General features: G+C 70.0%; 48 protein-coding genes (2 of these 48 only partly in view). 21 read left to right on the top strand and 27 right to left on the bottom strand.

The window, feature by feature from the left end:
* On the top strand, positions 1 to 1,899 hold the 3' portion of the coding sequence (locus tag OX958_RS15520) for a helix-turn-helix transcriptional regulator (protein WP_270138391.1). 840 nt of this gene lie to the left of the window's left edge; 1,899 of the gene's 2,739 nt are visible here — the last part of the coding sequence; its start codon lies off the left edge, out of view; the stop codon is at positions 1,897 to 1,899.
* 86 nt (positions 1,900 to 1,985) lie between these two features.
* On the top strand, positions 1,986 to 2,336 hold the full coding sequence (locus OX958_RS15515) for a VOC family protein (protein WP_270138390.1): 351 nt from the start codon (positions 1,986 to 1,988) through the stop codon (positions 2,334 to 2,336).
* A 56-nt stretch (positions 2,337 to 2,392) separates the two neighbouring features.
* Here the strand turns inward: OX958_RS15515 and OX958_RS15510 are convergent, their stop codons facing one another.
* On the bottom strand, positions 2,393 to 3,271 hold the full coding sequence (locus OX958_RS15510) for a redoxin domain-containing protein (protein WP_270138389.1): 879 nt from the start codon (positions 3,269 to 3,271) through the stop codon (positions 2,393 to 2,395).
* A 78-nt stretch (positions 3,272 to 3,349) separates the two neighbouring features.
* A complete protein-coding gene (locus OX958_RS15505) occupies positions 3,350 to 4,024 on the bottom strand; it encodes a VOC family protein (protein ID WP_270138388.1) in 675 nt (224 codons plus the stop codon).
* Positions 4,025 to 4,194: 170 nt separating this feature from the next.
* Here OX958_RS15505 and OX958_RS15500 point away from each other — a divergent pair, with 170 nt between their 5' ends.
* Both OX958_RS15500 and OX958_RS15495 read left to right on the top strand, forming a co-directional pair.
* Positions 4,195 to 4,644 carry a nitroreductase family deazaflavin-dependent oxidoreductase gene (locus tag OX958_RS15500; protein WP_270138387.1) on the top strand — a complete coding sequence of 150 codons (450 nt, stop codon included), beginning with the start codon at positions 4,195 to 4,197 and terminating at the stop codon, positions 4,642 to 4,644.
* 79 nt (positions 4,645 to 4,723) lie between these two features.
* Positions 4,724 to 6,163: an alkaline phosphatase PhoX gene (locus OX958_RS15495; protein ID WP_270138386.1), complete on the top strand. Its 1,440-nt coding sequence runs from the start codon at positions 4,724 to 4,726 to the stop codon at positions 6,161 to 6,163.
* A 119-nt stretch (positions 6,164 to 6,282) separates the two neighbouring features.
* Here the strand turns inward: OX958_RS15495 and OX958_RS15490 are convergent, their stop codons facing one another.
* The 4 genes from OX958_RS15490 to OX958_RS15475 all read right to left on the bottom strand — a co-directional run bounded on the left by OX958_RS15490 (position 6,283) and on the right by OX958_RS15475 (position 10,406).
* On the bottom strand, positions 6,283 to 7,029 hold the full coding sequence (locus tag OX958_RS15490) for a class I SAM-dependent methyltransferase (protein ID WP_270138385.1): 747 nt from the start codon (positions 7,027 to 7,029) through the stop codon (positions 6,283 to 6,285).
* Entirely contained in the window at positions 7,026 to 8,234 is a 1,209-nt protein-coding gene (locus OX958_RS15485) for an MFS transporter (RefSeq protein ID WP_270138384.1), read from the bottom strand. Before OX958_RS15485 ends, OX958_RS15490 begins: the two co-directional genes overlap by 4 nt.
* Positions 8,235 to 8,238: 4 nt before the next feature.
* Complete coding sequence (locus tag OX958_RS15480) at positions 8,239 to 9,180, bottom strand: alanine racemase (RefSeq protein WP_270138383.1); 942 nt, start codon at positions 9,178 to 9,180, stop codon at positions 8,239 to 8,241.
* 263 nt (positions 9,181 to 9,443) lie between these two features.
* The gene (locus OX958_RS15475; RefSeq protein WP_270138382.1) at positions 9,444 to 10,406 is read right to left on the bottom strand and encodes a helix-turn-helix transcriptional regulator; all 963 of its coding nucleotides are present in this window, start codon (positions 10,404 to 10,406) and stop codon (positions 9,444 to 9,446) included.
* A 91-nt stretch (positions 10,407 to 10,497) separates the two neighbouring features.
* On the opposite strand from OX958_RS15475, the gene OX958_RS15470 reads away from it, so the two are divergent.
* On the top strand, positions 10,498 to 10,923 hold the full coding sequence (locus OX958_RS15470) for a VOC family protein (RefSeq protein ID WP_270138380.1): 426 nt from the start codon (positions 10,498 to 10,500) through the stop codon (positions 10,921 to 10,923).
* Here the strand turns inward: OX958_RS15470 and OX958_RS15465 are convergent.
* The 3 genes from OX958_RS15465 to OX958_RS15455 all read right to left on the bottom strand — a co-directional run bounded on the left by OX958_RS15465 (position 10,904) and on the right by OX958_RS15455 (position 14,955).
* Positions 10,904 to 13,465 (bottom strand): DUF4153 domain-containing protein, encoded by a 2,562-nt coding sequence (locus tag OX958_RS15465; RefSeq protein ID WP_270138378.1) that lies wholly within the window; start codon positions 13,463 to 13,465, stop codon positions 10,904 to 10,906. The two genes, OX958_RS15470 and OX958_RS15465, sit on opposite strands and share 20 nt — an antisense overlap.
* Entirely contained in the window at positions 13,462 to 14,160 is a 699-nt protein-coding gene (locus OX958_RS15460) for a response regulator transcription factor (protein ID WP_270138376.1), read from the bottom strand. Before OX958_RS15460 ends, OX958_RS15465 begins: the two co-directional genes overlap by 4 nt.
* Positions 14,161 to 14,229: 69 nt before the next feature.
* Positions 14,230 to 14,955, bottom strand: a complete 726-nt coding sequence (locus OX958_RS15455; RefSeq protein WP_270138374.1) for an alpha/beta fold hydrolase — start codon at positions 14,953 to 14,955, stop codon at positions 14,230 to 14,232.
* A 164-nt stretch (positions 14,956 to 15,119) separates the two neighbouring features.
* On the opposite strand from OX958_RS15455, the gene OX958_RS15450 reads away from it, so the two are divergent.
* The 3 genes from OX958_RS15450 (at position 15,120) to OX958_RS15440 (ending at position 20,242) form a co-directional block, all read left to right on the top strand.
* A complete protein-coding gene (locus OX958_RS15450; protein ID WP_270138373.1) occupies positions 15,120 to 16,457 on the top strand; it encodes an alpha-lytic protease prodomain-containing protein in 1,338 nt (445 codons plus the stop codon).
* 87 nt (positions 16,458 to 16,544) lie between these two features.
* The gene (locus OX958_RS15445; RefSeq protein ID WP_270138371.1) at positions 16,545 to 17,549 is read left to right on the top strand and encodes a LysR family transcriptional regulator; all 1,005 of its coding nucleotides are present in this window, start codon (positions 16,545 to 16,547) and stop codon (positions 17,547 to 17,549) included.
* A gap of 173 nt (positions 17,550 to 17,722) precedes the next feature.
* Positions 17,723 to 20,242 carry a M28 family peptidase gene (locus OX958_RS15440; RefSeq protein WP_270138370.1) on the top strand — a complete coding sequence of 840 codons (2,520 nt, stop codon included), beginning with the start codon at positions 17,723 to 17,725 and terminating at the stop codon, positions 20,240 to 20,242.
* A 54-nt stretch (positions 20,243 to 20,296) separates the two neighbouring features.
* Here the strand turns inward: OX958_RS15440 and OX958_RS15435 are convergent, their stop codons facing one another.
* The 6 genes from OX958_RS15435 to OX958_RS15410 form a co-directional block, all read right to left on the bottom strand.
* Positions 20,297 to 22,681, bottom strand: coding sequence for a glycoside hydrolase family 65 protein (locus OX958_RS15435; protein WP_270138368.1), 2,385 nt, complete (start codon positions 22,679 to 22,681; stop codon positions 20,297 to 20,299).
* Positions 22,678 to 23,433, bottom strand: a complete 756-nt coding sequence (locus OX958_RS15430) for an HAD family hydrolase (protein ID WP_270138366.1) — start codon at positions 23,431 to 23,433, stop codon at positions 22,678 to 22,680. Before OX958_RS15430 ends, OX958_RS15435 begins: the two co-directional genes overlap by 4 nt.
* A 63-nt stretch (positions 23,434 to 23,496) precedes the next feature.
* Complete coding sequence (locus tag OX958_RS15425) at positions 23,497 to 23,793, bottom strand: hypothetical protein (RefSeq protein WP_270138364.1); 297 nt, start codon at positions 23,791 to 23,793, stop codon at positions 23,497 to 23,499.
* Positions 23,794 to 23,953: 160 nt separating this feature from the next.
* On the bottom strand, positions 23,954 to 26,110 hold the full coding sequence (locus tag OX958_RS15420; protein ID WP_270138362.1) for a transglycosylase domain-containing protein: 2,157 nt from the start codon (positions 26,108 to 26,110) through the stop codon (positions 23,954 to 23,956).
* Positions 26,111 to 26,179: 69 nt separating this feature from the next.
* Complete coding sequence (locus OX958_RS15415; protein WP_270138360.1) at positions 26,180 to 27,337, bottom strand: fatty acid desaturase family protein; 1,158 nt, start codon at positions 27,335 to 27,337, stop codon at positions 26,180 to 26,182.
* A gap of 13 nt (positions 27,338 to 27,350) precedes the next feature.
* A complete protein-coding gene (locus tag OX958_RS15410; protein ID WP_270138358.1) occupies positions 27,351 to 28,445 on the bottom strand; it encodes a ferredoxin reductase in 1,095 nt (364 codons plus the stop codon).
* 86 nt (positions 28,446 to 28,531) lie between these two features.
* On the opposite strand from OX958_RS15410, the gene OX958_RS15405 reads away from it, so the two are divergent.
* Positions 28,532 to 29,803 (top strand): PucR family transcriptional regulator, encoded by a 1,272-nt coding sequence (locus OX958_RS15405; RefSeq protein ID WP_270138356.1) that lies wholly within the window; start codon positions 28,532 to 28,534, stop codon positions 29,801 to 29,803.
* Between the two features lie 9 nt (positions 29,804 to 29,812).
* On the opposite strand, the gene OX958_RS15400 is transcribed toward OX958_RS15405, so the two are convergent.
* The 4 genes from OX958_RS15400 to OX958_RS15385 form a co-directional block, all read right to left on the bottom strand.
* Positions 29,813 to 35,314 carry an ATP-binding protein gene (locus tag OX958_RS15400; protein WP_270138354.1) on the bottom strand — a complete coding sequence of 1,834 codons (5,502 nt, stop codon included), beginning with the start codon at positions 35,312 to 35,314 and terminating at the stop codon, positions 29,813 to 29,815.
* Between the two features lie 134 nt (positions 35,315 to 35,448).
* On the bottom strand, positions 35,449 to 37,650 hold the full coding sequence (gene katG, locus OX958_RS15395) for a catalase/peroxidase HPI (protein ID WP_442913291.1): 2,202 nt from the start codon (positions 37,648 to 37,650) through the stop codon (positions 35,449 to 35,451).
* Positions 37,651 to 37,699: 49 nt separating this feature from the next.
* A complete protein-coding gene (locus tag OX958_RS15390; RefSeq protein WP_270138350.1) occupies positions 37,700 to 38,131 on the bottom strand; it encodes a Fur family transcriptional regulator in 432 nt (143 codons plus the stop codon).
* Positions 38,132 to 38,168: 37 nt separating this feature from the next.
* Positions 38,169 to 38,861: a LysR family substrate-binding domain-containing protein gene (locus tag OX958_RS15385; RefSeq protein WP_270138348.1), complete on the bottom strand. Its 693-nt coding sequence runs from the start codon at positions 38,859 to 38,861 to the stop codon at positions 38,169 to 38,171.
* Between the two features lie 32 nt (positions 38,862 to 38,893).
* Here OX958_RS15385 and OX958_RS15380 point away from each other — a divergent pair, with 32 nt between their 5' ends.
* Together OX958_RS15380 and OX958_RS15375 are read left to right on the top strand one after the other, a co-directional pair.
* Positions 38,894 to 39,292 (top strand): DUF5997 family protein, encoded by a 399-nt coding sequence (locus OX958_RS15380; protein WP_270138346.1) that lies wholly within the window; start codon positions 38,894 to 38,896, stop codon positions 39,290 to 39,292.
* A 95-nt stretch (positions 39,293 to 39,387) separates the two neighbouring features.
* Entirely contained in the window at positions 39,388 to 39,906 is a 519-nt protein-coding gene (locus tag OX958_RS15375; RefSeq protein ID WP_270138345.1) for a VOC family protein, read from the top strand.
* 115 nt (positions 39,907 to 40,021) lie between these two features.
* On the opposite strand, the gene OX958_RS15370 is transcribed toward OX958_RS15375, so the two are convergent.
* The 3 genes from OX958_RS15370 to OX958_RS15360 are packed head-to-tail and all read right to left on the bottom strand — an operon-like array spanning position 40,022 to position 41,485.
* Complete coding sequence (locus OX958_RS15370; protein ID WP_270138343.1) at positions 40,022 to 40,252, bottom strand: hypothetical protein; 231 nt, start codon at positions 40,250 to 40,252, stop codon at positions 40,022 to 40,024.
* Positions 40,249 to 40,698, bottom strand: coding sequence for a cupin domain-containing protein (locus OX958_RS15365; RefSeq protein ID WP_270138341.1), 450 nt, complete (start codon positions 40,696 to 40,698; stop codon positions 40,249 to 40,251). Before OX958_RS15365 ends, OX958_RS15370 begins: the two co-directional genes overlap by 4 nt.
* Before the next feature lie 4 nt (positions 40,699 to 40,702).
* Entirely contained in the window at positions 40,703 to 41,485 is a 783-nt protein-coding gene (locus tag OX958_RS15360; RefSeq protein ID WP_270138339.1) for an SDR family oxidoreductase, read from the bottom strand.
* A 165-nt stretch (positions 41,486 to 41,650) separates the two neighbouring features.
* On the opposite strand from OX958_RS15360, the gene lexA reads away from it, so the two are divergent.
* From lexA to OX958_RS15325, 7 genes are all read left to right on the top strand, one after another.
* Positions 41,651 to 42,310 carry a transcriptional repressor LexA gene (gene lexA / locus OX958_RS15355; protein WP_270138337.1) on the top strand — a complete coding sequence of 220 codons (660 nt, stop codon included), beginning with the start codon at positions 41,651 to 41,653 and terminating at the stop codon, positions 42,308 to 42,310.
* Between the two features lie 158 nt (positions 42,311 to 42,468).
* A complete protein-coding gene (locus tag OX958_RS15350; protein WP_270138335.1) occupies positions 42,469 to 42,672 on the top strand; it encodes an antitoxin in 204 nt (67 codons plus the stop codon).
* Positions 42,673 to 42,834: 162 nt separating this feature from the next.
* Complete coding sequence (locus tag OX958_RS15345; RefSeq protein WP_270138333.1) at positions 42,835 to 43,362, top strand: hypothetical protein; 528 nt, start codon at positions 42,835 to 42,837, stop codon at positions 43,360 to 43,362.
* Positions 43,363 to 43,449: 87 nt separating this feature from the next.
* The gene (locus tag OX958_RS15340; RefSeq protein WP_270138331.1) at positions 43,450 to 43,917 is read left to right on the top strand and encodes a MarR family transcriptional regulator; all 468 of its coding nucleotides are present in this window, start codon (positions 43,450 to 43,452) and stop codon (positions 43,915 to 43,917) included.
* Complete coding sequence (locus OX958_RS15335; protein ID WP_270138329.1) at positions 43,914 to 44,642, top strand: hypothetical protein; 729 nt, start codon at positions 43,914 to 43,916, stop codon at positions 44,640 to 44,642. Before OX958_RS15340 ends, OX958_RS15335 begins: the two co-directional genes overlap by 4 nt.
* Before the next feature lie 101 nt (positions 44,643 to 44,743).
* The gene (locus OX958_RS15330; RefSeq protein WP_270138327.1) at positions 44,744 to 45,271 is read left to right on the top strand and encodes a type 1 glutamine amidotransferase domain-containing protein; all 528 of its coding nucleotides are present in this window, start codon (positions 44,744 to 44,746) and stop codon (positions 45,269 to 45,271) included.
* 17 nt (positions 45,272 to 45,288) lie between these two features.
* On the top strand, positions 45,289 to 45,711 hold the full coding sequence (locus tag OX958_RS15325; RefSeq protein WP_270138325.1) for a PaaI family thioesterase: 423 nt from the start codon (positions 45,289 to 45,291) through the stop codon (positions 45,709 to 45,711).
* 17 nt (positions 45,712 to 45,728) lie between these two features.
* Here the strand turns inward: OX958_RS15325 and OX958_RS15320 are convergent, their stop codons facing one another.
* Entirely contained in the window at positions 45,729 to 47,087 is a 1,359-nt protein-coding gene (locus OX958_RS15320; RefSeq protein WP_270138323.1) for an NAD-dependent succinate-semialdehyde dehydrogenase, read from the bottom strand.
* 117 nt (positions 47,088 to 47,204) lie between these two features.
* On the opposite strand from OX958_RS15320, the gene OX958_RS15315 reads away from it, so the two are divergent.
* Both OX958_RS15315 and OX958_RS15310 read left to right on the top strand, forming a co-directional pair.
* Positions 47,205 to 49,382, top strand: coding sequence for a M6 family metalloprotease domain-containing protein (locus OX958_RS15315; protein WP_270138321.1), 2,178 nt, complete (start codon positions 47,205 to 47,207; stop codon positions 49,380 to 49,382).
* Between the two features lie 192 nt (positions 49,383 to 49,574).
* Positions 49,575 to 51,623, top strand: a complete 2,049-nt coding sequence (locus OX958_RS15310) for a phosphocholine-specific phospholipase C (RefSeq protein WP_270138319.1) — start codon at positions 49,575 to 49,577, stop codon at positions 51,621 to 51,623.
* Between the two features lie 59 nt (positions 51,624 to 51,682).
* Here the strand turns inward: OX958_RS15310 and OX958_RS15305 are convergent, their stop codons facing one another.
* From OX958_RS15305 to ispG, 4 genes are all read right to left on the bottom strand, one after another.
* Positions 51,683 to 54,259, bottom strand: a complete 2,577-nt coding sequence (locus OX958_RS15305; RefSeq protein ID WP_270138317.1) for an ATP-binding protein — start codon at positions 54,257 to 54,259, stop codon at positions 51,683 to 51,685.
* A gap of 95 nt (positions 54,260 to 54,354) precedes the next feature.
* The gene (locus OX958_RS15300) at positions 54,355 to 55,683 is read right to left on the bottom strand and encodes a DUF6923 family protein (RefSeq protein WP_270138315.1); all 1,329 of its coding nucleotides are present in this window, start codon (positions 55,681 to 55,683) and stop codon (positions 54,355 to 54,357) included.
* Positions 55,684 to 55,685: 2 nt separating this feature from the next.
* Positions 55,686 to 56,453: a bestrophin-like domain gene (locus OX958_RS15295; RefSeq protein ID WP_270138313.1), complete on the bottom strand. Its 768-nt coding sequence runs from the start codon at positions 56,451 to 56,453 to the stop codon at positions 55,686 to 55,688.
* Complete coding sequence (gene ispG / locus OX958_RS15290; protein ID WP_270139071.1) at positions 56,450 to 57,550, bottom strand: flavodoxin-dependent (E)-4-hydroxy-3-methylbut-2-enyl-diphosphate synthase; 1,101 nt, start codon at positions 57,548 to 57,550, stop codon at positions 56,450 to 56,452. Before ispG ends, OX958_RS15295 begins: the two co-directional genes overlap by 4 nt.
* On the opposite strand from ispG, the gene OX958_RS15285 reads away from it, so the two are divergent.
* Positions 57,549 to 57,671 carry the 5' portion of a hypothetical protein gene (locus OX958_RS15285; protein WP_270139220.1) on the top strand. The gene runs 105 nt beyond the window's last position, so only the first 123 of its 228 coding nucleotides appear in the window; its start codon is at positions 57,549 to 57,551; its stop codon lies beyond the right edge, outside the window. The two genes, ispG and OX958_RS15285, sit on opposite strands and share 2 nt — an antisense overlap.

Here is a 57,671-nt window from a genome sequence, read left to right as displayed (position 1 = left end):
CTGCTCTGGCGCGCGGCCGAAGAGCTCGGGCTGGCCGCGGATCCCGCGGCGCCGGCGGTCGAGTCGGGTCTGATCAGCTTCGGTCAGCACATCCGGTTCCGGCATCCGCTGGTGCGCACGGCGGCGTACCGGACGGCCTCGCCGCAGGAGCGGCAGGCCGCGCACCGGGCGCTCGCGACCGTCACCGATCCCGAGGTCGACCCGGACCGGCGCGCGTGGCATCGCGGCCAGGCGACCGATCGGCCCGACGAGGCGATCGCCGCCGACCTCGAGCGCTCTGCTTTGCGGTCCAGAGCGCGCGGAGGCAACGTCGCCGCCGCCGTGTTCTTCGAGCGTTCCGCCGCACTGACCCCGGAGCCGCACCGGCGGGCCGAGCGAGTACTGGCCGCCGCCTCGGCCAGGCGCAGTTCCGGCGGGTTGCGCGAGGCCTTGACGCTGCTCGGCAGCGCTGCCGCCGGGCCACCGAACCCCTTGCGCGCGGCCGAGATCGAGCGGTTGCGGGGCAGGATCGCCTTCGATCAAGGGCGTGCGGGTGAGGCCGCCCGTTATTTGCTCAGTGCCGCCGAACAGCTGGAGCCGCTCGACCTGGTCCAGTCGCGGGAGACGTACCTCGAGGCGTTGTCGGCCGCGATGTGGTCGACCGGGTCTGAGGCGCCCGGTCTCCTGCTGGAGACGGCGACCGCGGTACCGGCCGCCGACGACTCGGATCGGCCTGCTGATCTGCTGCTGCACGCGCTCGCGATGCGCTTCACTCGCGGCTATCCGGCCGCCGCGCCGTACCTGACCAAGGCACTGGACGCGGCCGTGCGCACGGAGGTGAGCGCCGCCGACGTCGGCGACTGGCTCTGGCTCGCCGGGAACCGCGTCGCTGGGGTCGTCGCGATCGAGGTGTGGGACATCGCGACCGGCCTGGAGCTGGCCGTCCGGCAGGCTCGGCTGGCCCGCGAGACCGGGTCGCTCGTGCAACTGCAGTTCGCGCTCAACTTCCGCGCCAACCTGCTCTGCGAGACCGGTGACCTGGCCACCGTGGCCACGCTGGTCGAGGAGGACCGGCGGATCGCCGAAGCAACCGGGAACGCGCGGATCGCGTACGGCGCCATGCTGCTCGAAGCGTTCCGGGGCAACGAGGCGACCGCGACCCAGCTGATCGACGCCACCATCCGGGAAGCGACCGCCCAGGACCAGGGCCGGATGGCAGCCTTCGCGACGTACGCGAGCTCGGTGCTGCACAACGGCCTCGGCCGGTACGACGTGGCGGTGGAGGCCGCCCGCCGGGTGTTCGAGCAGGACATCGCCGGGTACGGCGTCCTGGTGATCGGCGAGCTGACCGAAGCGGCGTCGAGGACGGGTGACACCGCACTGATCGAGACCACGCTGGCCTGGCTCAACGAACGCACTGCCGTCGTACCGACCGACTGGGGACTGGGCCTGGCTGCCCGCGCCCGCGCGCTGCTGAACTCCGACGAGACCGCCTACCGCGAGTCGCTCGACCACCTGAGCCGCACCGGTCTCCGGGTCGAGGTCGCCCGCGGCCATCTCCTGTACGGCGAATGGCTGCGCCGCGAGGGCCGCCGGGTCGATGCCCGCGAGCAGCTCCGCGTCGCCCATGACCTGCTGAGCGAGATGGGACTCGGCGGTTTCGCCGAGCGGGCCCGGCACGAACTGCTCGCCACCGGCGAGACGGTCCGCAAGCGCAGCCCGGAGACGGCGAACGACCTGACCGCCCAGGAGGCGCAGATCGCCGGGCTGGCCCAGGACGGACTGACCAACCCGGAGATCGCCGCGCAGCTGTTCATCAGCCACCGAACGGTGGAGTGGCACCTGCGCAAGGCGTACTCCAAGCTCGGCATCACGTCCCGCCGCCAGCTCCGCGGCGCGCTGGCCCGCTCCCCTGCCTGACCGGCCGGGACCAGGGGGTTCCACGGGCGCGACGACTGCGGCCGGCCGCCACGATGGGAGGACAGGCAGCGCGAAGGAGTGGAGCCGTGGACTACCGACTGGGGGCCATCGTCGTACCGGTGTCCGACGTCGATCGGAGCCGGCACTTCTACCGCGCTCTGGGCTTCCGGCTGGCCGCCGACGAGAGAACGCACGATGCCCGGCTCGTCCTGCTGATCCCGCCGGGCTCGGCCTGCTCGATCGTTCTCGGCACCGGCCTGACCACCGCCGCGCCGGGCACTTTGACCGCCCGGCTGACCGTCGACGACCTGAAGGCAGCGCGCGCCTGGCTGCTCGCCCAGGGCGCCGAGCCGGAGCCGGTGACCAGCTGGGCCGGTCACGACACCACGACTTTCAGCGACCCGGACGGCAACCGATGGATCCTGGAGCAGCGATGACGCAACCGGGAGGGCAGACGGTCGTGGCGATCGGCGGCGGCCGGCAACTGCTCTGATCAGCCGAAGGTGAAGGCGTACGCCTCGGCACCGGCCTCGAGGAACCTGATCTCGAGCGTCCGGTGCCGGACCGTGCCGGGCTGCCGGATCAGCTGGTAGAGCCGCCCGTCCCGCAGCAACCCGTTGCCCTGAGCATCTGTATCGCCACCGTGGGAGTCACCGGGCGGCTCACCGTCGAGCAGCACCCGGAAGGGAATCGGATCACGGCGCCGCGAGGACAGCACCAGGTGCGCGTCCCTGGCGTGGAACCGGAGCTCGATCCGCCCGCCGGCCTGGTCGAGCAGCACGCTCTCCGCCCCGGTCGTCCAGTCGCCGCTCATCTTCCAGTCGCCGGTCTGCTCGCTGCGGGCGTAGCCGAGGTAGGTCTCGGGAGTCCGCAGCTGCGCCCAGTCGGCCGCGGCCTCGATGCCGGCGCCCTCGACGGAGACCAGCTCCCGGTCGACGCCGAGCAGCCGCTGCAGGGTCCGTTCGGACTGTTCGTAGCGGCCTTCCCCGAAGTGGTGATCCTGGATCACGCCGTCGCGGTCCACGAAGTACAGGGCGGGCCAGTAGTGGTTGGCGAAGGCCGTCCAGATCCCGCAGTCGTTGTCGACGACCACCGGGTAGTCGATCTCCCGCTCCTTGATCGCCCGCCGGATCCCGTCCAGGTCGCGTTCGAACCCGTACTCCGGGGAGTGCACCCCGAGAACCACCAGGCCGTCGCGGCGGTAGGCGCGCGACCAGGCCCGGACGTACGGCTGGGCGCGCAGCCAGTTGATACAGGTGAAGGTCCAGAAGTCCACCAGGACGACGCTGCCGCGCAGCGACTCCGGCGTCAGCGGCTCGGAGTTGAGCCAGCCGGTCGCTCGATCGAGCGAGGGCATGTGCAGTCCGGCCACCGTCATCACCTTCCAGCTTCGGCACTCGAAACGGCTGACGGCCCGAAGGGCGCCGGGCCGCCTGCATGCCCTTCGAGGTTACTTCGGAAGTTCGGCGCCGGTCTGCTCGGCGGCCAGATAAGCGGCGTACCACTCGGGCCACTGCTCGTCGTGTTCGCCGGTGAGCTTCTCGTGCTCGCCGTGGGCGGTCGCCGCGCGGACCAGGGCGTCGGTGAGGTCCTTCACCGAGGCGTACGACGTCTCGCCGGTGTCGATGCGGCCGGGGAGCCGGGTGGTGACCTCCTGCAGCAGCCAGGTGTTGCCGTCCGGGTCGGCGAAGGTGGCGAAGGAGCCGTAGCTGCCACCCTCGGCGGCGCGGCCACTGGCGCGACCGGAACCGTCGGTACGGAACTGGGCGCCCGGCTCCACCGGGTGGAACACCTCGCTGACCTCGGCGCCGCGGGCGGCGAGATCGGCACGGGCCGCCTCGATGTCCGAGACGATCAGGTAGAGGCCCTGGCCGGAGCCGGCCGGCGCGGTGGTGATCCCGGTGCCGAACTGGACCGACGCGGGCGATCCCGGCGACGTGTACTGGATGACCCGGAAGCCGTTCTCGAAGGCGAAGTCGGCGTCCAGCCGCCAGCCGAGGTCGCCGTAGAAGGCCTTGGCCCGGTCGACGTCCGTGACCGGGATGACGACGGCTTCGAGCTTCAGATCGACGAGGCCGGTCGTGGTGGCGGTGGTTGCGGTGGTGCTGGTGTCGGTGGTGGTCATTTCGCTTCCTCCTGAGGGTTTCGGCTGGTGTCATCAATCTCCCGCTTCGCCCGACTGGTCGCACCCGTGCAACACCCTGGTCCCCGCCCTGGCGGGCCCGGGACAGCCGCCAGGGGAATCGATCACGAATCAAGAAGCAGCCGGCGGCAGGCCGGCCCTAGCGTCAGGGCATGGAGAAAACGCAGAAGAAGCCAGGAACGCCCGGACGGTTCTCGCGCTGGATGCAGCACCGGATGAACGCCCGGATGAACGGCAAGGTGCGGCAGGGCAGGTCGGCCTTCCTGGGGATGGAGGTGCTGATCCTGCACACGACGGGGCGGCGAAGTGGCGAGCGGCGGGAGTCGCCGGTGGCGTGGTTCGGCGCCGAGGACAACCGGCTGATCGTCGCGTCAGGGGGTGGGAGCCGGCATCCCGACTGGTTCGCCAACCTGATGGCGCACCCGGAGCAGGCGTCGATCGAGCTGGCCGGCGGCACCGTCGTACCGGTGCGGCCGGAACGGCTCGAAGGGGCCGAACGGGAGGAGGCCTGGCAGCTCATCGCGACCGCGCAGCCACGGATAGCGAAGTACCAGAGCAAGTCGGAGCGGGTGTACCCGGTGGTCCGTCTCAGCCCGCGGTAGGCGCCTTGTTCCGTTCAGGTTCCGTTCGTCTGGCGGGGTCAGGATCGGTGCTCTCACCGAAAGTCCAAGGAGCACCGCCATGTCTCTCGATCGCCGTACCGTCCTCCGCAGCGCCGCCGTCGGTGCCACCGGGGTCGGGTTCGCCGCCGTCGGCGCCGTCCCCTCGCTCGCCGAGGCGACTCCGGAGCCGGCTGCCCGGCCGTTCCCGACCAACCGCCCGTTCCCGCCGCTGATGGACGACCCCAAGGGCGTGCTCGCGCTGCCGCCGGGCTTCAGGTACACGGTCGTCACCCAGGCCGGCCAGACCACCCTGACGACCGGCCAGAAGACGCCGGGCGCGCACGACGGGATGGCGGTGATCGGCAACGGCACCAAGCGCTACAAGCTGATCCAGAACCACGAGATCGGCAGCAACAACGCCCTCGGCGTACCGCAGGTTCCGGGCACCGTCTACGACGCGGGCGTCGGCGCGGCCGGTGGCTGCACCGTCATCGACGTCGACCGGGACGGCACCAACTACGGCGAGTGGGTCGGCATCTCCGGCACGCTCACCAACTGCGCCGGCGGCCACACCCCGTGGGGCACCTGGCTGACCTGCGAGGAGACCGAGAACAAGGCCAACGGCACTACCCGGCTGAAGGACCACGGCTACGTGTTCGAGGTCTGGGCCGACGGCAAGACCGCGCACCCGGTGCCGCTGAAGGCGCTCGGCCGCTACGCCCACGAGGCCCTGGCCGTCGACCGGGACCAGCAGCACATCTACCTGTCCGAGGACGCCTCCGGCCCCAACGGTCTCTTCTACCGGTGGACCGCGCCGGCCGGCTACCGGCTCGGCAAGGAGAGCTGGAAGGACCTGCAGGACGTCGACTTCGGCAGCTACGAGGCGATGGCGATCCTGGGTGACGACGGCAAGCCGATCCCGGACGTCGCCTACCTGACGTCCGCCCAGCTGCTCCGGCCGTTCCGGGTCGCCTGGGTCACGGTCCCCGACCGCGACGCGGTCTCGGTCTCCTGCCGCAAGCAGTTCACCGACGGTCAGGTCACCCGCGGCAAGAAGTTCGAGGGCGTCTGGGGCACCCACGACGGCGTCTACGTGGTCAACTCCTACGCCAACTCCGGTACGACGGATCTGCCGGCCGACGCGGTCCCGCACGACGGCATGGTCTGGTTCTACAACTACAAGACCGAGACCATCCAGCTGGTCACCTACTTCCCGTCGAACGACGCCGCCGACCAGGGCGCGACGGCGAAGTACCAGGACCTGAACTTCGACGGGCCGGACAACGTCACCGTCACGCCCTGGGGTTCGCTGATCCTCGCCGAGGACGGCAACGCCAGCAGCCACATCCTGAGTTCGGTACCGGGCGGACCGACGTACGCGATCGCCCGCAACCAGCTCAACGACTCCGAGTTCTGTGGCCCGGCCTTCTCCGAGGACGGCAAGGTGCTCTTCGTCAACATCCAGAGCCCGGGCCTCACCCTGGCCATCACCGGCCCTTGGCGCGACTACCTCGGCTGACCCGCCGAACACAGCGACAGGCAGTAGTCACCTTGGCCGACCACTGCTCCGGCCGGCCAAGGCAAGCGCGCCCTGCAGGCGGCGACCACTGCCTGTCGCTGTGTCCGCGACCTGCCGGCTCAGGGTTTGCGGGAGACGACGAACAGGTGCGAATGCGTGCCGGGCACCTCGGTCAGCGGCGCCAGCAGGTCGTCCTGGGCGGCCAGGTAGCTGCCCACCCAGCCGGCCTCGGCCAGCAGCTCCAGGAGCCGGTCGACCGGTACGACGATGTTGGTCATCGTGGTCTCGAACCTGTCGTAGCGACCGTCCGCTGCCTGGACCACTCCGGAGATGCGGTAGAAGCCGACCCCCAGGGACTCGTTCAGCGCGCCCCGGAACAGCAGCATCGCCTCGTCGGTCTCCCGGATCTGCACCGTGTTCATCCCGCGCAACCCCACCACGGTGGCGATGTCGAACACGAACAGGCCCCCTGGCGAGACCGCCCGGTACACACAGCGCAGATAGTCCGCGATCCGCTCCAGGTCCGGCAGATGGTTCGGGATGTCGTACGTCGACACCGCGACCGGGAACTGTTCATCGACGGCGAAGTCGGCCGCATCCCCCTCGATCAGCACAGCGGATTCGCCGAGGCGTTCGCGGGCCCGGGCGAGCATCGCCGGCGACTTGTCCAGGCCGGTCACCGCGTAGCCGGCCCGCACCAGGTGCTGGGCCACGATGCCGGTGCCGCAGCCGATGTCCAGCACAGCGCGGGCATCGGGCGCGGCGCTCTGCAGCAGCTTCAGCAGCGATGCCGCGGACTTCGTCGGATAGGGCTGCCAGAACTGGTCGTAGGCCTGGGCGAATCCTTCGACGTATCCCTCGCTCATGGGCGGACTCCAAGGTCTTGTTGTCGGGGTAGGTGGTGCCGAACCGCTGGGTGGGCGAGCGCGCCGGCCGCGGCCACGACGATCAGTCCGCCGAACAGCAGCAGTCCGGCGGACGGACCGAGTCCGGCCGCTGCCGATCCCGCGACCACCGCCGCGACGGGCTTCAGGGACAGCGAAACCAGGTACTCGTAGGAGCTGACCCGCGACAACGCGGCGGCCGGCACCTCGAGCTGCATCGTGGTGTCCCACAGGACACCGAAGATGTCCGTCGCGACACCCGCGCAGAAGGCCGCGACGACGATGACCGCCACCGGTGCGCGGAAGCCGAGGGCCAGCAACGGCAGGGCCAGCAGCGGCGCGAACAGGACGGCCGTCGGCAGCGGCCGTCGTGGCTTGAACCTGATCGCCACCACGACTCCGGCCAGCATGCCGGCCGAATAGCCGGCCAGTACCAGCGACCAGCTCACCGCGCCGCCGAGGCGGTCCTTGGCCAGGGCCGGCCCGAGGACGCCGAACGCTGCCGACAACGCCGCGTTGATCACCGCTGCCGCAACCACGGTGGACCACAACCAGGACCTGCCCGCGAACTCGCGCCAGCCGACTCGCAGATCGCTGAGCAGGTTGCGGCGGCCGTTGCCCGGCGAACCGGTCAGCCGGACCGCACTCAGCAGCCCGGCCGCGACGAAGTAGGTCGCCGCATCGATCGCCAGCGCAACTCCCGGTCCGGCCCAGGCGACGACCACCCCTGCGGCCAGCACGCCACCGATGCGAGCCGAGTTGGTGCCCAGCCGGAGTTGACCGTTCGCGCGCTGCAGCGAGTCGGCCGGCACCAGGTCGGCAACCGTGCCGGTGAGAGACGGCAGCAGCAGCGCGGAGGCCGCCCCCGCGGCAAAGGCGGCCACACACAACAGGGCGAGCGGTGCCTTGCCGGTGAGCAACATCGTGGCGAGTCCGGCATAGGCGAGACCGGACGCCAGTTCGGCGACCACCAGCACGCGGTTCCGGGGGAACCTGTCACCGATCACCCCACCCAGGAGCAGCAGGGCGAGCTGCGGAACGCCTTGGGCGGCCAGTACCACGCCGAGGGTGACAGGCGTGGTACCCGGCAGCGAGAGCACGCCGAACGCGAGGGCGATCGGCCCGAAGGCGCTACCGAGGACCGACACCGTCCGGGCACCGAGGAAGATCCAGAACCGTACCGGCACCGGTTTACTCGCGATCCGGTCTGCCCTGTGGCAGCCAGCGATCGACCGGTACGCCGCCGTCGACCACGGTGATCTCGACCTTGCCGCGCATCAGGTTCCGGGCCAGCGGGCAGATGTGGCCGGGCAGCAACCGGCCGTGCAGAGGCACCGCGACCGATCCGGGATCCCAGGGCTGAGCACAGTCGACCAGCAGGTCGGCGTGATCGCCGGCCACGCTGATCGCGACCTCCGCGAGATCACAGGCCCCCGCGGCGGCGAGCCCGGCATCGAGCGTCGCATACGCACCCGCGACGATCTCAGTGATGCCCTCGACACCGAGGGCCCCCGCGGCTGTCGGAGTACCGCCCGCACTGACGACCGGGCAGTCGATCCCCTCGGCCCGGATCGACGCTGCGACACCGACGAGGTGTTCGGCATGACGTCGTCCCAGCAGCGCGAAGTCCTTGATGTCCTCGGCGGTTTCCGGCCCGTGGTATCCGGTCACTCCATCCAGCCGCACCCCAGCAGTGGCGTCGGCCAGGCGGGCCAGTGGTAGGACTTCGGCCGCCGGGGTGTGCCGCAGGTCGATCCGCACGCCGATCTGGAGCCCGGCAGCAGCCGCCGCTCGTCCCAGGCCGGTGATCGATTCCGCCTCGTCGACGTGGACGGCGAAGTGCTCGAGCTCAGCGGCGGCGCTGACGTACAGCGGCCACCGCCACGGCTCCCGCCAGGGCCACGCCACCACGACGTCGGTCACCCCGGCAGCGGCGAGGTCCCGCGCTGCCTGCGCGCTGTGGACCGCGATGCCGGCCGCGCCGGCCAGTACCTGCCGGGTAGCCAGTTCGATGGTGCGGTGCGCCTTCTGGTGCGCTCTGGTCACGCAACCGGCGTCCGCCACCTGCTGATGGAAACGCTGGATGTTCCGATCGAGTTGCCGGGCGTCGACGGTCACGGGTACGGCGGGCATCGGTCCTCACACGATCGACCGGTAGCCGGGGATACCGGATGGCTGTCGACGTGCGCCCGAGCCGGAGCGCCGGGCGCAGCGCCACGCTTCACTGTGGAGTCAGCTCTCGACTGGCGGTTCGATGCAGCGCATGACGCCCCCTTCCCTGCGGTCGGTGCCGGAGCATCGGAGTCTAGGTGAGCGGCCGACCGGTCGTAAGTCTTCGGATCTGGGCAGAAAGTGAGCAATCCAAGGCGATCGTGCGCGCGCTGCTGATCCGGTCGTCAGCCGACGGAACGCAGGAAGAGAGCCCCTCGCTCCAGCACAAGGGCCTTGAGTTCGGGTGGGCCGACCACGGTGAACTCCGCGCCGATCGCCCCCAGTGTGAAGAGCGGACCGTCGAGCGAGTCCGTCTCCATCGTCAGCGTGCAACTCGTAGTACCACGCGCCTGTACTTGCGCCCATCGTCCGACGTGGGCGGCGACCGTCTCGGCCGGCGCTTCGATGATCACCTCGACCTGATGCTTGTCACCAGCTGCGCTGCCCAGGACGTTGGCACGCACGAAGGCCGCCACGTCGTCGAACGGCGGCCTGCGCGGCGCGAACGGCGTACCGGTTCCTTCGGCGGCGGTGATCCGGTCGATCCGGAAGGTCCGCCAGTCCTGCCGATCGAGGTCATAAGCCACCAGATACCAGCGGTGGCCCAGTGGCACGAGTTGCAGCGGTTCGACCAGCCGTTCCGATCGTGCCCCACTCAGCGCGCGATAGGCGAAGCGCAGCCGCTCGGCGTCACGGCAGCCGAGCGCCAAAGTCGTCAGTACGACGTGGTCCACCGGCGCCTCGGTGCCGCTGCTCCAAGGCGCCGCGGGCGTCGTGGCCGAACTGACTGCCTTGAGCCGGGCCCGGAGTCGCCGCGGCATCACCTGCGTGATCTTGGTCAACGCCCGCAGCCCGGCCTCGCCGCTCCCGCCACCGGCGACGTGGGACTGGATGGCCACCGCCAGCGCCATCGCCTCGTCGTCATCGACCACGAGCGGCGGCAGAGAAGCGCCAGGAGCGAGCGCGTAGCCGCCGTCGACGCCCGGATTGGCGTCGACCGGATAGCCGAGTTCCCGCAGCCGGTCGACATCGCGACGCAGGGTCCGCGCCGAGACGCCCAGCCGATCGGCCAGGGCCGGACCGGGCCAGTAGCGGCGGGCCTGCAACAGCGAGAGCAGCCGCAGGGTCCGTGAGCTCGTGTTCGCCATTGCTCCAGTATCGGCGCAATCGCGGTCAGGAAGTGGCCGCGATACATCCTAGCGTAGCGACTACCCGAACCGATCGATGCTAGGAGCAACGATGTCCGTCACCACCACCACCCACCTCAACTTCCGCGGCGACGCCCGGGCGGCACTGGCCTTCTACCAGTCCGTCTTCGGCGGCGAGATCAGCCAGTTCACCTACCGGCAGGCCCAGCGCGCCCAGGATCCGGCGGACGCGGACCTGATCGTCTGGGGCCAGGTCCTGAGCGACAACGGCCCGCACGTGATGGCGTACGACGTACCGGCGCGGATGCCGTACGACCAGGGCGTCAACTCGGTGTTCGTCTCCCTCCGCGGCGACAGCGCCGAGGAGATCACCACCTACTGGAAGGGCCTGTCCGAAGGCGCCGACATCGTCGAGGACCTCGCGCCGGCCGGCTGGTCACCCCTCTACGGGATGCTCAAGGACCGGTTCGGCGTGGTCTGGGTCCTCGACGTCGCCGTCACCGGGTGGGAGCAATAGGACAGGGCAGATAGTCGGGGGTAGTCAGCACGGACTCAGCGCGATGACGGCCGATGTTCCACTCCAGCCAGTCGTCGTCGCTGGGTTCGTACCCCTTCAGCGCGCACCCGGCCACCTCCTTCGGCAGCGTGTCCAGAACCGGTACGGCGTCCTGCGACAGGTTCTGCAGGAACAGCCAGTCGACCTTGCCGGTGGCGGTGTAGCGATCGATGTTGTGCTGGGCGATCCACGCGTCCGGGTTGATCGCCGCCAGGCCCAGCAGGAACGCCGCGCCGCTCAGCAGTGCCGCCCGCGGCAGCCAGGTCGCCTTGAGGGTGATGCCGGCGACCATCACGCCGATCACCAGCAGGCCCAGCCAGCCTTCGAACACGTCGACCAGCAAGCGGAGTTCGGTGAAGCCGTAGGCCTCTTGGTAGAGGTGCATCCGGTAGAGCGCCGAGGCGACCACGACCAGAGTCAGCGCACACAGCACGCCGAGCGAACCGCGCAGCCAGGCGACGTCGGCGGTCGTCGTACGGGGTGCTTTGCGCGCGGCCGCCCAGACGACGAGAAGGGTGAGGGCCGTGGCGACGGTGAGCTGACCGAAACCCTGGTGCACGTACTCCGCGTAGGTCAGTCCGGTGACGCGTTCGAGGTACTCGTGTCCGCCGAAACTCGCAGTGGCCTGTGCTACAAGGAAAACCAAGAAGACCGCATCGACGAGCAGGACGGGAGCGAGCCACTCGTAGCGGCGTGCGACCGGCCGGGCCGGGCCGTTGCGGGTCTCGACGTGCGGCGGGTTCAGCGCGAGGTAGACCGCCGCGAGCACCAGTCCCCCGATGAAGACGGTCAGGAACGCACGCAGGACGAACGTGTCCATCTGCAGGTCCGGGACGATCGCGCCGGCCCACTTGGCGAACAGCGCGTCGGCCGAGGCGAACAGCAGTCCGAAGACCAGAACGCCGAGCACCGACCACACGACGGTTCGCAGTGCCGCGGCACTCTTCCGCAGCCCGGACACCGCTTGGAGTGACCGGCCCAACCACGGCAGACCGCGCAAACCGGCCAGCGGGAGCGAGATCCCGGCCAGCACGAAGGCCGGCATACTGCGGCCGTTGACTAGCCCTGCCACGCAGACCACGCCACCGGCGAGGATGCAGAGGATCACGATCCACTCCGCGTCGCGCACCACTGTCGTCACCGACAACAGGCCGCACAGCACCGCGCAGGCCTGAGTGAAGCGGGAGCGCCGGTTGACGCTGAAGCGCAGTACGACCGCGCCCGCGGCCAGCAGGAGGATCGTGGAGCCGATTCCCATGTCGCGGAACGGCAGGATGATCGAGGCCAGCAGCCCGACCCCGAGGCTGTAGAGCACCGCGCGGACGTTGCCGGGCAGCCGTGCCTCGGGCCAGAACCGGCCGAACAACGCGTCCATCGGCGACTCGGGCGAGCGGGGTACGCCGACGGCGGGTGGCGCCGGCGGTGCGGGGGGTGCGGGATCGACCGGTTGGGTCATCACGGGCTCCTTGGCCTTACTGGGCAGATGGTTGTGTTGCTGTCGTGGTTCGCGCGGGAGGTCGACGCGCACTCGGGCACCGGTACTGCCCGGCTCCGGCTCGACGAAGTGGATGGTGCCGCCGTGCAGGTCGGTCACCCACCGGGCGATCGCCAGCCCCAGGCCGGTACCGCCGCCGCCATCGGTGTCGGCCAGCGTCCCGAAGCGCTCGAAGACGCGATCGCGGTCCGCGGCCGGGATTCCCGGCCCTTCGTCGATGACCTCCAACCGCCAGCCCGCTGGGGTCTCCAGCGCGATGAGCCGGACGACTCCCCCGCTGGGGCTGTGTCTCGACGCGTTGTCGAGCAGGTTCGCGATCAGCTGGTGCAGGCGCGACAGGTCCGCGGACACGGTCAGATCCGCCGGCGTGACCTGTACGTCGTACCGGACCTCGCGGCCGGTCACCGTCGCCTCTGCGACAGCGCGCTCCAGCAGGTCCCCGATCGGCACCTGGGTCGCGGCGAACTTGGCCTTGCCGGCGTCCACCCGGGCCAGATCGAGCAGGTCGGAAGCCAGCGCTGCCAGGCGTTCCGCCTGGTCGAGCGCGGTCCGCAGAGTGACCGGATCGGGCTCGGCGACGCCGTCGACCAGGTTCTCCAGTACGGCGCACAACGCGGCGAGCGGGGTCCGCAGTTCGTGACTCACGTTGGCCACCAGCTCGCGGCGCTGCCGGTCGACCGCGGCGAGGTCCTCCGCCATCCGGTTGAACGCTCGGGCCAGCTCGCCGACCTCGTCACTCGACGTCGCGGTCACGCGGCCGGAGTAGTCGCCACGCGCCATTCGCCGGGCCGCCGTGGTCATCTCGCGCAGCGGCGAGGTCATCCCGACGGCGAGCAGCTGGGTCACTCCCAGCGCGAGTGCCACCGTGACCGGGACGGTGAGCCAGAACGGCACGCTGCCGACCGCGCCGGTCGCCGCGAGGACCGAAGCCACCGTGACGCTGACGGCGACGAGCAGGCCGAGCTTGACCTTGACCGACGTGACCTGGTTGAGGATCGGTCCGCTCATGAGGCACCACCGGGCTCCAACGCATAGCCGACGCCGTGCACGGTTCGCACCCGGTCGGCGCCGATCTTGGCGCGCAACGCCTTCACATGGCTGTCCACCGTGCGGGTCCCGGAGGCGCCCGGCCAGCCCCAGACCTCGGCGTACAGGTTCTCTCGCGTCAGGACCACGCCGGGGTTGGCGGCCAAGCAGACCAGCAGATCGAACTCGGTCGGAGTGAGGTGGACCTCGGCGTCCGCGACCCAGACCCGGCGGGAGGCCGCGTCGATCCGCAGCTCCCCCAGGTCGGTCGCCGACCGGGTCGTCAGCTCCGCCGCCCGGTCGACCCGGCGCAACAGGGCACCGACCCGGGCCACCAGCTCACGCATCCGGAACGGCTTGGTCAGGTAGTCGTCGGCCCCGACGCCGAGGCCGATCAGGATGTCCGCCTCGTCGTCGCGAGCGGTCAGCATCAGTACCGGGACCGGCCGGGCCGCCTGGATCCGCCGGCACACCTCATGGCCGTCGAATCCGGGCAGCATCACGTCCAGCAGGACCAGGTCCGGCGCCGTCTCGGCGAACCGTGCGACTGCTCCGGGCCCGTCCCAGGCCTGCACCACGTCGTACCCCGACCCACGCAACCGGTCGGTGACCGCCTGGTTGATCACCGGCTCGTCCTCGACCACGAGAACCTTCGGCCGTACCGCGCTCACTGACATGTTGTGAGCGTATGAGCCGGGCTGGTCAGAAGTAGCGGACGACTCGTGAAGGTTCTGTGGAGGATCGGGCTACCGCCCGGAAACCCCGTCCACCGCCGCCAGGATCGTCGCGGTCACCGCAGCCGGCTGGGAGACGCTCAGCGCGTGCGACCCACCCGCCACCTCGTGGGTACCGCGGGCACCCGCGCGCTCGGCGAAGTACCGGTGCAGGGCGACCGGGATGTTGAGATCCGCGTCGCTGATCACGAACCACGACGGGATGGTCGTCCAGGCCGGCTTCTCGGTCGGCAAGGCGTCGGTGAGGGCGGTCTGGGTGACCGGCCGCTGCGTCGCGGCCATCAGAGCGGCCTGCCCGGCCGGCACGTCCGCGCAGAACTGCTGGTGGAACAGCTCCGGCCTGATCACCAGCTCGACCCCGCCCGTCGACACCGGGTAGGCGTCGAGAGCCTCACCGAGCGTGCTGCCGGGAAACTTGCCCGACAACTCGAACGCGTTCTCACCGTGGTCGGGCGCGAAGGCGTCGACGTACACCAGGCCGAGGACGTCGCCGTTGCCGGCGGCCGCCTCGGTGATCACGAAGCCGCCGTAGGAATGCCCGACCAGTACGACGGGCCGCCCGATTCCCTCGATCACGTCGCGCACGTACGCCGCGTCACCCGCGACACTGCGCAGCGGGTTGGCCACCGCGACGGTCTGGAGTCCCTTGTCCTGCAGCTGCGCGATCACCCCGTTCCAGCTGGCCGCCTCCGCGAATGCGCCGTGCACCAGGACGACGACCGGGTTCTGCTCACTCATGATGCCCTGCTTTCCCTGCTGTGGTTGAAGATCCGTCACCAGTACTGACAGGCCGGTGGTCCTCGTTGTGACGCGGTATGACCCAGCTGGGATGTGCCGCGGCGGGGTGGTTCGTCGTTACGGTCCGTTCACCATCCATAGCTGGACCGCCCCCAGGAGTGCAGATGTCCCGAAAGATCGCCGCGCTTGCGGCCTCGTTGTCGGCAGCGGGCTTGGCCGCCGCGCTGACTCTCAGTCCGATCAACCCCAGCAACGCCGCGCCGTACGTCGCCCCGGCCGACCCTGCGGTCGCGGCCCAGGACGCGATGGTGAGCGCTCTCGCCCGCGACCTGCGGATCTCCCCCACCGAGGCGCGGGCCCGGCTCGCCCGGGAAAGCAAGGCCGCCGACGCGGAGAGCTTCCTGCGTGGCAGCCTCGGCGCCTCGTTCGGTGGCGCGTGGCTCGACCGGAACGCGACCACGCTGACGGTCGGCATCACCGATCCGGCACGCGCCGGGCTGGTCCGGGCGGCGGGGGCGGTTCCCCGAACCGTAGCGCGCAGCCTCACGCAGCTCGACGTCCTGAAGAACCGCCTGGACAGCAAGGCCTCCCGCGCCCCCAAGACCGTGCCCGGCTGGTACGTCGACGTCACCACGAACCAGCTCGTCGTGCTGACCAGGGCAGGAAAAGCCAACCAGGCAAAGGCTTTCGTGCAGGCCAGTGGCGTCGACAGTACGGCGGCACGCTTCGTCACCTCCACCGAGACCCCGCGTCCACTGATCGACGTGATCGGCGGCAACGCCTACTACATCGGCAGCGGCAGTCGCTGCTCGGTCGGCTTCGCGGTGACCGGCGGCTTCGTGACTGCCGGGCACTGTGGCCGGACCGGCGCGACCACCACGCAACCGAGCGGCACCTTCGCGGGATCGAGCTTTCCCGGCAACGACTACGCCTGGGTGAGAGTTGCCGCCGGCAACACTTCACGGGCGCTCGTCAACCGGTACCCCGGCACGGTGCCGGTCGCGGGCTCGACCGAGGCCGCGGTGGGCTCGTCGGTCTGCCGGTCGGGTTCGACGACGGGCTGGCGCTGCGGCACCATCCAGCAGAAGAACGCGTCGGTGACCTACCCCGAAGGCACCATCACCGGCCTGACCCGCACCAACGCCTGCGCCGAGCCCGGTGACTCCGGCGGTTCGTGGCTGACCGGCGACCAGGCACAGGGCGTCACTTCCGGTGGCTCCGGCAACTGTTCCTCCGGTGGCGTCATCTACTTCCAGCCGGTCAACGAGATCCTGAGCGTCTACGGCCTCACTCTGACCGTCAGTGGCGGCACCCCGCCGACCACTCCGCCCACCACTCCCCCGACGACTCCGCCCGGCGGAACCAGCTGGCAGGCCGGTACGGCGTACGCGGCCGGCGCGACCGTCACCTACGGCGGGCAGCGCTACCAGTGCCTGCAGGGTCACACCGCGCAGACCGGCTGGGAACCGCCCAACGTTCCCGCGCTCTGGCAGGCACGCTGACCGCCGGGGACCGGTCAGGCCCTTTCCGGGTCAGACCCTTCGAGTCAGACCCTTCCTGATCGGTCCCCGGTTGCCTACCTTGCTGCCATGGAACTGGAGCTTCGTCACCTACGGATCGTCTGCGCGGTAGCGGACGCAGGCTCCATCACCAAGGCAGCCAACACCCTCGGACTGGCTCAACCGGCCCTCACCGCCCAGCTCCAGCGCATCGAGCGCGTGCTGGGCGGTGTCGTGTTCGAGCGCGACCGCACCGGCATCCGCCCGACGCCGCTCGGCGATCTCGTCCTGGCCAGGGCGAGGTTGCTGCTTCCAGCGGTCTCCGGCCTGCAGGAGGAGGCGGCCCGGTTCAGCAACGGGGGCGGCCGCGCGGACGGCGTACCGGCGAGTCTGACGATCGGCTCAGCCACCGGCCACGTCCTCGGCCGGCTGCTCCACCACCTGACCTCGGAGTACCCCGGCATGCGGGTGACCACCCAGGTCTCCTGGTCGGCCGACGAACTCGCGGCGATGGTGGCCGACGGAAGGGTCGACTACACCGTCGTCGGCGTCTGTGGCGACGCTTCACCACCGGCCCAGCCAGGACTCTCGTGGCGGACACTGGGCACCGATCCCGTCTACGTCCTGCTGGCGGCCGACCATCCGCTGGCCGGCGCTCCGGCCGTCAGCCTTCCCGATCTCGCGGCCGAGCAGTGGGGTGCGACTCCCGGCGACGGCTGCTTCGCGGACTGCTTCGCCGCCGCCTGCGGCCGAGCGGGCTTCACTCCGAACTCGCTCTACGAGACCGATGTCGTCAGCTGCATCGACCTGGTCGAGTCCGGCGACGCCGTGGTGCTCTGCCAGCCGATGTTCCGCGAGATGCCCGGAGTGGTCGCCGTACCGATCGAAGGCGTACCGCTGACCTGGCGGCATCTGATCGGCTGGCACCCCGACGGGCCGGCGGCCGGCCTGGCCGACCAGGTGATCCGGCTGGCGGGGCTGGCGTACCTCGACTCCATTGCCCGCAGCCCCCGGTACAGCACCTGGCTGAGCCGCCATCCGCAGTACGGCGTACAGGGTGACGACCACAGCCGAGAGCTGATTGTCAACGACTGATCACCCTCTGTTCACCCTGCCGATCGCGGCAGGTCGCGGGGTGCAGGGCTGTCCAGCCGAAGGGTTGCCCTTGCTCTGTGTCATCACAGCCAACCGAGGGTGACTATTGCTTGCCGTCGTTCCGGCGAATTGGCCACCGTACTTCTCATACCGCCCCCGTGAGGAGTACGACCGTGAGAGTTCCGAAACCCCGCCATGCCCATCGCCGCCGTCGCGCCGGCCAGCTGACAGCAGTCAGCGGCCTGGCCGCGGCTCTGCTGGCCGGCAGCCTCGCCAGTACGAGCTTCGCCGCGCAGCCTGCTGACCCCGCCGCTCCTTCGACACCCCCGGACGCCACTGCCGTGGCCGTCGCCGCGGCGGACCGTGCCGTCAACGCCGGTCTCGGCACCCTGCGCAAGGGCAGCCAGGAGAAGTACAACCGCCTCGGCGTCTTCGAAGGCGGTGACGCCGAGACCCAGGACCTGTTCTACGTCTCCTACGACAAGACCTACCAGGGCCTCCAGGTGGTCGGCGGCGACGCCGTCGTCTCGACCGATGCCGCCGGCAACGTCCTCACCACGGTGGCCGCCTCCCAGGCCACCATCTCGGTGAGCACGACACCGAAGCTCACCCCTGCGCAGGCGACCACGTCCGCCCGGAAGGCCTTCACCACGGTCAGCGGGACCGGTACGCCGAAGCTCGTCGTCCTGGTGGTCGGACAGCCCAAGCCCGTCCTGGCCTGGGAGGTTCCCGTGGCCGGCAAGGCGAAGCACTCCTCGCACGATCACGGCGACGCCCTCACCCAGGAGCTCGTCTACGTCGACGCGGCCACCGGCAAGGTCTCGCACACCGCCGAGCTGACCGCCTCCGGCTCCGGCCGCGGCATCTGGAACGGCGCCGGCCTGAACTTCGGGACCACCAAGTCGGGCAGCACCTACCGGATGACCGACCCGGCCCGTCCGAGCCTGTCCTGTATCGACTACAGCACCAACGCGATCATGACGGACGCCGACAACGTCTGGGGCAGCAGCAGCAAGACCGACAAGGTCTCCGGCTGCGCGGACGTCATGTACGTCGCCGCGGGCGAGTGGGACCTGCTCAAGAACTGGTACGGCCGCAACGGCCTCGACGGCTCCGGCAACTGGGCCGACGCCGAGGTCGGCCTGCCCGACGTCAACGCCTACTGGAACCACTCCAGCAACCCCGGCGGTGTCGTCTTCGGCCGCAACAACCTGAACTACTGGATCACCGGGACCGACGTGGTGGCGCACGAGTACGGCCACGGACTCGACGCGAAGACCCCCGGCGGGATCTCCGGCTACCCCGGCCAGGAGTCCGTCGCGGACATCTGGGGGGCGCTGACCGAGAACTACCTGAACAACCCCAACGACCGGCCCGACTACGAGGTCGGCGAGCTGATCAACCTGCAGGGCAACGGCCCGATCCGCTACATGTACAACCCGTCGAAGGTCTCGGGTCACCCGAACTGCTACTCGACCAGCCTGCCGGGCTCCGTGCACGCCGCGGCCGGTCCGATGAACCACTGGTTCTACCTGCTCGCCGAAGGCACCAACCCGACCAACGGCCAGCCGACCAGCCCGACCTGCAACAGCAGCACGCTGACCGGGATCGGCATCAAGGAAGCCGGCCGGATCTTCTACAACGCGATGCTGCTCAAGACGTCCGGAATGAGCTACCCCAAGTGGCGCATCGCCACCCTGAACGCGGCCAAGAACCTGGACGCGACCTGCGCGAAGTACAACAAGGTGAAGGCCGCCTGGACCGCCGTCAGCCTCGGCGCCCAGCCTGGTGAGCCCAGTTGCACCGCTGCGGCCGGCGGCGGCGCGGCCGCTCCCCTGGTGGCAGCGGCTCCCGACATCGACGTACAGAAGGTGCGGGCGCACCTGACCCAGTTCAGCACGATCGCCGCCAACAACGGCGGCAACCGCCGGGCCGGTACGGCGGGGTACAACGCGTCGGTCGCCTATGTGAAGCAGAAGCTGCAGGCAGCGGGCTTCACCGTGACCGAGCAGCGCTGCACCAGCGGCTGCAGCACCAGCCAGACCAGCAACCTGATCGCCGACTGGCCGGGTGGCCCGTCGAACCAGGTGGTCATGTTCGGCGCCCACCTGGACGGTGTCAGCGCCGGCCCGGGCATCAACGACAACGCCTCCGGCTCGGCGGCCCTGCTGGAGAGCGCGCTCGCCTTCGCCGCGGCCAAGCCGAGCCTGACCAAGCACGTGCGCTTCGCCTGGTGGACCGACGAGGAGCAGGGCCTGAACGGCTCCGAGTTCTACGTGAACTCACTGAGCTCGGCGAACCGGACGGCGATCAAGGGCTACTACAACTTCGACATGATCGGCTCCACCAACGGCGGCTATTTCATCAACAACATCAGCACCGCCGTGGCCGCGCCGATGAAGGCGTACTGGGACTCGCTCGGGCTGCGCCCGGAGGAGAACCGCGAGGGCGTCGGACGCTCGGACGACGCGTCCTTCCGCGCGGCCGGTATCCCGACCAGCGGCTACGCGACCGGAGCCAGTGCCCGCAAGACCTCCGCTCAGGCGAGCAAGTGGGGCGGCACCGCCAACGCGGCGTACGACCCCTGCTACCACCGGTCCTGCGACACCACGTCCAACATCAGCGCGACCGCGCTGAACCGTGCCGCTGACGGCATCGCCTACACCCTCTGGAAGACCGCGGTCACTCCGTAACCGCACCCGAGTCGAGAGTGGCCCTCCCGTTCCGCCCCAACGGGAGGGCCACTCTCATCGGTGCGAGTCGCTGGTCGAGGTGGTGCGGCCCAGTGCCGACAGCGGCTCGCGGCCGGCCGGCTGGGTCGGACGGGGCAGCAACGGCTTGCGCGGCAGGATCGGGCGGGTCACCGGTTTCCCCGCCGTCACCTCGACCTCTTCGTCGACGTGGAAGATGGTGAGCGCCGCGTCCGGACCGTCGTGCACGGAGTAGGTGGCCTCGTCCCGGCCGATCTCCACGCACAGCCGGACCCCGTGCCAGCGCACGGTGAACTTCAGTTTCGTCAGCCCGTCGGGCAGCGCCGGGGAGAAGAAGAGCCCCTCCTCGCGTTCCCGCAGACCACCGAAGCCGGCCACCAGCGCGGACCAGGCTCCCGCCAGCGAGGCCATGTGCAGGCCGTCGCCGGTGTTCTCGTGCAGGTCGAGCAGATCGATCAGAGCCGCTTCGTAGGCGTAGTCGTAGGCGAGGTCGAGATGTCCCACCTCGGCTGCCATCACCGCCTGCACGCACGCCGACAGGGACGAGTCGCGAACGGTGATCCGCTCGTAGTAGTCGACGTTGTGGGCCTTCTGCTCGGCAGTGAACGCCTCGCCGCACCAGTACATCGCCAATTCCAGGTCGGCCTGTTTGACCACCTGCTTGCGATACAGCTCGAAGTACGGCGCGTGCATCATCAGCGGGTACTTGCCCTCGAACTCCTCGAAGTCCCACACCGCGTAGCCGGTGAAGCCCTCGGACTGCGGATGCACGCCGAGCTCCTCGTCGTACGGGATGTGGACCGCGGCGGCCGCGTCCCGCCAGACCGCCTCCTCCTCCGGGCCCACGCCGAGCCGGCGGGCGTCGTCGGGGAAGCGGGTCGCGAAGGAGGCCGCCGTCCGCAGGTTGCGCGCGGCCATCAGGTTGGTGAAGACGTTGTCGTCGGCGACGGCGCTGTACTCGTCCGGACCGGTGACGCCGGGCAGGTGCCAGCTGCCGTGCCGGTCGTGGTGCCCGAGAGAGATCCAGAGCCGGGCGGTCTCCACCAGTAACTCGAGGCCGTAGTCGCGGATGAACGTGTCGTCGCCGGTGGCCAGGTGGTACCGGCTGATCGCCGCGGCGATGTCGGCGTTGATGTGGAAGGCGGCGGTACCGGCCGGCCAGTACCCCGAACACTCCTGGCCGCGGATCGTGCGCCACGGGAAGGCCGCGCCGCGCAGGCCGAGCACCTTCGCGTGCTCCTTGGCCATCGACAGCGTGCTGTGCCGCCACCGCAGCGCGTCGGCGGCCGCGTCGGGCATGGTGAAGATCAGGGCCGGCAGCACGAACCCCTCGGTGTCCCAGAAGGTGTGCCCGTCGTACCCGGCGCCGGTCAGTCCCTTGGACGGAATGGCCCGCCGCTCGGCGCGTGCGCCGGACTGCAGGACGTGGAACAGCGCGAAGCGCACCGCCTGCTGCAGCTCCGGATTGCCCTCGACCTCGACGTCGGCCGCGTCCCAGAAGTCGTCCAGATAGGCACGCTGCTGCTCCAGCAGGCCCTCCCAGCCGGAGAACCGCGCACCGGCCAGCGCGCCCGAGACCTGATCGCTGATCGCGGTCTCCGACCGCAGGCTCGACCAGCCGTAGGCGAGGTACTTCACCAGCCGGAGGCTCTCCCCCGGCTGCAGCTCACAGATCACGGTGTTGCGGGCCCAGTTCTCGCGGACGTCGACGTTCACCTCGGTCCGGCTGTCGCACTGCACCTCGTGCGCCATCCCCGCGGCCATCATCAGCTCGCTGGCCCGGGTCCGGTGGATCAGCACCACCTCTTCGTCGTCGCTGTCCTGCGACACCGCGACCAGCGGGTTCTCCAGGACGGCGGCCACCCGGGGATCGTCGGACAGCTTGGGCTGCGGTTCGTTGGCGACGAGTTCGGACTGGAGCACCAGCCGGACCGGCTGGTCGACCGCCTCCACGACGTACTCGATCGCCGCGACCGCGCGCTGGGTCAGCGACACCATCCGGCGCGACCGCACCTTGATCCGCTTGCCGGCCGGTGAGCTCCAGTCGACCTCGCGGCGCAGGACCCCGGTCCGGAAGTCGAGACAGCGCTCGTGCGAGTGCAGTTCGCCGTACCGGACGTCGAAGGGCGCGTCGTCGACCAGCAGCCTGATCAGCTTGCCGTTGGTGACGTCGACCAGGGTCTGGCCGGATTCGGGATAGCCGTAGCCGGCTTCGGCGTACGGGAGGGGGCGTTGCTCGAAGAACGAGTTGAGGTAGGTGCCCGGGATCGCGAACGGCTCGCCCTCGTCGAGGTTGCCGCGCAGGCCGATATGGCCGTTGGACAACGCGAACAAGGACTCGGCCTGAGCCAGTTTGCCGAGCGGCAGCTCGGTCTCGCGCAGCTGCCAGGGCTCGATCGGATGCGGTCCTCGATCGATCATCCCCGCGGTCCTTCCTGGTCGATCAGGTCGGCGAGATCGGTGACCACGATATCGGCGCCCTGCAGCTTGAGCTGCTCGGCCTGGCCGACCCGGTCGACCCCGACCACGTAGCCGAAAGCACCGGCCCGGCCCGCCTGTACGCCGGCCAGCGCGTCCTCGAAGACGACCGCCTCGGACGGCTCCACTCCGCACCACTTGGCCCCGGCCAGGAAGGTGTCGGGAGCGGGTTTGCCGCGCAGGCCGGTCGCGCGGATCGTCACTCCGTCGATCCGGTGCTCGACCAGCGCCGCCAGGCCGGTGACCTCCAGCACCTCACCGGTGTTCGCGCTGGACGACACGACGACCCGGCGGAGACCGGCTGCCTTGGCTGCTTGCAGATAGCGCCGGGAGCCTTCGAAGACGCGGACGCCGTCGTCGCGGATGCGGCGCAGTACGGCGACGTTCTTCTGGTTGCCCAGACCGTTGACCGTTTGGAGACCAGGTGGGTCGTCCGGATGCCCCTCGGGCAGCGTGATCCCGCGCGAGAGCAGGAAGTCGCGAACCCCGTCGGGCCGGGGTTTCCCGTCGACGTGCGCGTCGTACTCCGCGTGCCGGTCGAACGGCACGAACACGGTGCCCGTCGCCGCCGCGTGGGCCCGGAGGAACTCGTCGAACATCTCCTTCCACGCCGCCGCGTGTACCGCCGCGGTGTCGGTCAGCACTCCATCGAGATCGAACAGGCAGACCTTCACCTGCCCTGGCAATCCCAACATCACAAGCCTTCCGGTCGGTGATCCCGTCCTTCTCACCGTAACCGGTCGGCCCGAATCAGCTGGTCAGGACGTGCAGAGGAACGGCTGCCTGCCGCCGCCGGAGTGGTAGGCGTAGCGCGTCCCGCCTGCCTCGAGCACGGTCTGGGTGCCCTCGATCAGCGCCTGGGTGTAGCTCATCCCCGGCTTCGGGCAACCCAGGCTGCCGTCGGGCCAGGTGATCTCGGCCGAGCTGACCACCGTCACCTGCGCGGGCTCGATCCCCAGCCGGTTCGCCAGGTCGGCCCTGGCTTGCGCGACCACCTCGGACTCGGGCGCCGGCGTCGGGCTGCTCGGTGGTGAAGCGGGAGTCTCGGAGGTCACGGTGGGCTCCTGACTGGAGGGGGTGGGCGAAGTGCCACAGGCACCGGTCAGTATCAGCACGGCAACGGCCGTGAGCGCGGTTACGCCTCGCATGATGATCACCTCAGGCGTTGGACGCTCGGCCGGCCCCGTTCGTTGCAGGTCACGGCCTTCGTCGAGGTCAGGGCACCGTCGGCGGCACCGGGGGTACCGGCGGCTTCTTCGCGGCGAGCTTCTTCTGCGCGTCGAGCTTCTTCTGGGCTTCCTGCTGTGCCTTCGTGCCGTTCACCATCCGGTCGGGCGGCGCGACGAAGCGGCGGACCGGCAGGCCCTTGAGGGCACCCTGCATGGCGGTCTTCCACAGCGGGCCCGCCGTACCGGAGCCGGTGGGGTCCGAGATGTCCCGGCCGTTGAGGGTGTGGCCGTACATCAGGTTCGTGTACTCGAGGGTGGCGTCGGCGACCACCGCGGCGGCGGCCAGGTTGGGCGCGTAACCGGCGTACCAGACGGCGCGGTTCTCCTGGATCGTGCCGGTCTTGCCGGCCAGGTCGTACCGGCCGAAGTTCAGCCGGCCACCGGTGCCGCCCGGCTCCATCACCGCGCCCAGCACCCGGTTCACGCCGTCGGCCACCTCCTTGGCGATGGCCTGCCGGCAACTACGTCCCGGCGTCGCGATCGGCCGCCCGGTCTTGTCGACGATCGAGGTGACCAGGTGCGGGGTGCAGAAGTTGCCGCGGGCCGCGAAGGTCGCGTAGGCGTTGGCGAGCATCAGCGGTGTGGTGTAGTCGACGCCGAGCGTGAAGGACACCACCTGGTTCAGCGGGCCGCGGGTCTGCGCGTTGTACATCCCCAGCTTGGCCGCGATCGTCGCCGGCGCGCACAGGCCGGTGCGCTGGGACAGCTGCAGGAAGTAGGTGTTGGTGGAGGCGCGCGCCGCCTCGACCATCGTCAGGTCGCCGCTCTTGGTGGAGTTCTTCGGCTTGTAGTCCGGGTCCTCGGTGACGCCCTTGCAGGTCCGGAACTTCTTCCCGCTCAGGTCGATCTGGGCCGGCGAGTCGATCCGGTAGCTCATCGGCAGGCCCCGCTGCAGCGCCGCCGCGACCGTGAACGCCTTCATCGTCGAGCCGTTCTGGAAGCCGCCGTAGCCACCGGCGTACGACTTCTCGACGTTGTAGTTGTACGCCGTCTGGTAGCGGCCGTTGCCGTACGGCCGGCTCTGCACCATCGCCTTCACCAGACCGGTGCCCGGCTCGATGATCGTGACCGCCGCGATGGCGGTGTCGGTGCGCTTGGTGTGCGCGTTGATCGAGGCCTGCGCGGCGGCCTGCAGCTTCGGCACCAGCGAGGTCCGGACGGTGATCCCACCGGTCTTCAGCTTGTGGTCACGCTCCTTGGGCGTCGGCCCGAGCGCGGGGTTGTCCAGCAGCTTCGAGACGACGTACTCGCAGTAGAACGGGTACGGCGAGTTCGCGCAGCCGTTCGGGACCTTCCGCATCCGGCTCAGGTCGATCGGCTTCTTGATCTCGGCCGCGGCCTGCGCCTGGCTGACGACGCCGAGCTCGGCCATCCGCCGCAGCACCACGTCACGGCGCTCCTTCGAGCGTTTGAGATCGTTGGTCGGGTCGTAGCCGGTCGGGTTCTTCACCAGTCCGGCCAGCAGCGCGGACTGAGCCAGGTCGAGATCCTTGGCCGGTACCCGGAAGTAGTGCTGCGCCGCCGTCTGTACGCCGTACGCGCCGTCGCCGAAGTTGACCAGGTTGAGATACCGCTCGAGGATCTCGTCCTTGGAGTACTGGCTCTCGATCCCGATCGCGTAGCGCAGCTCGGCCACCTTGCGCTGGTAGGTGACCGCTGTCGCGAGCCGCCGCTGCTCGTCGGTCTTGGCCTTCTCCAGCAGCGTGAGCTTGACGAACTGCTGGGTGATGCTCGACCCGCCCTGCTGGACCTCGCCCTCGGACTGGTTGCGGACCATCGCCCGCAGCGTGCCCTTCGCGTCGAGCGCGCCGTGCTCGTAGAACCGGGAGTCCTCGATCGCGATGATGGCCTGGCGCATGATCGGGCTGATCTGGCTGAGCTTCACCGGGATGCGGTTCTGCTCGTAGACGGTGGCGATCAGGCTGCCGTCGGCAGCGAGGATCCGGCTGCGAACGGCCGGCGTCTCGGGCTCCAGCTCCATCGGCAGGTTCTGCACCGACCCGGCCACGCCGGCACTGCTGCTGCCGATGAATCCCGCGAACGGGATCGCCAGCCCGGCGGCGAGCGCGCCGGCCAGCACGCTCACGCCGATGAACTTGATCATCGCCTGAACGCCGGTGCGTAAGCCCCCGCCTGAACGCATGCTCCCAGGTTAAGGGGTCGGCGAGGTCATCCCGGTCACGAAATGCTTACAGAGCGAAACAATGCCCGATCAGGCAGTCAGCTCGGCACCGGCGCCGCGCCGCAGGTTGAGCCGGGCTGCGGCGCCCAGCTTGGCCGCGAAGTCGTTGGGCAGCGAGAGCCGGATGACCTTCGACCAGGCCGACGCGACCTGCTTGGGCAGCGGGCCGGTGGTGTACTTGAGGTTGTAGTCGCGGAACAGCTGCTGCACCTTCGGCGCGATCTCCTGGTACCGGTTGCTCGGCAGGTCCGGGAACAGGTGGTGCTCGATCTGGTACGACAGGTTCCCGGTCATGATGTGCATCGCGCGGCCGCCGGAGATGTTGGCCGAGCCGAGCATCTGCCGCAGGTACCACTCGCCCCGGGTCTCGCCCTCGATCGACTTCTTCTCGAACGTCTCGACGCCCTCGGGGAAGTGCCCGCACATGATCACCGAGTGCGACCACAGGTTGCGTACGACGTTCGCGGTGAAGTTGGCGGCCAGCGTGTGCAGCGCCGACGGGCCGGACAGCAGCGGGTGGACGACGTAGTCCTTCTTCATCTGGCCCCGGATCTTCTTGAACACCTCTTTGGTGCGGGCCTTGAAGGCGGGGTCCTGCCGGCGCTGCTTGGTCGCCAGGTTCTTGCCCAGCTCCAGGTCGTAGGCGGCGATGCCGTACTCGAAGAAGCAGGCGTTGACGAAGTTCCACAGCGGCTGGGCCAGGTAGGCCGGGTACCACTTCTGGTCCTCGTCGACGCGCATGATGCCGTAGCCGAGGTCGTTGTCCTTGCCGACCACGTTGGTGTAGGTGTGGTGCAGCTCGTTGTGCGAGTGCTTCCACTGCTCCGACGGCGAGACGTGGTCCCACTCCCACTGGGTGGAGTGGATCTTCGGGTCCCGCATCCAGTCCCACTGGCCGTGCATGACGTTGTGGCCGATCTCCATGTTCTCCAGGATCTTGGCCACCGACAGGCCGGCCGTGCCGACGATCCAGGCCGGCGGGAACAGCGACGCCAGCAGCACGGCCCGGCTGCCCAGCTCCAGCTTGCGCTGGACGCTGATCACCTTGCGGATGTACGCCGCGTCGGACGCGCCGCGGGCGGCGATCACCTCGGCCCGGATCGCGTCGAGACGCCGGCCGATCTCCTCGATGTCGTCGGCGCTGAGGTGGGCGATCGGGTTGTCGGCCTTCTTCTGCAGAACGGTCATCAGCTCTTCTTCCTCAACAATCGATGTCGCACGCGCCGGCCGCGGCCGAGATGCAGGTCTGGACGAGTACGCCGTCGCCGGGCGCCGCGGTGGTGACCTCGCCGGAGCGGAGATCGCGGACCGAGCCCGAGTTCAGCGGAAGGACACAGGAGAAGCAGATCCCCATCCGGCAGCCGGACGGCATCAGCACGCCGTTCTGCTCCCCCGCGTCCAGGATCGGCGTCGTGCCGTCGAGCTCGACCACCGTCCCGGTGCCGCTGAAGGTGACAGTGCCGCCCTCACCGGGCTCGGCGAGCGCGGTCCGGAATCGTTCGGTGTGCAGCTCACTCAGTTCGAGCGTCGCCCACTGCTCCTCCAGCGCGTCCAGCAGACCGGCGGGCCCGCAGGCCCAGGTCTCCCGCTCCGCCAGATCCGGTACGACGTCCGCGAGCGCGGCCACGTCGAGCCGGCCGTCGGTGTCGGTGTGCTGCTCGACCAGCCGGAGCCGGCCGTCATCGGCGAACTCCCGCAGCTCGGCTCCGAAGATCACGTCGTCGGCACAGGCCGCGGAGTGCACCAGCACCACATCGCCGAGCCGGTCGAGGCCGGAGCGCAGCATCCCCATCACGGGCGTGATGCCGCTGCCGCCGGTGACGAACAGGACCTTGCGCGGCGCCTGCGCCGGTAGCACGAAGTCGCCGACCGCCTGGTCGAGATGCACCAGCTGGCCGGGACGCAGCTCCTGCGCGAGATGAGCGCTGACCAGGCCGTCCGGGACAGCCTTGGCCGTGATGGTCAGCAGTTCGCTGCCCGGAGCGGACGTCAGAGAGTAGGAGCGCCACAGCCGGATGCCGTCGACCTCGAGGCCGATCCGGACGTACTGGCCCGGCTGGTGCCCGCGCCAGGCAGCGCCGGGCCGCAGTACGACGGTCACCGCGTCAGCGGTCTCGGGACGGACCTCGACCACCCGGGCGCGGAGGTCCGCGCCGGCGCGCAGTGGCCGGAACATGTCGAGATAGTCGGCGGGCTCGAGCGGATGAGTGGCGGCGGCCGCGACCCGCCACAGCCGGTCACGCAGCCGGCCCCGGAGGTTGCCCGGGGCTTGGGCGTCGGACGCAAACGTGGTCATGTCTTCCAGCATCCTCGACGCGAGGTGTAGTTTCATGACCGTCAGCGGTGAATCTGTTCGGCGATCTTGTTCGGAGGAAACAAAAAATGTCCGAGGAGCTGGTCCAGCACGCGAGCCGGACGGCCCGTGGCGCCGCCGAACTCGAGCTGGGCGACCAGGCGGTCGAGCTGCTCCGCTCCCGGCTGCCGGAGATCGCCGGGCTCACCGTGACCGCCATCATCGTCGAAGTCCCCGGCTACACCAACGCGCTGGCCGGCCCGATGGGCGCCAAGATCGCCGGCGCGGTCCAGCTCGCCCTGGGCGGTTTCCTCCGGCTGGCCAGCAGCGGCGATCCCGGTACTCCGCTCGCCCCCGCGCTCGAAGGGGCCTACGTGCTCGGCCGGGGCGAGGCCCGCAGCGGCCGCGCGATGGACGCCCTGCTCGCGGCGTACCGGGTGGGGGCGCGGGTGTCGTGGCGCGAACTGTCCCGGACGGCGGTGGAAGCAGGCCTCTCCGCCGACACCCTGGCCAGGTTCGCCGAACTGGTCTTCGCCTACATCGACGAACTGTCCGCGGCCAGCGTCTCCGGCCACACCGACGAACTGGCGACCACCGGCCGGGTCAGAGAGCGCTATCTCCAGGAGCTGAGCCTGGGCCTCCTGCGCGGCGATCCGCCCGATCAGCTGGTCAGCCGGGCAAGCCGGGCCGACTGGGAGCCGCCTCGCACCTTGACGGCGGTGATCCTGCCGAGCGCCCACGTCCGCAGCATGCTCGGTGCCCTGGACCCCAGAACCCTTCGCCCCGAGACCGATCTCGAAGAGCTCACCGGCGAGGTGATCGGCGCGGACACCTCCGAGGTCGCCGTCCTGCTGGTGCCCGACGCCGAAGGTTCACGCCGGTCGGTGCTGCTCCGCAACCTGCGCGGCTACCAGGCGTGGGTCGGTCCGCCCCAGCCGTGGACAACCGTGCGGACGTCGTACCAGCGGGCCCTTCGAGCGCGGCAGCTCGGGCTCACGGCCGAGCCCGACGCCCCGGTCGACACCGAGCGCCACCTGACCACCTTCGTGGTCACCTCCGACGCCGCGGCCCTGGACGACCTCAGGCGCCAGGTCCTCGCGCCTTTCGAGACTCTCCGCCCGGGCACCGCCGAGCGACTGGAGGAGACGCTGCGCGAGTGGCTCCTCCACCTCGGCCGCCGCGACGAGGTCGCCGCGGCGCTGCACGTCCACCCGCAGACCGTGCGCTACCGCATGGGCCAGATCCGCGACCTGTACGGCGGCCGCCTCGAAGACCCGCAGACCGTCCTGGACCTCACCATCGCCCTGGCCGTCCCGCACCCCACCCGCTCGGCGGCCGACCGCCGAGCGGGTGGGGAGTGAACCGCGGGGTCAGGAAAGCTTGGCTTCGAGAGCGGCGATGAGCTGCGGGCGCAGCTCCTGCGGGGTGATGACCGCGTCGACCGAACCGACCGCGACGGCACGGTGGATGCTGTGCACGCGGTCGAACTCGGCCGCCACCTCGCTCAGCTTCTCCGCCCGGACCGCCGAGCGGACCTCGGCCAGCTCGTTGGTCAGCGCGGCCCGTTCGGCGCCCTCGGCCTCGGTCAGCCGGGCCGACACCTCGGTCACCCGGGCGTCCGCCGAGGTGCGGTTGTTCACCTCGCCGGAGAACACCACCGCGGCCGCCGGCGCGCCACCGAGCACGGAGGCGAAGGAGCCCTCCAGCGCGAGCACGGTCATGTTCGGGTTCAGCGTCTTGGAGAACACCACGAACGCGCCACCGTGGTACCGGGAGACGACGCAGAACACGATCGGCCCCTGGAAGTTGACGATCGCGCGGCCGATCTCGGCGCCGTACTCCAGCTGCAGGTTGCGCATCGACTCCGGTGAACCGTCGAAGCCCGACAGGTTCGCCAGCACCACCAGCGGACGGTTGCCGCTGGCAACGTTGATGGCGCGGGCCGCCTTCTTCGACGACCGCGGGAACAGCGTGCCGCCGTTGTAGGTGTCCGGCCCGTCGGTGGGCGGGAAGCCCCGCCGCGGAACCGGCTTGGACTCGATCCCGAGCAGGCAGACCGAGAGCCCGCCGAGCCGGGTGTCGGCGACCACGGCCGTCTCCGCGTCGGCCATCCCGGCCCAGCGCTCCAGCATCGGGTGGTCCTGGTCGGAGACCGCCCGCATCAGCGTGCGGATGTCGAACGCCTTCTTGCGGTCGGGGTTGGTCTCGGCCGCGAAGATCTGGCCGACGGTGCTGAACCCGCCGTCCACCGGGTCGTGCGGGAACAACGTGACGTCGCGGTCGTGCGGGTCGGAGCTCGGCGCGCGCCGCGGCCCGCTCTCCCCCGGTACGACGTAGGTGTGGTCGTAGTGCGCCATCAGGATGTCGCGCGCACCGGCCAGATCGGGTGCCCAGTACTGCGCCTGCCCGTTCGGCCCCATCACCCGGTCGTAACCGCCGATGCCGAAGTTGTCCTCGGCCGAGACCCCGCCGGCGAAGTCCAGCGTCTGCTTGCCGGTCAGCACCATCGCGCTGTCCGGCGTCATCACCAGGATGCCCTTGGTGTGCATCAGCATGGTGGCTTCGGCGTTCCAGTACGGCTGCGCGCCGACATTGATGCCTGCGACAACGATGTTCACCTCGCCGCCGGCCTGGGTGAACTCGACGATCCGCTTCAGCGCCTTCGCCACCCAGTCCATGTTCTCGGTGCCGGAGTCCATCGAGATCCGGGCACCGGCCGAGACCGCGAACCACTCGATCGGTACGCCGAGCCGCTCGGCCAGGTCGAGGGCGGCGATGATCCGCGCGCACTCCGCCTCGGCGACCGCGCCGAGCGCCTTCGTCGGGTCGCCGCTGAGCACCACCCGGGTGACGCCTTCGGGGTGCCGGCGGGTCGGCGTACTGATCACGCCGACGATCAGGCCGGCCTTGTTCAGGCCGCGGGGCCGCTGGACCGGGACCAGGGCGCCGGCGTCGTCCAGGTCGTGCTCGACGAAGCTGCCGCCCGCGCCGACCACCATGCCGGCCACCTCGTACGGGTAGACGGTGTTGCGCCGGCGGGCCCGCAGGACCTTCTGGGCGTAGTCGTCGAGCGGCTTGAGCGGCTCGGTGGCCGGCCGCTCGACCGCGGTCACGACGCCCGCGCCGGGCTGGTAGTAGAACCGGCCGACGACCGGGAACGGCTGGCCGTTCGAGCCGATCACCCGGCCGGTGACGACGACCTCCTCGATCCCGGCGCCCGACGTCAGCGGCGCGATGTTGCGCTGCAGGGCGGTGAGCTCGGCGACCTGCCCGTCGATGACCGGCCAGACCGTCACCCAGACGTGGTTCATCTCCAGCCGGGCGCCGGCCGCGCCGCGCGCCGTACGGGCCCGGCGGATGCCTTCCAGGCAGTTCGCGATCGCGCGCTCGACGTGCGGCAGCGACGTGACCTTGCCGTCCTCACCCCGGACGACGGCGAACTGGCGGACCTGCGCCAGCGCCACCAGGCGCTCGTCGGCTTCGTTGTCGCGGGCAACACAGTGGTAGAGCAGCACGTCCTCCGGCGCGTCCAGCCGGGTGATCCGGAAGTCGCGCAGCCGCCACAGGTTCAGCCGGCGGCCGACCATCGGGTGCACGCCACGGACGTTGTCGTCCTCGACGATGCCGTCGCGGGCCAGTGCCGTCGAAGACGGGCGGTAGGTGAAGTACCAGACCTCCCGGCCGTTCCCGGGCACCACCGCGATCGCGACCCGGCGTACGTGGGACCTGAACGGCAGCGCGGCGACGACCTCCCGCAACCGGTCGGACGCCTCCTGCTGGTTCTCCGGCGTTCCGGGCCAGGACAGGTAGAGATCGGCGACCGCCTCGTGGCCGACCGGCCGCGCGGCGATCTCGGCGGTCAGGTCGTTGACCAGTTGACTGCCGGGATCGCGCAACTCGTCCACGGTGCCGACCGTGCTGACCAGGTGCGTGGGCCGCTCGTCCAGCGTGTAGTCGGCCGTGGTGACCGCCCGGCCGTTCACGCTGGTGTTGCGCAGATCGTGCAGCTCGTGCTCGAGATAGTGCCGGCGGACCAGCACCTCCAGCATCGGTTCGTTGCCGTTGACACCGTTCGCCAGCCGCTCGGCGAGGAACCGGACGATCTGCTCCGGGATCGTCGCCAGCGCCTCGATCCGCTCGGCGTAGTCCGGCGCCGCGGGGTCCAGCGCCAGCGTGGCCAGCTCGTCGCCGACCACCGAGAGCACCTCGGCCCGGGCCTGGTCGACCAACGGCTGGTCGAACCAGCGGAACCGGACGCTCCGGGCCAGATCGCCGATCACCGGGAACCGCAGCTGGGTGGCGAGCACCAAATGATCGAGCAGCGCGTTCGCTTCGGCGTCCAGCGGCGACTCGGGCAGTGGCTCGACCAGCCACTGCTGCAGCAGCGCCGTCACCAGCAGGACGTCGGGAGACGTGCGCTGCTGCGCCAGGAAGATCCGGAACACCGCGTCGGTCAGTTCCTCGCTGCGATCCAGCTCGGTCACGCCGTAGTGGCTGAGCACCCGGGTCAGCCGCTCGCAGAACTCGGCCGGCAGGCCGGCCCGCTCGGTGTCGAGGGTCTGCAGGTAGGTGTGGAAGTGCTCCTTCGGGCTGTGCACCCGCAACTCGGTGTTCAGGTCCTCACCGACCGGCCGGTTACGGCTCAGCTCGGCCAGGTCGGCGAACAGCCGCAGGACCTTGATCTCCTCGCCGACCGGCGGGTCGGCCAGCTCCGCCCGCGCCTCCAGGTACGCCGTCAGCGTGCGGCCCTCGTCGCGCGGATCGATGTCGAAGCCGAGCAGCATGCCGCGCAGATCGTCCAGCCCACGGGTCGCGCGCTCCGCGGCCGTCTCCCGCTCCTGCGGCTCCGGCAGCTCCAGATCGGCGCCCTCGGCCGTCTCCACCTTCACGTCGGCGTCGCCGATCAGCTCCAGCCGGAGCAGCGGCGCGCCGGTCTCGACCTGGATACCGGTGGAGACCGGCAGCTCGCGGACGATCGCCTTGAACGGCGCGTAGAGCACCGTCTCCATCTTCATGCTCTCCAGCACCAGCACCGGTGCGCCCGCCTCGACCTCGGCGCCGACCGCGACCGGAGTCGCGACCACCAGCGCAGGAGCGGGTGCGCGCAGGACGCCACCCTCGTCGCGGCTGACCCGGTGGGTGACGCCGTCGACCTCGACCAGGTGCACCGGGCCGTGGGTCGCGGTGATCAGCCGGAACCGGCGGCCGGCTACCACGATCCGGGCGTCGTACGCGTCCAGCCGGTCCAACTCGACGTCGAGGTACTGCAGGTCGTCCCCCGAACCGACGCCCGCGCGGTACCGGTGCGGACCGATCCGCGCGACCGACACCTTGTACGCCGCGCCGCGCAGCTTCAGCGCGATCGCCCGGCCCACCTCGTGCTGGACCTGCGGACGGCCACCGCGAGCGGTCTCCAGCAGTCGCTGCCGCTCGACCCGCTCGGCCTCCTCGTACGCCTCGATCGCCGCGACGATCAGCGCGACGCCGGAGTGCCGGCTCGACACCAGCCGGCCCTCGCCGCGGACGCGGTCGATCCAGCCGGTGTCGGCGCTGCCGTCGATCACCTCGGGCTGGTCGAGCAGTTCGAGGACGAAGCTCTTGTTGGTGGCGCCGCCCTCGAGCACCACCGTGGTGTCGGCCATCGCGCGCCGCAACCGGCCGAGCGCCTCGTCGCGGGTCCGGCCGTAGGCGATGATCTTGGCGATCATCGAGTCGAAGTCGGCCGGGATCTCGTCGCCCTCGCTGACCCCGGTGTCGACCCGGATGCCCGGACCGGACGGCAGCCGCAGCCGGGCGATCCGCCCGGGCGACGGCGCGAAGTCGCGATCGGGGTCCTCGGCGTTCAGCCGCGCCTCGATGGCGTGACCGTGCTCGGCGGGCTGCAGGCCTTCCAGCCGGCCGCCCGACGCGACGTGGATCTGGGCCTTCACCAGATCGACCTCGGTGGTCAGCTCGGTGATCGAGTGCTCCACCTGCAGCCGGGTGTTGACCTCCAGGAAGGCGAACAGCTTGTCGGCCGGCTGGTACAGGAACTCCACCGTCCCGGCGCCGCTGTAGCCGACGGCGAGGGCCAGCCGCTCGGCCGACTTCTTGAGCTCGAGGTTCTGGTCGGCCGTCAGGACCGGCGAGGCCGACTCCTCGATCACCTTCTGGTTGCGGCGCTGGACGGAGCAGTCCCGCACCCCCAGCGCCCAGGCGGTCCCCTGCCCGTCGGCGATGACCTGCACCTCGACGTGCCGCGCGCCGGTGACCAGACTCTCCAGGAACACGATGCCGCTGCCGAACGCGCGCAACGCCTCGTCACTGGTCCGCTGGTAGGCCTCGCGCATCTCGGCGTCGTCGCGGATCATCCGGATTCCGCGGCCGCCGCCACCGGCCGTTGCCTTCAGCATCACCGGATAGCCGATCTCGTCGGCCGACGCGAGCGCGGCGTCGAGCGACCCGACCGCTCCCCGGCTCCACGGCGCCACCGGTACGCCGACCTCCTCGGCGATCAGCTTGGAGCCGATCTTGTCGCCGAGCTTGCGCATCGCCTCCGCGCTCGGGCCGATGAAGGTGACCCCGATCCGCCCGCACAGCTCGGCGAACGCCGGGTCCTCCGCGACGAAGCCCCAGCCGACCCAGGCGGCGTCCGCCCCGGTCTCGGTCAGCGCCTTCTCCAGCTTGGCGTGGTCCAGGTACGGACGGTCGGCGGCCGGGCCGAGCGGGTAGGTCAGGTCGGCCTCACGCACGAAGGTCGCGGTGCGCTCGGCGTCGGTGTACAGCGCCACCGTCTCGATGTGGCTCCCGGTCTCCGCGTTGAGTTCGCGGACCGCGTTGATCAGCCGCATGGCGGCTTCTCCCCGGTTGACGATGGCGATACGGCTGAACACCGGGCAGTACTCCTGTCGTCGGGAAACCTGTCACCGCACACATTCCCAGGCCGCGACCCCTACCGTCGAGTCGGGGTCGGGCCCATGCGAACAGCCCGGGCCTGACGGCCCGGGCTGTTCGGTGTGACACTGAATCAGCTGATGTCGTAGCGATCCAGGGTCATCACCTTGTCGAAGGCGGCGACGAAGTCGCGGACGAACTTCTCCTGCGCGTCGTCGCTGGCGTAGACCTCCGCCAGCGCCCGCAGCTCGGAGTTCGAGCCGAACAGCAGGTCGACCCGGGTCCCGGTCCACTTGACCTGACCGTCGGCGCCGCGGGCCTCGTAGGTCCCGTCGTCGGCCGCGGACGGCTTCCACGTGGTGCCCAGGTCGAGCAGGTTCGCGAAGAAGTCGTTGGTCAGCTGGCCGGGGCGGTCGGTGAAGACCCCGTGGGCCGACTGCTGGAAGTTCGCCCCCAGGACCCGCAGGCCGCCGATCAGCACGGTCAGCTCCGGCGCGCTCAGGGTGAGCAGGTTGGCCCGGTCGATCAGCAGGTACTCCGCCGGCAGGCGGTTGCCCTTGCCGAGGTAGTTGCGGAAGCCGTCGGCGGCCGGCTCCAGCGCGGCGAACGAGTCGGCGTCCGTCTGCTCCTGCGTCGCGTCGGTACGGCCGGGCGTGAACGGCACCTGGACGTCGTACCCGGCGGCCTTGGCGGCCGTCTCGACGGCAGCGACCCCACCCAGCACGATCAGGTCGGCCAGCGAGATCTTCTTGCCGGTCGCCTCGGAGCCGGCGTTGAAGGTCTCCTGGATGCCTTCCAGCGTGCGCAGCACCTGGGCCAGCGAGTCGGGCTCGTTGACCTCCCAGCCACGCTGCGGGTCGAGGCGGAGGCGGGCGCCGTTCGCGCCGCCGCGCTTGTCACTGCCCCGGAACGACGAGGCCGACGCCCAGGCGGTGGAGACGAGCTGCGAGACCGACAGCTCCGAGCCGAGGATCTGCGCCTTCAGGACGGCGATGTCGTCGGCGTCGACCAGCTGGTGGTCGACGGCCGGGACGCGGTCCTGCCAGAGCAGCTCCTCCTGCGGCACCAGCGGGCCGAGGTAGCGCTGGATCGGGCCCATGTCGCGGTGGGTCAGCTTGAACCAGGCGCGGGCGAAGGCGTCCGCGAACTGGTCCGGGTCGGCCAGGAAGCGGCGCGAGATCTGCTCGTAGATCGGGTCGAAGCGCAGCGCCAGGTCGGCGGTCAGCATCGTCGGCGGGCGGTTGAGCGTGCCGTCCTCGGGGTCCGGGACCGTGTTCGCCCCGGCGCCGTCCTTGGCCACCCACTGGTGCGCGCCGGCCGGGCTCTTGGTGAGCTCCCACTCGTAGCCGAACAGATTCTGGAAGAACCCGTGGCTCCACTGCGTCGGCGTCGAGGTCCAGGTGACCTCCAGACCGCTGGTGATGGCGTCGCGGCCCTTGCCGCTGCCGAAGCTCTGCTTCCAGCCCAGACCCTGCTCCTCCAGCGGAGCGCCCTCGGGCTCGGAGCCGACGTACTTCGCCGGGTCGGCCGCGCCGTGCGCCTTGCCGAAGGTGTGGCCACCGGCGATCAGCGCGACGGTCTCCTCGTCGTTCATCGCCATCCGGCCGAACGTCTCGCGGATGTCGCGGGCCGAGCCCAGCGGGTCCGGGTTGCCGTTCGGGCCCTCGGGGTTCACGTAGATGAGGCCCATCTGTACCGCGGCCAGGGGCTTCTCCAGCTCGCGGTCACCGGTGTAGCGCTCGTCGCCGAGCCAGGTGGCCTCCGGGCCCCAGTAGACGTCCTCGTCCGGCTCCCAAACGTCGGCGCGGCCACCGGCGAAGCCGAAGGTCTTGAAGCCCATCGTCTCCAGCGCGCGGTTGCCGGTGAAGATCATCAGGTCGGCCCAGGAGACCGAGGCGCCCCACTTCTTCTTCACCGGCCACAGCAGCCGCCGGGCCTTGTCCAGGTTGCCGTTGTCGGGCCAGCTGTTCAGCGGAGCGAACCGCTGCATGCCGGCGCCCGCGCCACCGCGGCCGTCCTCGATCCGGTAGGTGCCGGCGCTGTGCCAGGCCATCCGGATCATGAACGGGCCGTAGTGGCCGAAGTCGGCCGGCCACCAGTCCTGCGAGGTGGTCAGCACCGCGTCGACGTCGGCGGCGAGCTCGTCGAGGTCGACGGTCGCGAACGCCGCGGCGTAGTCGAACTCCTCACCCATCGGGTTGGCCACCGCGGGGTGCTTGCGCAGGATCTTCAGGTTGAGCTGCTTGGGCCACCACTCGGTGTTGGTGCCACCCTCGGTCGGGTGCTTGAGCTGCCCGTGGTCGACGGGGCACCGGGCGCCGCTCTCGTCATTCATCTCGCCGACTTCGGCGTTGGGTCCTTCAGACACGGGAAACCTTCCGGGATCAAGGAGTTCTGGACGTGGTGGAGCAGGCGGGGCACAGGCCCCAGTAGACGACTTCGGCCTCGTCGATCAGGTAGTCGTGATCGTCCGATGCCGTCAGACAGGGAGCGGAACCATGGGCGCAGTCGACGTCCTCGATGGCTCCGCAGGACCGGCAGACGACGTGGTGGTGGTTGTCACCGACCCGGCTCTCGTAGCGCGCGACCGAGCCCGAGGGCTGGATCCGCCGGAGCAGGCCCGCAGTGGTGAGCGCGCGGAGTACGTCGTACACGGCCTGGTGGGACACGTCGAGCTCCGACCGGACGGACCGGATGATCGTGTCCGTGTCGGCGTGCGGGCGCTCGTGCACCGCGGAGAGGACCGCCAGCCGCGGCCGCGTCACGCGCAGCGCGGCACCCCGCAACCTGTCCTCGAGATCCGCCGGCGTCGCCACGTCCGCAGTCTGGCGCCTTTTCTGGAATGAGTCAAGATTAGCTGCGGCGGCGACTACCCCGCTGCTGAGGCCGTTGCGGCTTCCGGGCCGCCGGCGCCGCCTTTTTCTCCTGCTTGGCCTTCGGCGGAGTCGGCGTCTGGCGCGAACTGTTCACCGTGCGGCCACGGACGATGCCGATGAACTGCTCCATCAGCTCGGTCGGCTCCCCCTCCGGCCAGCTCAGCACGACACTCGACTCCGGCGCGTCGGTGATCGGCCGGTAGGTCAGGTCCTTGCGGTGGTGCAGCCGGGCCAGCGACTGCGGTACGACGAGCAGCCCGTTCCCCGCGGCGACCTGCTCGATCGCCAGCGCGGTGGTCTCCGGGCGGACCGGGAAAGGGTGACCAGGCAACTGTTCCCAGTCGAGCGTGTCGTCCAGCGGGCGCAGTACGACGTCGTCGGTCAGGTCGGCCGCGGTCACCTCCTCGGCCGCCGTCACCAGATGGTCCTTGGGTACGACGACCACGGTCGTCTCGGTGTAGAGCGAGATCGCGTGCAGCCCGGTCCGGTCGAACGGGAGCCGCAGCAGGGCGGCGTCGGCGGCGCCGGCCCGGACCAGCTCCGCGGCCTCCGCCGCGGGCACCCCGATCAGCTCGAGCGCGACTCTGGGCAGCCGCTCGTTCCAGATTCGCACCCACTTGGTCGGTGTGACGCCGGGAACGTACGCGAGCCGGAAAGAAGGTGCAGTCACCAGGTCAGGCTATCGCTCGATACCCTGCTGCAATGACGTCGCCGAAATCCAGCCAGACCATGAAGCCCGCAACGGCGGCCAAGAAACTGGGCGTGTACCTCGAAGCCACCCCCGCGGAGTTCCAGCAGGGGGTCGTCACCCGCGACGAATTGAACTCGCTGCAGTCCGACCCGCCGGAGTGGCTGCGTGAGCTCCGTAAGACCGGGCCGCACCCCCGCCCGGTGGTCGCCGCCCGGCTGGCCGTCTCGATCTCCGGCCTGGCCCGCGGTGGCGTGACCGAGCCGCTGACCACCGAGCAGATCGAGGAGCTCCGCGAGGAGAACCCCGAATGGCTGCGGGTGGAACGCGAGATCCAGGCCGACGTACAGGCCGAGGCCGAGCGCGTGAAGGCCGCCAAGGAAGCCAAGGCCAGGAAGCACCAGCAGCACTGACCGGCCGTACCCCGGTGCCGCGGACCCGCTCGGGTCCGCGGCACTTCGGCGTGCCCGGCCTATCCGCCGGTTGAGTCCTCAACTACTCTGGGACGATGGCGATCTTCCGGTTGAATCATGCGGTCCTGTACGTACGCGACGTGACCGCGAGTGTCGCCTTCTACCGCGACGTCCTCGGCTTCGGTTACATCGACGGCGGTGACTCGTACCAGGGCGCGGCCTTCCTGCGGGCGCCCGGCTCGACCAACGACCACGACCTCGGGCTGTTCCAGCTCGGCGGCCAGGCCGGTCCCTCCGGGGCGGGGCAGACGACGGTCGGGCTGTACCACCTGGCGTGGGAGGTCGACACGCTCGGCGACCTGGCCGAGCTGGAGCAGGCGCTGACCGCCGCCGGCGCGCTCGTCGGTGCCTCCGACCACGGCACCACGAAGTCGCTGTACGGCAAGGACCCGGACGGCCTGGAGTTCGAGATCGTCTGGATCATCCCGTCCGGCTCGCTCACCGAGGAGGACCGGCAGAAGGCGGGTGTCTCCCGGCTCGACCTGCCCGCCGAGCTCGCGAAGTACGGACGGGACGCGCGCAGCGGCCTGGGCATCTCCCGCCCCAACGACTGACCTCACACCGGCTTGGCCCCGACCCGCTCCCCCGGTTCCGACGACCGGGACCGAGGGGGCGAGCTGCCGCATCCGTCGTCGGCCTGGAGATCGACCGGGTGGACGCGTCTGGCTTTCAGTCGGCGCGAAGCCCGGGACCGCCCTCGGGTCCGTGGTGTTCCTCCAGGGCTTCGATCGCCCCACGCAGGCTCCGCAGACTGGCCTCCTCGTACTCGATCTCGGCCGGATCGTCGGTCCACTGCGCCGGAGCCGCGGCCGGGTCCGGGCGACCCGACTCGATCATCGCCAGGCCGGCGTCGACCTCGACCTCGAGCGCGCCGAGGAACTGCTCGTCCGGGGTGCTCATGACGGCGGCGGGACCCGCCGGCCCTTCCGCTGCTCGAGTTCCCCGGCCTCGACCGGCACGAACATCGGCTGACCGGGAACACCCAGCATCGTGACGACGAACCTGCTCGGGACGTCCGAGCGGTTGTTGCCGTCGCGGTAGTGGATGACGTCCCCGCCAGGCTCCCAGAACGCCTCGCCCGCCTTGATCACCCGGGGCGCCTCGCCCTCCAGCTCGAACCACATCTCGCCCTCCAGCATGTAGCCGAAAGCCGGTCCGGAGTGCCGGTGCGGCGGAGCGCCGGGGTCACCGGGCGGGTACTCCAGGATCGCGGTCATCACCTCGGCGTCCTGGGCGATCTGCGGCGGGGTGGTCGACTGCAGCATCGTCAGGGCCGACTGCCAGGCACCCGTGCCCGGCTCGCCCTTGTCTTCCAGGACCCCATCGTCGGTCCGGGTCTCCGTCATCCCGTCACTTCCCTTCCGTGGCCTGAGCGGCCAGCCAGTCACCGAAGTGCACGTCGCCGAGCACCGCGTCGCCGGCCGGGATCAGGCTGCGCTCGTCGATCGCGATGCCGAAGTACGTCGCACTGTCGTCGGCGACCACGGTGCGCGGGTCCTGGCGGGCGGTCAGCGCGATCCGGATGAACTCGTCCAGCCCGTACTGCTCCGGCCCACCGATCTCGGTGATCGTGTTGGTCGGCGTACCGGCGGCGGCGCGGCCGACCGCCTTGGCGACGTCCTCGGCCGCCATCGGCTGGATCAGTGCCGTCGGCAACCGAACCTTGTCGCCGTCGGTGGAGACGTCCGCGATCGACGCGGCGAACTCGTAGAACTGGGTGGCGTGCACGATCGAGTAGGGCAGCCCGGACTGCTGGATCAGGCTCTCCTGCAGCGCCTTGGCGCGGAAGTACCCGGCCGTGGACTTCGGGTCGTCGTGGTCGGCAGCCAGCCGGTCGGTGCCGACCACCGACAGTGCGACGTGGTGCCCGACCCCGGCCGCGGCCTCGGCGGCGAGCAGGTTCGTGGTGGAGAGCCGGAAGAACTCGGTCGCCGCGCCCTCTTCGAACGACGGCGAGTTGGAGACGTCGACCACGACGTCGGCTCCCTGCAGCACCTGCTCCAGGCCCTCGCCCGTGAGCGTGTTCACGCCACTGGCCGGCGACGCCGCGACGGCCTGGTGGCCGTGCTCTCCGAGCTTCGCGACGACCTTCGATCCGATCAGTCCGGTGCCACCGATCACGACGATCTTCATCGAGGTTCCTCCTTCGTTGCCGTCGGCATCGGTTGCCGAGCGGGTTCTGCAGGTAGGACAGGACAGCCCGGCGAGCTGTGACAGTGCCGCGCGTCACTCTCCGCGACCTGCCCCGCCGGACGGCTGCATCGCCGGCTGTCGGTGGCGGCCTCTAGAATCCAGCCGGTGACCTACGACGACCTCGACCCCTTCGAGCAACTGAACGCGGCCGGCCTGCCGGACCGGCAACAACGGATCCTGGTGGCGATCCGGGACTGGGTGGGCAAGCACGGCTACTCGCCGAGCACCCGGCAGATCGGCGAGGCGGTCGGGCTGCGGTCGTCCTCGACGGTGTCGAAGCACCTGACCAGTCTCGAGGAGAAGGGCTTCCTCAGCCGCAGCGAGTCGATGTCGCGGCCGATCGACGTCCGGATGTTCCTGCAGGACAGCCGGCCGCGGGCCGTCGCGAACGACTCCGTCTCGGTCCCGGTGGTCGGTGACATCGCCGCCGGTACGCCGATCTCCGCGATCGAGCACGTCGACGACTCGCTCCAGCTCCCCCGCGAACTGACCGGCCGCGGCACCATCTTCGCGCTCCGGGTGCGCGGCGACTCGATGATCGACGCCGCGATCTGCGACGGCGACATGGTGGTGATCCGGCAGCAGACCGAGGCGCACTCCGGGCAGATCGTCGCCGCGATGATCGGCGAGGAGGCGACCGTCAAGGTCTTCCGCCGCCGCAACGGCCACGTCTACCTGGAGCCGCGCAACGCGGCGTACGAGGTGATCGACGGCGACAACGCGGTGATCCTCGGCATCGTCGTCTCGGTCCTGCGCAGCGTCTGAGGTCGGCGCCTCCTTCGGCCGGTGGCCGGACCCGCCGCGTTTGGCAACCGGCCGAAGGGGCACATGGCCGGAGTACGGAGCGTCTCGGACGCGGACGATCGCCCTGCGGAGGGGGCGAGGACCGCGAGACGCTCGACTCCGGCGAAAGGACGAGCGACATGGGTGTCTTCGACAACATGAAGGACAAGGCCACCGACGCGGTCGACGACCACGGCGACAAGATCAGTGGCGGCGTCGACAAGGCCGGTGACGCCATCGACGACAAGACCGGCGGCAAGTACGGCGACAAGATCGACCAGGGCGGCGACAAGGCCAAGGACGGCCTCGACTCCCTGGACGGCCAGGACGACGACATCAGCTGACTTCCGCAGCAGGAACCGGGCCGCGAGCATCCGCTCGCGGCCCGTTCTGCCGTTCGAAGGGAATCGATCTCATCCGGATTCGTCCGGGATCCAGGCGCCGAGCAGCAGTGGGCCCCAGAGTCGTTGGCATTCACCAACCATCCGACGCCCTGGAGGGTTCAGATGAATTCACGATCGCTCGCTCACGGAACGGCTCTGACCGCCACCTTGGTCCTCGCCGCCGGCTCCACGCTCGCACTCGGCCCGAGCACCGCGGGTGCGGCGCCTGCCGGCCCGACCGCCACCGCGCACTGCACCGGCTACGGAGAACCCGCGCAGGTTGCGTCGGCCGTGATCAGGACAGTCGCCCACCCGTACACCCCGGTCGGCCTGGTCGAGCTCTGCCAGCGCTACACCGCCAACGGATGGATCCGCTGGACCGCAGTCACCCTCAACAACGCTCCGGCCGGCAACGGCTTCGCCAACGGCGACCTGGAGTACCGTCCGACCTCGGGTCAGGACGAGCCGGGCGCCGTCCACTGCCAGCCGGGCGGCACGGGCGCGATCGTCGGAGCCAAGCGGACCTGCGCATCCGCTTCCGTGGCGGTACTCCAGAAGTGGCAGGACCTGGCGGAAGGCAATGTCTACAACAACAACAATGTCCTGATCGCGACCGGCCGCACCCTCTGGATGAACTGGAGCGACAGCTGACGACTCCGGTGGTCTGCGCGGTCCGCGCAGGCCACCGGCCTGCCGCGACGCCACCGTCTTTGGATAAGAAAATTATATAGTCTCCGGATGACGGATGGGCTGGATGTCGAAGCGCTGGGGCTGGCGATGGAGCGGTTCACGGCGATGTTCATCAGGTTGGCGTCGGTGGAGCAGAAGAGCTTCACGACGCTGGGAGTGCTGCACACGCTGGCGACCAGCGGGCCGCTGCGGTTGTCGGAGTTGACGGCGAGTGAGCGGGTTACTCAGCCGGCGATGACGCAACTCGTCACTCGGCTCGAGCGCGACGGGCTTGCGGTGAGGTCGGCGGATCCCTCGGACGGGCGTGCGGTGCTGGTGCAGATCACGGCCGCGGGAGCCGAGGCGGTGGAGTTGAGACGGCAGGAGCGCATCGGTCGGCTGAACGGTCTTGTCGGCCGGCTTGAGCCGCAGTACCGGCAAGCACTCGCCGCGTCGCTGCCGGCCCTGCTGGAGCTGGCCCGGATCGCCGCGGACGAAGGGTCTGTTTCGCCTTCGCAACAAGGGAATCCGTCATGAACCTGGAGCCGAGGCCGCTGCACGTGCGCGACGCAGTACTCGACGACCTGCGTGCTCGCCTCGCCCTGACTCGGCCTCCGCTGGACGAGGCGAACGAGGACGGCGTCCACATCGGCTCCGGCCTGCCCCTCGACTTCTTCACCGGCCCCCGCGCCTGGGACCTCGCCCGCCACCGCCCTCTCACCGGCGACGAACCGGCCCCTATCCGCGCCCGCGTCATCCAGCTGGACCGCCGCTCCGCCTCCCACCTCGCCGTCCACATGCTCGACGGCGCCACTCTGGCCCACGGCCTGAGCGACTCCCCCGCCGGGCTGCTCGCCTGGCTCCTCGAACGCTGGAACGCCTGGAGCGACAACGGCGGCGACCTGGAGTCCGTCTTCACCAAGGACGACCTGCTCACCCACACCACGATCTACTGGGCGAACAACTCCATCGCCACCTCCATGCGGTACTACGCCAACGCCAACCGCTACCCCTGGACCCCGTCCCACGACCGTACGCCGGTCGTCCAGGCCCCCGTCGGCCTGACCTTCGTCACCTACGAGAACCCACCCGGAATCACCACCCCCGGCGAACGCGTCCAGGCCTTCAGGTCCGGCGCCCAAGCCGCCTGGTTCAACCACGTCAACGTCACCGCCCACCCGCACGGTGGCCACTTCATCCCCGGGGAGAATCCCGACGCCTGGACCACCGACCTGCGCCGAACCTTTCACGGACGCAGGTGAAGCTGGCTGCCTCCGGTCGACGGCGGCTTGGCGGCCCGCTGCGTCAGACGTTCCGGCGCAGCGGGCTGTGTAGTCCGGCGATGCCCGGGTACCGGCCGGTCATGACTGACAAGAAGATCGCATTCCTGGTCGCCGCGGAAGGTATCGAGCGAGTGGAGCTCACCGAGCCGTGGAAGGCGGTGTCCGATGCCGGGCACCAGCCGGTGCTGCTCAGCCCGGAGACCGGAGAGGTGCAAACGTTCGACCATCTGACCGCCAGTGAGAAGAAGCCGGTCGACCAAGCGGTCGGGGACGCGTCGGTCGACGACTTCGACGCGCTCGTGCTGCCCGGCGGTGTCGCCAACCCCGACGCGCTGCGTACCGACGAGAAGGCTGTCAGCTTCGTCAAGGCGTTCGTCGAGTCGGGCAAGCCGGTGGCCGCCATCTGCCACGCGCCCTGGACGCTGATCGAGGCCGACGTCGTTCGCGGCCGGACGGTGACGTCGTGGCCGAGTCTGCAGACCGACCTGCGCAACGCCGGCGCGACCTGGGTGGACGAGACCGTCGCGAGCGACGGCAACCTGATCACCAGCCGCAACCCCGACGACATCCCGGCGTTCAGCAAGGCACTGCTCGAGGCGATCGGCTGACTGACATACTGCGGGGCATGACTCGCCACACGCCGGAAGACTTCACCAAGTTCGGCGCCGGGGCGCTGCCGGGCCTGATCGGCATCGAGTTCACTTCGGTCGAGCAGGACCTCCTCCAAGCCCGTACGCCGGTCCGCCCCGAACTGCTCGCGCCCAACGGCTACCTGCACGCAGGCACCGTCGTCAGCATCGCCGACACTCTCTGCGGCTACGGCACGATGGCGAACCTGCCCGAGGGCGCGACCGGCTTCACCACGATCGAACTGAAGAGCAACTTCCTCGGCACCGCCCGCGACGGCGCGGTGCTGTGCGAGGCCCGCCCGGTCCATCTAGGCCGGACCACCCAGGTCTGGGACGCCGACGTCAGCAACGAGCAGACCGGCCGCAGGATCGCCACCTTCCGCTGCACCCAGCTGATCCTCTGGCCGAAAGCCTCCTGACCTCGGTGTGACGTGGGTCAGAGCCGGATCGACTTCTTGTTCATGAACTCCTCGATCCCGGCCGGGCCGAGTTCGCGCCCCAGGCCGGAGCGTTTGATCCCGCCGAAGGGCAGGTCCGCCTGGGATCCGCCGGCGCTGTTCAGGTAGACCATCCCCGCCTCGAGCTGGTCGGCGACCCGGCGGTTGCGGACCGGGTCGGTGCCGAAGACGCTGGCACCGAGGCCGAACGGCGAGTCGTTGGCGATCGCGATCGCCTCCGCCTCGCTCGACGCTTTGAAGACCAGTACGACCGGCCCGAAGATCTCCTCGTAGTAGGCGTCCATCGACGGCGTGACGTCGGTCAGCACAGTGGCTTCGAGGAAGGCGCCGGGCTCGATCCGCTGACCGCCGGTGCGCAGCGTCGCGCCCTGCTGCACCGCGCGTTCGACCTGCGCGGCAACCTCGTCGGCGGCCGCGGTCGAAGCGAGCGGCGGCAGCTTGGTCTCCGGGTCGGCCGGGTCGCCGGGGAGGTAGAAGTCGGCGACGCGCTTGGTGAGCTTGTCGACGAACTCGTCGTACAGGCCGGCCAGCACGATCATCCGCTTCGGCGCGTTGCAGGACTGCCCGCAGTTGCGCATCCGGGCGGTCGCGGTCGCCTTGACCGTCTCCTCCAGGTCGTCGGTGTCGAGCACGATCAGCGGGTCCGAGCCACCGAGCTCGAGGACGGTCTTCTTCAGGTTCCGGCCCGCCTCGGCCGCGACCGAGATGCCGGCCTGTTCGCTGCCGGTCAGCGAGACTCCCTGGATCCGGGGGTCGGCGAGGATCGCCGGGATCTGGCGGGAGGACGCGAAGGTGTTGACGTACACGTCGTCCGGTACGCCGGCGTCGCGCAGTACCGACTCGATCGCCGCCGCCGACCGCGGGCAGATCGAAGCGTGCTTGAGCAGGATCGTGTTGCCCAGCACGAGATTCGGCGCGACGAAGCGGGCGACCTGGTAGCAGGGGAAGTTCCACGGCATGATGCCGAGCAGCGGACCGATCGGGTTCTTGGTGATGACCGCCTCGCCGCCCTTGATCGCGACCGGCTGATCGGCCAGCAGGGCCGGTCCGTGGTCGGCGTAGTAGTCGAAGATGTCGACCACGATCCCGATCTCGCCCAGGCCCTCGTTGATCCGTTTACCCATCTCCAGGGTCATGATCGCCGCGAGTTCGCCGGCCCGCTCGGCGAACAGTGCGGCCGCGCGCTTGACGATCGCCGCCCGCTCCTCGACGCTCCGGCGCCGCCAGGCCGGATACCCGTCGTGCACCCGCGCGACCGCCGCCTCCACCTCCTCCGCAGTCGAGTTCGGCACCTCTTCGACCAGTTCGCCCGTGGCGGGATTCGTCACTGAGTACATGCCACCAGGCTAACCGCTTCTTCACATACTGTATACAGTCGTTGATCCATCGCCTGCCGGCGGACGATGGGGCAGGATGAAGCTCCGCATCTCTCCTTCGTCGATCGGACCCCGCCCGTGTCTGAGCAACGAAAGCTCCGGCTCGCCCTGCGCGTGACCGCCCTGGTAGCCGTCGCCTCCCTTCCCGGTCTCGCCTTCGCCGCGCCCGGCTCCCTGTCCGCTCCACAGCCCGGCGCCGCGGCGAGCACCGTCACTGGAGCAGCACCAGCCGCGGCACCCGCGCCGGCCGCACAGCAGGAAGACCCCGCCAACCCCTGGCAGTTCGACCACTGGCCGCAGCAGCAGCCGTGGCAGGAGTCCGGCCTGGCCGCGAAACGCCTCGCGCAGCCCGGTTTCGGAGCTCCGATCGATCCGCAGAACTGGGTCAACCCCGACCACATGACGTGGGCCGACTACAAGAAGCCGCCCGGGACCAACTGGGCCGATCCGGGCAAGTCGGGCTCGGTGCGGACCTTCAAGGGCGCGCTGGTGCTGGTCGACTATCCCAACCAGCCGTTCGTCGTGACCCAGCCGAAGGGCTCGACCCCGTTCGGCAACCCGAGCGCCGAGGCCAGCGGCGTACCGCGGGCCGAGGTCGCCGGCTTCTACCGCGACTTCCTCAACAAGCCCAACGCGCTCAACCGCGGCCACACCATCCACGAGTACTGGATGGAGGACTCCGGCGGCCGGTACGGCGTCGAGCTGACCTCCTTCGGCGCCTATCAGATGCCCGGCAAGTCGCACGAGTACGCGATGGAGTTCCAGGGCGGCACCGCCTGCCCGGCCGGCGACAACTGCACCAAGAACCTGCGCACCGACGCCCGTGCCGCCTGGGTCGCCGACGTCGGCGCCGAGGTACCGGCCGGGTTCGACTTCGTCTTCTACCTGAGCGCCGGGCAGGACGAGTCGTCCACCTGGCAGGAGTTCGGGCCGATGAAGTTCCCGACCAGGGAGGACGTCACCGAGGAGTTCGGTCCGCCGGACCCGGCCCTGCCGAACTGGGCCCTCACCCGCTACGTCCCCTGGACCTCCTGGGCCTCCGGCTCGACCCTGTGGCCCAACGCCGGCGGCGGCTCGACCACCCAGGCCGAGAGCTCCGGCATGTCCGTCTTCGCGCACGAGCTCAGCCACGTGCTCGGGATCGGCGACAACTACAACAACCCGTACGGCGTACCGCCGCGGCGGGCGTACAGCGGCATCTGGGAGATGCTCAGCCGCGGTACCTTCAACGGTCCCGGTGGACCGCACAGCCGGTGGATGATCCCCGCGACCGGCGGCGCGTCGATGGGCGCGCAACACATGCTGCGCAACAAGATCAAACTGCAGATGGTCGACGAGCAGAACGTCCTGCGGCTGTCGCGGGAGGCCCTCGGCCAGTCCGGCCTGGTCGTCGCCGACGTCACCGCCCGCGCGATCCAGCCCGGCGCCCAGGGACTGTCCGGGATCAACATCGCGCTCGGCACCGGCGACCTGTCGCCCGGCTGTGACGTCAGCACGAACCCGCTCTGCGACGGTGGTGGCTACAACAACTACACCCTCGAGGTCGTCGACCGGATCGGCACCGACTCGTTCACGCCCGACTCCGGCGTCCTGCTCGCGAAGACCAAGAACCAGGACACGGCACCGTTCGAGTGGGTGATCGACGCGAACCCGCAGGACATCGAGATGACCGACTACGTCCTGCCCGACGGGACGAAGGTCCCGATCACGATCGGCGACTACCGCCAGCTGTCCGATGCGCTGTTCCACGTCGGCACGAACTCCGGCAGTGAGTACGAGTACGTCGACCAGGCGAACCGGCTGCACTTCTACGTCACCAACCTGCGCCGCAACAGCGTCGGCGAGCTCTCCTACACGGTGGCCATCCGCTCCCTCGACGGCGCCGGCCCGCAGAAGCGCGGCGTCCGGGTACTGCCGACCGTCGGCCTGCCGGGGAACGGCGGCGTCAGCACCTGCGTCTTCCCGCTGACCAACACCGGCAAGGCCGCTCCCCCACAGGGCACGCATCCCGAGGACGTCGCGAAGTACCTGGACAACGACGTGTACCGGCTGTCCGCGAAGGTCACCGGCAAGGGCTGGGCGGTCTCGCTGCCCAACGCCCTGGCGACCGCCAGGACCGGCGCGACCGTCAAGATCGCGGTCCAGGCCAAGCCCACCGGCAAGGCCGCCAAGCTGGCCCAGGTCACGCTGACCGCCACCTCGGAGTCAGATCCCGGCAAGAAGGCCACCAGCAGCTGCCTGGCGATCGCCCGGTAGCCCAGCACGAACCCACCGGTCAGGCCGCGTTCGCGTGGCCTGACCGGTCGGCGTTTCGGCGCCTTCCAACGTCTTCTCAAACGTTAACTACGTCCGTTACGGTTTGCAACCGGCAGTAAATGAGCAGCTTTCTTCACACTCCGGCCACCTGCCGTTCCCGTTCCCGTTCCGCCCGAGGAGGAGATTCCCGCCATGCCAGATCTCAATCGCCGCAGGTTCCTGCAGCTCGCCGGCGGCAGTGCCGCCTTCGCCGCGATGGCCGGCAGTATCGAGCAGGCCGCCGCGATCCCCGCCAACCGCCGGACCGGCAGCATCCAGGACGTCGAGCACATCGTCGTGCTGATGCAGGAGAACCGTTCCTTCGACCACTACTTCGGCTCGCTGAAGGGCATCCGTGGCTTCGGTGATCCGCGCCCGGTCACGCTGCCGAGCGGCAAGTCGGTCTTCCACCAGTCGAACGGGACCAAGGACATCCTGCCGTTCCACCCGCAGGCCGACGATCTCGGCATGCAGTTCCTGCAGGGCCTGCCGCACAGCTGGCCGGACGGCCAGGCGGCCTACAACAAGGGCAAGTACGACCGCTGGGTGCCGGCCAAGTCCGCGCCCACGATGGCGTACCTGACCCGCGAGGACATCCCGTTCCACTACGCCCTCGCCGACAAGTTCACCCTGTGCGACGCTTACCACTGCTCCTTCATCGGCGCCACCGACCCGAACCGGTACTACATGTGGTCGGGCTACACGGGCAACGACGGAACGGGCGGCGGACCGGTGCTCGGCAACGACGAGCTCGGCTACGACTGGACGACGTACCCCGAGCGCCTCGAGCAGGCCGGCGTCTCGTGGAAGATCTACCAGGACATCGGCGACGGCCTCAACGCGGCCGGCAGCTGGGGCTGGATCAACGACGCCTACCGCGGCAACTACGGCGACAACTCGCTGCTGTACTTCAACAAGTACCGCAACGCCTCCCCCGGCGACCCGCTCTACGACAAGGCCCGCACCGGCACCGACGCGAAGGCCGGCGACGGCCTGTTCGACCACCTCCGCGCGGACGTCAGGAACGGCGACCTGCCGCAGATCTCCTGGATCGCGGCGCCCGAGGCGTTCACCGAGCACTCGAACTTCCCGTCGAACTACGGTGCCTGGTACATCTCGCAGGTCCTGGACGCGCTCACCTCCGACCCGGACGTGTGGAGCAAGACGGCGTTCTTCATCACCTACGACGAGAACGACGGCTTCTTCGACCACGTCGTCCCGCCGATCCCGCCGGCCTCGGCGAACCAGGGCCTGTCCACGGTCGACGTCAGCGCCGACCTGTTCCCCGGCAGCTCGCGGTACACGGCCGGCCCCTACGGTCTCGGTCCGCGCGTCCCGATGATCGTCGTGTCCCCGTGGAGCACCGGCGGCTACAACTGCTCGGAGGTGCTCGACCACACCTCGATCATCCGGTTCATGGAGCAGCGCTTCGGGGTGCACGAACCGAACATCTCGCCGTGGCGCCGCGCCATCTGCGGTGACCTGACCGGTGCCTTCGACTTCAGCTCCGACGCGAAGCAGCCCGGCCAGTTGCCCGACACCTCGGCGTACGAGCCGCCGGACGGCGACCGGCACCCGGACTACCGGCCGACCCCGCCGGCGGTCGGCCAGATGCCGGTGCAGGAGCCCGGCTTCCGGCGTACCAGGCCGTTGCCCTACGCACCGTACGTCGACGGCGCCACCCAGGGCGCCAAGTTCCAGCTGACGTTTGCCTCCGGCAAGGATGCGGGCGCGCAGTTCCTGATCACGTCACCGAGCCGCACCGACGGCCCCTGGACCTACACCACCGAGGCCGGCAAGACGATCGCGGACACCTGGAACACGGCGTACTCCAGCGGCGCGACCGACCTGACCGTGCACGGCCCGAACGGCTTCCTCCGCGCCTTCAAGAGCAAGCCGGACACCGCCGTGGAGGTCACCGCGCGCCACAACGACAGCACCGGCGATCTCGACTTCACGCTGACCAACAGCAGCACCAAGGACGTCATCTTCACCCTGACGAACTCCTACGACGGCCGCCCGAAGCGGCTGAAGGTACTGAAGGGCAAGTCCGCGCAGTACAAGCTGAACGTCCACCACAGCAAGCAGTGGTACGACGTCTCGGTGGTCGCCGACACCGACACCGGCTTCCTGCGCCGGTTCGCCGGCCACGTCGAGACCGGCGAGGCAGGCGTCTCCGACCCCGCCATCATCACCGCCTGACGAACCGTCTGCCCCGGGCTCGGGTCCGGGGCAAGACGCCGTCACGACTCTTCCGGCAGTCAGTGCGTGATCAGCGGGGCCAGGTCGTGGCGGGAGCGGACCTCCAGCTTGCGCATGGCGTGGGAAAGATGGTCCTCGACAGTGCTGACCGACAAGGTCAGTTTCGCGGCGATCCGGCTGTTGCTCAGACCGTCCGCGGCCAGTCGGGCGACCTCGAGCTCGCGCGGCGACAGCGCGTTGCCGTAGCCGCGCCGGCCACGCTTCGGCGACACTGCAACACCAGCCTCCCGCAACACCTCCCGGCATCTGCGCGCATCACCTCGCGCCCCCATCGCTTCGTAGGTGTTGGCAACCGAGACCAGCTCTTCGTGCTGACCGGCACCGAGCAACCGCACCCCTCGGCCCTCCAGCGCGACACATTCGTCGTAGCGTCGGCCAAGAGCCCGGTACTGCTCGGCCGCCGCGCCGAACAGCTCGACCGAATCCTCTACCAGTGCGCGCACCAGCGACAACGAAGCCGCGGCGGCAGGTGCGTCCCGGTCGCTCACCGCGGCAGCGAACTCGGCCGCCAGCCGATCCGAGTCGTCGCGCACGGCCACCGCGCAGACGATCAACTCCCCGGCCCAGGCCCATCCGTCCTTGCGCCTCACCAGCGCGAGACACTCGTCCATCAACCCCTCGCCGCGATACCTGCCGAGAGCCGCCACGGCGGCTACCCGAAGCGGCCACGGACCACATTCGGTTGCCGCCAGCACTGACTCGAGCAGTTCCTTGCCCCCAGCAATATCTCCCTGCGCCAGCCGCAGTCGCCCGTCGACCAGATCGAGCTCCGCCCGCACCACGGGCAGCCTGGACGCCTCGACTCTGGCCCGGGCCAGCCGATCCGCCAACCCCGGCCAGTCACCGGCCGCGAAGTCCAGCCGGGCACGAGTCGCCGCGATCACGGCCTTGCCCGGAGAGCCGCCCACCTCGGCCGCCCGCTCGAGCAGCGCCGAACTGCGCCGATCATGCCCGAGCCACGCCAGCGCACCGGCGGCCTCGACCCCGTCAGCGTCATCGGGCTCCCCCAATGCCAACCGGTACCGCGCCCGATTCCGCCGTACGGCGAACTGCGCGTCCCCCTCGGCTTCATCCCCGATCAACAGCAGCGCCCGCTCCAGCCATCCCCGCTGCTCAGCGATCGACTCGGCACCGAACTCCGGCACGGCCAGCGCCGACAACGCCCACGCCGCCGACTCCGGATCCTCCCCCAACTCCGCGATCGCTGCCGTCAGCTCGTGCCGCCCGGCACCGACCTGACCGGCCTGCTCCTGCAGCAGAACACCCACCCCCAACCGCAACCGCCCACGACTGGCACTACGCGCGGTCGACCCCGCCAGCACCGCCTTCATCAACGAAACCGCCTGCGCCCAATCGCCCGTCGGCCCCGCCGCGCGACCGAGCTTGACGGCCAGCCGCGCCCGATCCCCCCACGGCAACGCCTCGACCTCCAACATCTCGGTCAACCGCGCAGCGGCTACCGCGTGCTCGCCCCGAGCTCGGGCCTGATCCGCCGCCAGCTCGGCGTGGATCATCCAGTCCCGCAGCGATCCGCCGAACCGCGAGTGCCGCGCGATCTGTCCGTGGTCCGGCGGCTCGACAGCGGCCAGCGCGGTCGCCGCGCGGCGATGCAACCGGCGTACCTCGTCGGGTGGGATCGTCTCGTAGATCGCCCGGCGAGCGAGCGCGTGCCGCAGATCGAACAGGCCGGGCTTCGGCTCACCGACCAGCCCGCGAGCGAGTCCGGTGTCCATCGCGGTGGTCAACTGACAGCCGCTCACCTCCGCGACCGCACCGAGGATCGCTTCCGGCGCAGGCGCATCGAGCACCGCCGCCGCGCGGATCACCTCGCGGCAGAAGTCCGGCACCTGCTGCAGGCGAATGGTCAGCGACGCCCGCACCGCGACCGGCGCCGGTTTGGCCGCCAGCGCGCGAACGAACGCCGCCGAGTCGATCGCTCCCCGCCCGAAGCTCTCGTCACGCAGCAGCTCCTCGACCACGAACGGCAACCCGCCCGTCCGCGCCAGCAGCTCGCCGGCCAGTGCCGGTGGCAACGATTTCACTCCGAGCAGCTCCGCCGCCAGCTCCTGTACGCCGGTCCGGTCGAGCGGCCGCAACCGGATCTCGGTGGCCCGGACCCCGACCGGCACACACCCGGCGAGAGCCGTGATCTCCCCCGCGTGGTGGGTGTCCTCCTGCCGATACGTCCCGATCAGCAGCAGCTCCCGTGGCAACCGGCCGGCCAGGAACCGCAGCAATTGCAGGGTTCCCGGATCGGCCCAGTGCAGATCCTCGATCTGCAGCACAGTCGGTCCGGCGCTCGCCAACTGGTCGAGCACGGAGCTGAAGACGGCGTGCCGCGTGCCGGAGCGCAGTACCGGTTCGCCCAGCGCCTCGATCACCGGTGCCAGCGGCACCTGATCCTCCACCGGCCGGCACTGCCCGACCAGCCACCGTCCGGCGTGCGACGACTGGACCTCCGCCACCAGCCGGCTCTTTCCGGCCCCCGCTTCCCCGACCACGAGCACCAGTCCCGGGACCGCGCGAACCGCGGTCCGCAGCACTCGCAGTTCCTGCTCTCTCCCCACCAACTTCACGAGCTCATCCACCACCACAACTACGAACAGCTATCAAGTGCACACTCATAGTGTCTCACTTTCGCGGCGGGCCGAATTGCCATCGCTGGGCACCGTCATCGCCGCATCCGGCGCTGGGCCGCCATCGCGGCTCCTCCGGTCAGCACGATGAGCAGCGTGGCCAGCGACCAGCGCCGCAGTACCTGAACAGAGCGGTCGGCCACTACGGGCGCGGCCGCCGTCTGCGGCGCGATGGTGATGTCCGTGGGTGAAGGCTGAACCGGGCGAGGACGCGGCAGAGGGCTGGGCACAGGCGTGGTGGGTCGTGGGATCGGAGGAGGCGGGACCTCGAGTGCCGGCGCCTGGGTGGGCGTCGGAGTGGGAGTCGGTGACGGGGTAAGTGTGGGAGTGGGCCGGGGAGTCACCCGCGGCGAGGGACGTGGTGCCGGGGTCGGGGTCGGCTTGGGAGTGATGGTCGGAGTCGGGTCCGGCTTGGGCGGTTTCGGTTTCGGTTTCGGTGTGGGTGTCGGTGTTGGCTTGGGCGGCGGAGGTGTTGGGGTCGGAGTCGGCGGAGGCGGTGGCGGAGGTGGCGGCGTCGAGAGGCAACCGGCCGCGTCCGACGAAGTCATGGCGGGCAGGGCGGCCAGCTCGGTGGCGGAGCCGTCGAGAGTGATCCGGTAGAGCCGGCTGCGAGGGCCGAAGCCGGTGCGGACGGCGTACAGGAGCCCGCCCGACATCACCACCGAGCTGTACGAGTCGTTCCCGGAGAGTCCGCGCACCGTCGCGACGACTTTCACCTTGCCCCGTTGAGGATCCATGCTGACGACCAGCGTCCTCGGGCCCTGGGTGGAAAGTCCGTAGAGCAACCCGCTGCCCTGGTCCATGGCGAAGTCGTCCACCGACAACGCGGGCAGCAACGGGCTCAGCTGCACCACCTTCAGCACCTGCTTGTACGCCGTACTGCGCGGGCCGATCTCCATCGTGTACAACCGGTGCCCGTCCCGCAGGTACAACCGCGACCCCGCCACCGCCCCGGCCGTCGGATCGGCGACCCCACCGACACCAACCCTCACTGGACCGAGCTCGGTGACGGCGCCGCGGCGGTCGACGGTCACCAGCACCGGCCGGCGACGCAACCACCCCGACTTGTCGTGGGTGGCGATCCCGTAGACCAGGTCCTGGTCCCTGGCATAGCCGGCCGCGTTGATCTGGTAGTCGAGCCGGCCCAGGTCGGTACTGCGGCCGGACGGCAGCTCGATCCGCGCCAGCCTCGACGGCGAGTGGTGCCCGCGCGTCTGGAACTGCAGCATCGAGCACTGGTCCGCCGCCTCCGACGAGCCGGCCACCAGCACGGTCGAGACGCACGCCAGGCCGAAGGCGGCGACGCCCGCCGACACCCGCAGTACCGGCCGCCTCTCCCGCGAGGTGGACAGGAAACGGTTCATCGTCAACCGCCGTGACTCAGCCTGGCCAGGGCGGACACGAAGGCGTCCGGGCCGACGCTGGCACCACCGCTGAACGGATTCTGCAGCTGGTAGATCGCGAACAGCAGCAGCCCGATCGCGCCCGACAGCATCGACACGATGATCGCGTACGAGTACAGCCCCGGGCCGCCGAACATGAACATCAGCGCCACCGACATCACACTGCCGACCATGATCGCGAACCAGACCACCGAGCTGACCCCGCTACCGCTCGAGTTCAGCCGCACCTGCCTGGCCTGGTAGACGTTCCAGATCTGCGAGGCCGCGTCGACCCGGCTGTTCTCCTGCCGCTCGGTGGTCGTCTTGGCGCCCTCGACCGTCGTCTGCAGAGTGGTCAGCAGGGTCCAGCCCTCGGCACTGACCGGGCGGCCCGCCTGCATGTCCGGCCACTCCTGCTCCGACACCACCGTCGCGTACGACCGGGTCAGTTGCTGGATCTTCGACCGCTCCGGCTCGGCCAGCGACTCGCCGGCCCACTGCACCGCGACCAGCGCGTTCGCTTCCTCGTACGTCGTGTCCTGGGCCTTGTCCATCGCGTCGAACAGCGAGATCAGCACGAACGCGGCGATCACCACGTTGACTCCGCCGACCACGGTGAAGACCTGGCCGGCCACCTCGTTGTTCGCCTCCCGGCCGACCCGCTGCCGGGCCCGGCGCAGGATCACCGCGAGCACGGCGGTCAGCGCCATCACGCCGACCACCCAGAACAGTCCGGTCAGATAAAGGCTCATCCGTCGTCCTCACTTGCCGGCCACTCGTGGCTCATCGCCTCTTCGAGCAGCGCCTCGACGATCTGACTTTCCGGTACGGTCCGGACGATCTCGCCCTTGACGAAGATCTGGCCCTTGCCGTTGCCCGACGACACCCCGAGATCGGCCTCGCGGGCCTCTCCCGGACCGTTCACGACGCAGCCCATCACCGCCACCCGCAGCGGCACCGGAAACCCCTCGAACGCGGCCGTCACCTGCTCGGCCAGCTTGTAGACGTCCACCTGCGCGCGGCCACAGGACGGGCAGGAGACGATCTCCAGCCGCCGCGGCCGCAGCCCGAGCGACTCCAGGATCCCGATCCCGACCTTGACCTCCTCGACCGGCGGCGCCGACAACGAGACCCGGATGGTGTCCCCGATCCCCTCGGCCAGCAGGACTCCGAACGCGACCGCCGACTTGATCGTGCCCTGGAACAACGGGCCCGCCTCGGTCACGCCGAGGTGCAGCGGATAGTCGCAGCGTCCGGCCAGCTCACGGTAGGCGGCCATCATCACCAGCGGGTCGTGGTGTTTCACCGACAGCTTCAGATCGGTGAACCCGTGCTCCTCGAACAGCGAGCACTCCCACAGCGCGGACTCCACCAGCGCCGCCGGCGTCGCCTTCCCGTACTTCGCCAGCAACCGCTGGTCCAGCGACCCCGCGTTCACCCCGATCCGGATCGGTACCGAGGCGTCGGCCGCCGCCCGCGCGATCTCCTTCACCTGGTCGTCGAACCTGCGGATGTTGCCCGGGTTCACCCGGACCGCCGCGCAGCCCGCGTCGATCGCGGCGAACACGTACTTCGGCTGGAAGTGGATGTCGGCGATCACCGGAATCCCCGACTTCGACGCGATCGCCGGCAGCGCGTCGGCGTCGTCCTGCGACGGCACGGCCACCCGCACGATCTGGCAGCCGGCCGCGGTCAGTTCGGCGATCTGCTGCAGCGTCGCGTCGACGTCCGCGGTCGGCGTGGTCGTCATCGACTGCACGGAAACCGGCGCTCCGCCCCCGACCTGGACACCGCCCACCGCAAGCGCACGCGACCCGCGGCGCGGGGCGGAAACGGGAAGCGCCGGCATGCCCAGGCCGACCGGGTTGGCCGCAGAAGAGCTCGGCGTGCCGACTCTGCCGGGGGTGGCCGTAGGAGAGCTCGGCGTGCCGACTCCGCCCGGGGTGGCCGTAGGAGAGCTCGGCCTGCCG

Source organism: Kribbella sp. CA-293567 (assembly GCF_027627575.1).
GTDB lineage: Bacteria > Actinomycetota > Actinomycetes > Propionibacteriales > Kribbellaceae > Kribbella.
This window is presented reverse-complemented; position numbering and strand designations above follow the sequence as displayed.

Bases quoted from the DNA above. Each gene is read 5' to 3' on its own strand.
- OX958_RS15505 (WP_270138388.1), bottom strand. From the start codon at position 4,024: ATGACCACCACCGACACCAGCACCACCGCAACCACCGCCACCACGACC.
- OX958_RS15500 (WP_270138387.1), top strand. From the start codon at position 4,195: ATGGAGAAAACGCAGAAGAAGCCAGGAACGCCCGGACGGTTCTCGCGC.
- OX958_RS15495 (WP_270138386.1), top strand. From the start codon at position 4,724: ATGTCTCTCGATCGCCGTACCGTCCTCCGCAGCGCCGCCGTCGGTGCC.
- OX958_RS15490 (WP_270138385.1), bottom strand. From the start codon at position 7,029: ATGAGCGAGGGATACGTCGAAGGATTCGCCCAGGCCTACGACCAGTTC.
- OX958_RS15480 (WP_270138383.1), bottom strand. From the start codon at position 9,180: ATGCCCGCCGTACCCGTGACCGTCGACGCCCGGCAACTCGATCGGAAC.
- OX958_RS15475 (WP_270138382.1), bottom strand. From the start codon at position 10,406: ATGGCGAACACGAGCTCACGGACCCTGCGGCTGCTCTCGCTGTTGCAG.
- OX958_RS15470 (WP_270138380.1), top strand. From the start codon at position 10,498: ATGTCCGTCACCACCACCACCCACCTCAACTTCCGCGGCGACGCCCGG.
- OX958_RS15465 (WP_270138378.1), bottom strand. From the start codon at position 13,465: ATGAGCGGACCGATCCTCAACCAGGTCACGTCGGTCAAGGTCAAGCTC.
- OX958_RS15460 (WP_270138376.1), bottom strand. From the start codon at position 14,160: ATGTCAGTGAGCGCGGTACGGCCGAAGGTTCTCGTGGTCGAGGACGAG.
- OX958_RS15455 (WP_270138374.1), bottom strand. From the start codon at position 14,955: ATGAGTGAGCAGAACCCGGTCGTCGTCCTGGTGCACGGCGCATTCGCG.
- OX958_RS15450 (WP_270138373.1), top strand. From the start codon at position 15,120: ATGTCCCGAAAGATCGCCGCGCTTGCGGCCTCGTTGTCGGCAGCGGGC.
- OX958_RS15445 (WP_270138371.1), top strand. From the start codon at position 16,545: ATGGAACTGGAGCTTCGTCACCTACGGATCGTCTGCGCGGTAGCGGAC.
- OX958_RS15435 (WP_270138368.1), bottom strand. From the start codon at position 22,681: ATGATCGATCGAGGACCGCATCCGATCGAGCCCTGGCAGCTGCGCGAG.
- OX958_RS15430 (WP_270138366.1), bottom strand. From the start codon at position 23,433: ATGTTGGGATTGCCAGGGCAGGTGAAGGTCTGCCTGTTCGATCTCGAT.
- OX958_RS15420 (WP_270138362.1), bottom strand. From the start codon at position 26,110: ATGCGTTCAGGCGGGGGCTTACGCACCGGCGTTCAGGCGATGATCAAG.
- OX958_RS15415 (WP_270138360.1), bottom strand. From the start codon at position 27,337: ATGACCGTTCTGCAGAAGAAGGCCGACAACCCGATCGCCCACCTCAGC.
- OX958_RS15410 (WP_270138358.1), bottom strand. From the start codon at position 28,445: ATGACCACGTTTGCGTCCGACGCCCAAGCCCCGGGCAACCTCCGGGGC.
- OX958_RS15405 (WP_270138356.1), top strand. From the start codon at position 28,532: ATGTCCGAGGAGCTGGTCCAGCACGCGAGCCGGACGGCCCGTGGCGCC.
- katG (WP_442913291.1), bottom strand. From the start codon at position 37,650: ATGAATGACGAGAGCGGCGCCCGGTGCCCCGTCGACCACGGGCAGCTC.
- OX958_RS15380 (WP_270138346.1), top strand. From the start codon at position 38,894: ATGACGTCGCCGAAATCCAGCCAGACCATGAAGCCCGCAACGGCGGCC.
- OX958_RS15375 (WP_270138345.1), top strand. From the start codon at position 39,388: ATGGCGATCTTCCGGTTGAATCATGCGGTCCTGTACGTACGCGACGTG.
- OX958_RS15370 (WP_270138343.1), bottom strand. From the start codon at position 40,252: ATGAGCACCCCGGACGAGCAGTTCCTCGGCGCGCTCGAGGTCGAGGTC.
- OX958_RS15365 (WP_270138341.1), bottom strand. From the start codon at position 40,698: ATGACGGAGACCCGGACCGACGATGGGGTCCTGGAAGACAAGGGCGAG.
- OX958_RS15360 (WP_270138339.1), bottom strand. From the start codon at position 41,485: ATGAAGATCGTCGTGATCGGTGGCACCGGACTGATCGGATCGAAGGTC.
- OX958_RS15350 (WP_270138335.1), top strand. From the start codon at position 42,469: ATGGGTGTCTTCGACAACATGAAGGACAAGGCCACCGACGCGGTCGAC.
- OX958_RS15345 (WP_270138333.1), top strand. From the start codon at position 42,835: ATGAATTCACGATCGCTCGCTCACGGAACGGCTCTGACCGCCACCTTG.
- OX958_RS15340 (WP_270138331.1), top strand. From the start codon at position 43,450: ATGACGGATGGGCTGGATGTCGAAGCGCTGGGGCTGGCGATGGAGCGG.
- OX958_RS15335 (WP_270138329.1), top strand. From the start codon at position 43,914: ATGAACCTGGAGCCGAGGCCGCTGCACGTGCGCGACGCAGTACTCGAC.
- OX958_RS15330 (WP_270138327.1), top strand. From the start codon at position 44,744: ATGACTGACAAGAAGATCGCATTCCTGGTCGCCGCGGAAGGTATCGAG.
- OX958_RS15325 (WP_270138325.1), top strand. From the start codon at position 45,289: ATGACTCGCCACACGCCGGAAGACTTCACCAAGTTCGGCGCCGGGGCG.
- OX958_RS15320 (WP_270138323.1), bottom strand. From the start codon at position 47,087: ATGTACTCAGTGACGAATCCCGCCACGGGCGAACTGGTCGAAGAGGTG.
- OX958_RS15310 (WP_270138319.1), top strand. From the start codon at position 49,575: ATGCCAGATCTCAATCGCCGCAGGTTCCTGCAGCTCGCCGGCGGCAGT.
- OX958_RS15300 (WP_270138315.1), bottom strand. From the start codon at position 55,683: ATGAACCGTTTCCTGTCCACCTCGCGGGAGAGGCGGCCGGTACTGCGG.
- OX958_RS15295 (WP_270138313.1), bottom strand. From the start codon at position 56,453: ATGAGCCTTTATCTGACCGGACTGTTCTGGGTGGTCGGCGTGATGGCG.
- ispG (WP_270139071.1), bottom strand. From the start codon at position 57,550: ATGCCGGCGCTTCCCGTTTCCGCCCCGCGCCGCGGGTCGCGTGCGCTT.